Raw genomic sequence first — 57,118 nt, 5'->3', positions numbered from 1 at the left:
ACGGCTGAAGCTCGACTCGATGAAGGAGGATTACGGCCTCAGCGTTTCGACGCTGCGCGAGATCCTCAACCGGCTGGCCTCGGAAGGCTTTGTCGTTGCCGAAGGCCAGCGCGGGTTTGAGGTCGCTCCGGTCTCGATCCAGAATTTGCGCGAACTGGCCCAGCTGCGAATCCTGCTCGAACATCACGCGATGACGGAATCCTTCCGGGCCGGCGACATGGAATGGGAAGGCCGGGTGGTGTCGGCGCATCACAAGCTGGCGGCGACCGAGCGCGCCATTCTCACCGCGGGTGACGATCCCGAGCTTCGCAAGCGTTACGACGGCGAATTCCACCAGGCCTTGATATCGAGCTGCGGCTCGCGCGAGTTGATGCAGACTCACTCGGTCGTGTTCGACAAATATTTCCGTTACGCCCTGCAATACCGCGGCAGCGCCACGATCGCGCAGCATCAGGCGTTGCTGGACTGCGCGCTGAAGCGCGACATCGAGGGGGCAAAATCGATCCTGACCGAGCACATCAACAGCTGCGTGGCGCACGCGCTGGCGATCGGGACGCTGAAATGAGTTGTTCGGTCGAGTTGTTGTGACCGGCCGCCAGACAGATAACCGCCGGTGGGATGCCGAGACCGATTTGCTGGTGATCGGCGCCGGCGCGGCGGGCATGACGGCAGCATTGGTCGGCGCGCTCGAGGGTCTCAAGGTTATCATCTGCGAAAAATCCGACATGGTCGGCGGCACCACCGCGACCTCGGCCGGAACGGTGTGGATTCCCGGCAGCCGACAGAGCGAAGCGGCTGGCGTGCCCGACAGCGTCGAGGCCGCGAGAACCTACCTTGCGGCGATATTGGGCGATGACGCCAATGATGCGCGGCTCGCGGCCTTTCTCGCGACCGGGCCCGCGATGCTCGATTATCTCCAGCAACGAACCAGCGTGGCCTTCGTGCCGCCGCCGGTTCATCCGGACTATCACGCCCAGCCCGGCGCTGCGCTTGGCGGCCGGGCGCTGGGCGTCGTGCCGTTCGACGGACGAAAGCTTGGCGATGACTTTGCGCGGGTGCGGCCGCCGCGCCGTGAATTCATGGTGCTCGGCGGCATGATGGTCGGCAAGACCGACATTCCGTCATTGCTGCACCCGTTTCGCTCCTGGGCTAATTTTTCGAACGCGGCGCGCCTGCTGGCGCGGCAGGCGCTGGATCGGATCAAGCATCCCCGCGGCACCCGCCTGATCATGGGCAACGCGCTGGTCGCGCGGCTGCTCTACAGTTTAAAGCAACACGCCGTCGAGATTCGTTACCAGACGCAGCTAAGCGAATTGATCGAGGACGATGGCAGAATCATCGGCGCGGTGTTCACGACGAACGATAGCGATATCCGCATTCGCGCGCGACGCGGCGTCATGCTGGCGGCCGGCGGCATTGGCTGGAGCAGCGAATTGCGCAGCCGGCTGTTTCCGGACGGCACGCAGCGCTATTCGATGGCGCCGGACAGCAACACCGGCGACGGCGTTCTCGCCGGCGAACGCGCGCATGGCGAGATTGCGCAGGATCTCAGGAGCCCGGCGCTATGGATGCCGAGTTCGGTGATGCCGCAGGACGACGGCCACCTCTCGGTATTCCCGCACATCATGCTCGATCGCGCCAAGCCCGGGTTGATTGCGGTCAACAGGTCGGGCGTGCGCTTCGTCAACGAGGCCAATTCGTATCATGACTTCGTCGAGGGGATGCTGCGAGCGCATCAAACCGTGCCCAGCATCCCCGCGTTCCTGATCTGCGACCGCAGTTTTATCCGGGATTACGGGCTTGGCCTGATCCATCCCGGGACGCGCAACCTCACGCGCTTCATCAAGTCGGGCAATCTGTTCACTGGTGACAGCATCGCTGCACTGGCGCTGCAAATCGGCGTTGATGGCAGCGCGTTGGCCCGCACCATCGAACGGTACAATCGCTTCGCCGACACCGGCGTCGACGAGGATTTCGGCCGCGGCACCAGCGAAATCAACCGCTTCAACGGCGATCCCGCGAACAAGCCGAACCCCTGCTTACGCAAAATCGGACCGGGCCCCTATTTTGCGGTCGCGGTCTGGCCTTCCGACCTCGCGAGCAGTGCAGGATTGCGCACCGACCCCAACGGCCGGGTACTGACGTCCACAGGACAGCCTATACCCGGCCTCTATGCCGCCGGCGCCGACGCCGCCTCGATTTTCCGCGGCACCTATCCCGGCCCGGGAACCATGATCGGCCCGGCCATGGTGTTTGCATGGCGCGCGGCGATGGACATCGCGGGCAAGTCGAGCCAGCTGGGCCCTACTTGATCGGCGGCCGCGGCAGCACGGCGTCGCCGGCTTCCATCCGGTAGACATAGTCGAGCGAATACCAGGGCGAGCTGACATCAGTTTCCGACGGATGCGCCTCGTCATGCCGCACGAATTCGCCGATCAGCGCCTTGGTCACGCCGAACTGAACGTCGCTGTCGATGTGCGGATCGGCGGGATCATAGACCTGGGAAATCAAAACCTTGAATCCCGGCTTGAAGATCAGCGCATGCAGATGCGCCGGCCGATAGGGATGCCGGTCCTGCGCCTTCAATAGCCGTCCGACCACGCCATCGGTCGGAATGGGATAGCCGATCATCATCACCGACCGAAACGCGAAGCGTCCGTCGGCATCGGTCGTGAACTTGCCGCGCAAATTCATCTCGGCCTGTTCAGGATCCTGGTTCTCGTACAGGCCGACCGGCGAAGCATGCCAGATATCAACCTCGGCGCCGGCAATCGGATTACCGGCGTGGTCGACGACGCGCGCGGTGACGAACAGCGCCGCGCCCGGCGTGTCGGACCGCACGATCGAGCCGCCGTTCTCGACGCGCGGCGAGTTCAATCGCCAGAACGGCCCGAGCAGCGATTGCGCCGTCTCGGTGTTGCCCTGGTCGCCGTTGTTCAGCAGGCACACCAGCGAGGAGACGCCGAGCGAGCCCGCGATCAAGATAACTTCATTATGGGTGTCGGTCGTTTGCTTGCCCAGTTCCACAAGGATCGCGGCAGCTTCGCGAAATTCCGCTTCGGTCAGCTTCACGTCACGAACGAAACCATGCAGGTGCTTGACCAGCGACAGCATGATCTCGCGCAAGCGCGGATCGGAGGTCCGCTCCATCACGGCAGTTGCTGCAACCGTGACATCCTGCTCGCGACCGATGATCATTGGGTGATCCCCGGAGTTTCGGTTCTGATCGTATCAGAACCGAAACCCTGAATTCTTGTTTGACGCGTTTTCTTCACGCGAACCGCTACGCACTTCGCTTGAAAACGCTTTGCTCAAACGTCGAAAAACACCGTCTCGTTGTCGCCCTGCATGTGGATGTCGAGCCGGTAGACCGCGTTGCCGTTACAATTGGCTTGCTGGGCGATCAGCGTTGCGCGACGGTCGGCCGGCACCAGCGCCAGCACAGGATCCGTGGCATTGCCGGCCTCGCCGCCGAAATAAATCCGCGTATAGAGATGCAGCAGCATGCCGCGCGCGAACACCGCGAGCACGAGATGCGGCGCCTGCGGCTTGCCGTCGGGGTCAGCCACGATGCCCGGCTTGATGGTGTCGAAGGCATAGCCGCCATTGCCATCAGTGCCGCAGCGGCCGAACCCCTTGAACGACGAGTTGGGCAGCGCGCGCTTGTCCTGCGGATCGGAGAAGCGGCCCTGCGCGTCGGCCTGCCAGATCTCCAGCATGCAATCCACCATCGGCTTGCCGTCGCCGTCGAACACCTGGCCCTCGACACGGACGCGCTCGCCTGACGTATCTGATGTCACGAGGTTGTTCGAGAAAGCGTCGTTCCAGTCGTATTGGCCGTTCGACGTCAGGCCGTAGGCGAAATACGGGCCGACGGTCTGTGACGGGGTAACGCCTTCCGGCTTGTTTTGGGCCTTGGACACTTACTTGGTCTCCATCGGCGTGGCGTTGCGCCCGCGCAGCACAATGTTGAAGCGGTAGCACAGCGCCCAATCCGGCTTGGTATTTTCGAGGTCGAAGCCGGACACCATCCGGTTACGCGCCTTCTCATCGGTCACCGAATTGAAGATCGGATCGAACGGGAATAGCGGATCGCCGGGGAAATACATCTGCGTCACCAGCCGCGAGACGAAGGAATGCCCGAATACCGAAAAATGGATATGGGCCGGACGCCAGGCATTGTGGTGATTGCCCCAGGGATAGGCGCCGGGCTTGATGGTGACGAAGCGGTAATAGCCTTCGCTATCCGACTGCGTGCGGCCCGCGCCGGTAAAATTGGGATCGAGCGGCGCCGGATGCTGATCGACGACGTGGACATAACGCCCGCAGGCATTGGCCTGCCACAGTTCGACCAGCGTGTTGGGCACGCCGCGGCCGTCTTCATCGAGCACATGGCCGTGCACGATGATGCGCTCGCCGAGCGGCTCGCCCTTGCCCTGGAGCGTGAGGTCGTTGTCGTTTTCGCGCACCGTCTCGTGGCCGTAGACCGGGCCGGTCAGTTCCGACAGCGTATGCCGCATCGGGATCAGCGGCTTGGTCGGCGAACGCTTCACGGTGCTCTTGTAGCCGGGCGACAACCGCGGCGGATGCGCCGTCAAGCTTTGCAGCGGATAGGATAATGTCATGACGAATTCCTCCCTGGCCTGACCGGTCGCCGCGCCGCAGATCCATTATATGACATAACTAATTTGGGGAAGGGCGTTTTTACGCCCTCCCAAACCGTTGCATCAATTGATCTTTTCGATCGCCATCGCGACGCCCTGGCCAACGCCGACGCACATAGTTGCCAAGGCAAGCTTGCCGCCGCGCTTCTCCATGCCGTGCACCGCCGTCATCGCCAGCCGCGCGCCGCTCATGCCGAGGGGATGGCCGAGCGCGATCGCGCCGCCATGCGGGTTGACGAAATCGGCATCGTCCTTGACGCCGAGTTGCCTGAGAACGGCGATGCCCTGCGAGGCGAAGGCTTCATTGAGTTCGATCAGATCGAAATCGCTGATCTTGATGCCGAGCCGCTCCATCAGCTTCCTGGTGGCCGGCACCGGGCCGATGCCCATGATGCGTGGCGGCACCGCAGCCGAAGCTAACCCAAGGATGCGCGCCCGCGGCGTCAGGCCGTGCTTCTTCACGGCAGCTTCGGAGGCGAGGATCATCGCGGCGGCGCCATCATTGACGCCGGACGCATTGCCGGCCGTCACCGTGCCGGGATTGCGCACGATCGGCTTCAGTTTGGTCAGGCCTTCGAGCGTGGTTTCGGGACGCGGATGCTCGTCCTTGTCGACGGTGATCGGGCCGGCCTTGCCGCCGGGCACCGACACCGGGGTGATTTCTTCAGCGAAATAGCCGGCCGCGATCGCAGCGCCCGCACGCTGCTGCGAGCGAATTGCCATCGCGTCCTGGTCGGCGCGCGATACCTGGAATTCCTCGGCGACGTTCTCGCCGGTCTCCGGCATCGCATCGACGCCGTATTGCGCCTTCATCAAGGGATTGATGAAGCGCCAGCCGATCGTGGTGTCGAAAATATCCGCGGAACGCGAAAACGCTTCCGGCGCCTTGCCCATTACGAACGGCGCCCGGGTCATCGATTCGACGCCGCCGGCAATGGCGAAATCGATCTCGCCTGCGCGGATCGCACGGCCACCGGCACCGACGGCATCGAGGCCCGAGGCGCAGAGACGGTTGAGGGTCTGGCCGGGAACCGAGTCGGGCATGCCCGCCAAAAGAAGCGCCATGCGCGCGACGTTGCGGTTGTCCTCGCCGGCCTGGTTGGCGCAGCCAAAGAACACCTCATCGACCGCTTTCCAGTCGAGACCCGGATGCTTCGCCATCAGGGCCTTGATCGGGGCTGCAGCCAGATCGTCGGCGCGCACCTTGGCGAGCGAACCGCCAAAACGGCCGATCGGGGTCCGTACGGCATCGCAAATGAACACATCACGCATTGAATCTCTCCCTGAACGCCGCGTTTGGGCCGTTGACCCCACTGAATTGATGGCGAGTTTTAGGAGCGGCGTCGCGAGAGGTCAATTGACACTCGTCGTCCCGGCGAACGCCGGGACCCATACTCCGCGGCGGAAATTGCTGGAAAAAGGCGTCTGCCACCGTGGTATCGCCGAGAGGCCGCGGCGTATGGGTCACGGATCGCGCTTCGCTTGTCCGGGACGACGGGGAAAACGTGGATTTTGGCGGCAAACCAATAGGACCGAGAGACAAAATTTTGTAGTTTCCGCCCCGCAATGACGATCCAGCAAAACATCTCCGCACCCCCGCCTCCCGAGGCAACTCCGGCCGCCGACGCCACAGCGCGCGTCACGCCGATGATGGAACAATACCTTGAAATAAAGGCCGGCCATCCCGGGCTGCTGCTGTTCTACCGGATGGGCGATTTCTATGAGCTGTTCTTCGAGGACGCGGAGATCGCCTCCAGAACGCTCGGCATCGTGCTGACAAAACGCGGCAAGCATCAGGGCATGGACATCCCGATGTGCGGCGTGCCGGTGGAGCGTTCCGAAGATTACCTGCATCGGCTGATCAACGCCGGCCACAGGGTCGCGGTGTGCGAGCAGACCGAGAATCCCGCAGCCGCACGCGCGCGCGGCAACAAGAGCGTGGTGAGCCGCGGCGTGGTGCGGCTGGTCACGCCGGGCACGCTGACCGAAGACACGCTACTCGATGCAAAGACCAATAATTACCTGCTGGCAATCGCACGGGCGCGGGGATCAAGCGGTGGCGACCGCATTGGGCTGGCCTGGATCGACATTTCGACCTCCGAATTCATGGTCACGGAATGCTCGACCGCCGAGCTTGCGGCGACGTTGGCGCGGATCAATCCGAACGAAGTCATCGTCACCGACGCGCTCTATGGCGATGCTGATTTAGGTCCGCTGCTGCGCGAACTGCCGGCAGTGACGCCGCTGACCCGCGACGTGTTCGACGGCGCCACCGCGGAACGGCGGCTGTGCGATTATTTCGCGGTCGCCACCATGGACGGCCTTTCCGCGATGTCGCGGCTGGAAGCGACCGCGGCCGCCGCCGCCGTCACCTATATCGATCGAACGCAAGTTGGAAAGCGCCCGCCGCTGTCGCCGCCGTCGCGCGAAGCCGCCGGCACCACCATGGCGATCGATCCCGCGACCCGCGCCAATCTCGAATTGACCCGCACACTGGCTGGCGAGCGGCGCGGCTCGCTGCTCGATGCGATCGATTGCACCGTCACCGCCGCCGGATCGCGGCTATTGGCACAGCGCCTCGCCGCCCCGCTCACCGACAGCGCTGCGATCGCGCGGCGGCTGGACGCCATCGCCACTTTCGTCGCCGACAGTTTTGCGCGCGAGGATATCCGCACCACGCTGCGCGCCGCGCCCGACATGTCGCGCGCGCTGGCGCGATTGTCGGTCGGTCGCGGCGGCCCGCGCGATCTTGCAGGCCTCCGTGACGGCATCCTTGCGGCCGATTCTGCGCTGGCGCGGCTGGCGCAACTGGATGCGCCGCCACCGGAAATCGTTTCCGTGATGGAGGCGCTGCGCCGTCCCTCGCGCGATCTTGCGCGCGAATTCGAGCGGGCGCTGGCCGAACAACTACCGCTGATCAAGCGTGACGGCGGCTTCGTCCGCGAGGGCTATGAGCCCGCGCTCGACGAGAGCCGCAATCTGCGCGACGCCTCGCGTCTCGTGGTCGCCGCGATGCAGGCGCGCTATGCCGACGATACCGGCATCAAGGGCCTGAAAATCCGGCACAATAATGTGCTGGGCTATTTCGTCGAGGTGACGGCGCAGCATGGCGACAAGCTGATGACGGCGCCCTTGAATGCGACCTTCATCCATCGCCAGACGCTGGCCGGTCAGGTTCGCTTCACCACCTCGGAGCTCGGCGAGATCGAAGCCAAGATCGCCAATGCCGGCGACCGCGCGCTCAACCTGGAACTGGAAATCTTCGAGCGGCTGTCGATCATGGCGCTTGCCGCCAGCGACGACCTGCGCGCCGCGGCGCACGCGTTTGCGCTGCTCGATGTCGCAACCGCGCTGGCAAAGCTTGCGGTCGACGACAATTACGTGCGGCCCGAAGTCGACGGCTCGCTCGGCTTTGCCGTCGAGGGCGGCCGCCATCCGGTGGTCGAAGCCGCGCTGAAGCGCGACGGCCAGCCGTTCATCGCCAACGCCTGCGACCTCTCGCCGGGGCCTGCGCAGGTCTCGGGCCAGATCTGGCTGATCACCGGCCCGAACATGGCGGGTAAATCGACCTTCCTGCGCCAGAACGCGCTGATCGCGCTGCTGGCGCAGATCGGAAGCTACGTGCCGGCCTCGCGCGCCCGGATCGGCGTTGTCGATCGGCTGTTCAGCCGCGTCGGCGCCGCCGACGACCTCGCACGCGGGCGTTCGACCTTCATGGTGGAGATGGTCGAGACCGCCGTGATTTTGAATCAGGCCAGCGAGCGCTCGCTGGTCATATTGGATGAAATCGGCCGCGGCACCGCGACCTTCGACGGCCTGTCGATCGCATGGGCCGCGATCGAGCACCTGCACGAAAGTAACCGCTGCCGCGCGCTGTTCGCGACGCATTACCATGAGCTGACCGCGCTCTCCGCAAAACTGCCGCGGATGTTCAACGCCACGGTGCGCGTCAAGGAATGGCAGGGCGACGTCGTGTTCCTGCACGAGGTACTGCCCGGCTCGGCCGATCGCTCCTACGGCATTCAGGTCGCAAAGCTCGCCGGCCTGCCGCCGGCGGTGATCGCGCGCGCCAAATCGGTGCTGGCAAAACTCGAGGCCCAGGACCGTGGCCAGACCGCGCGGGCTCTGGCCGATGATCTGCCGCTGTTCGCGGTGCCGTCACGTGCGGCTGCCGAACCCGCACCGCCGAGCGAGGCCGAGCAATTGCTCGCCGCCGTAAAGGCGCTGCATCCGGATGAGATGTCACCGCGCGAAGCGCTGGATGCGCTCTATCGGCTCACGACGCTGGCGAAAGAACGCAAGGCTTGAGGCGCGCCGCGAAAGCGTTCGCATGGATCGCGCTGGTGTACGGCGCGCCTCCCGTGCTGCTGTTGATCTCGGCGCTGTTTGAAGGCGGTTGGCGGATATTCGTGTTTCTCGGATTGATCGCGCTGCCGCTGTTGCCGCTGATCCTGATGCAGGATTCACGGAGTTGGCGGACACCGCCGCCGGGCCTGCCGTTGGCGGCGGCCGTGGTCTCGCTGGTGGCGACAACGCTGCTGTATTTACGCTCGTTCGGCTACATTCAATGGCGACTGCCCTGGGGCGCGGCGGGCTAGCGGCCCAATTCGGCGAACGGCTGGATCAACTTCAGCGTGGCGGCGAGGCGGATGCTGCGCTTGCCGGCCAATGCGGTTGCCTCCATTTCAGCACCGTTGGCGTCGCAACGGCCTGAGAAACCGATGCCGACTTCATAACCGCCGAACAGCGGATGCTCGGCCTTCGCCGGGGTGTGTTCCTGATTGACGAACTCGCCCTTCCAGCGGCCGTTCGTCGAGCTATAGGCGCCGAGGTAATAGAAGAACGCGTCGCCGCCGAGAATGCGGCCGTCATGCAGCAGCATCACGCCGGTATGCCCGCCGGCAAGGCCGTCCAGCATCCGGATATCGATCGAGTAGAGTCCGCTGATGATACCGCCGTCGCCGACCCTACCGGGCGGCGGAACGTCGTCGTTGCCGAGCGGCGTCATGAGCGCGCGAAACACCGAGCCGGCGTCCTCCACCACTTCACCCGCGAAGCGATAGGCCTGACCCTCAGCTCTGCCGCGAATGCTGAGCGAGACCTGGTCGGAACTGACCAGCGACCTCGGGCGTGGCGATGCGCTGTGGCGCCGGGTCCTGAGCCTGGCGACGATTTCGCCGTCCACGATCTGGTAGCTGCCGAAATGGGCGAATGCCGTATTGCCGCCAAGCATCGTTCCGGCCTGGGCGTAGAGCACGCTGCGGCCGGAGCCCCCATTGATGTCGTACTCGACCTTGTACAATCCCTCCACCGCACGCCCCAGTTCTTGCTCTGCCGCCAACTTAGCGGGTCGGCAGGCAGAAGGCGAATGAGAACATAGCCCGGAGGAAGCGCAGCGAAATCCGGGAACACCAGCCCCGGATTGCGCGGAGCTCCATCCGGGCTACGGTCGCGCCACCTTCCTTCGTCCCTTCCACCACAGCGCCAGATTCCACGAGACGCAGGTCGCGAGCCCGAGGCTCAGTCCGATCACCGAGCCGAACTGCAACGCGGCAACATGTAACACCGCAATCGCGAGGCCCAATCCGATCAGGCCCCAGGCGCTGTTGGCGAGCACGGCTGCGGTCGGCGGGCCGCCGATGCGCGGATGCAGGATCAGCATCATCGAGGTGAACACGATCGGAAACAGCGCCATGATGCCGCTGATTTTCGGACCGACCCAGCCTGACGTCGTGACCACGGTCGCGACCAGGGTCGCAACCAGCGAGGCGCGCAGGGGAATGTCGTACCAGCGCCGCGCGACCGGCGGCATCTTGACGTGACGGTAGCGCGCGAGCAGCGGCACGCAGACCGCAAAGGCAATCGCATTGACGATCAGCCCGCCCGCCAGGGTCCAGGGGACCGCGCGGATGATCGAGGCGAGCGCGATCCACACCGCGACCGCGGCAAGGCAGCTGACCACCGCGCTGCGGCGCTGCGCCAGCACGACATAGGTCAGCCCCATGAAGATCGTCGCGGCGTTGATCGGCAGGCTCGCCAGCGCGCCTTCGGCGATGAAGGCCGCGTCATGATCGAGCGCGAGGAAAACGTAAGACGGCCCTGCCGAAATCGGCAGTGTCGCGATCAGCGCGCCGATCACCGGGCCCGACTTCTCGGTGATGATGGACGCCGTCACCACGAACGCCGCTGTTATCACCATGCGCAGGACGAGCGTCAGCAGGAAGATGGATTCGGGGGACATTTTCTACCGTCGTCCCGGCCAAGCGAAGCGCGAGCCGGGACCCATAACCACAACTGTTCGTGTGGCGCGAAGATCGTCGAACAGCGGTGCTTGAAACGAGGGGCCGCGGCGTATGGGTCCCGGCTCAAGGCCGGGACGACATCGTATTGCGGGCTACACCCGCTTCATCGACACCGCGACCTTCGGGCCGTTACGGATGGTCTGATAGACCACGCAATAGCGCTCGGTGAGTTTCAGGAGCAGATCGAGCTTGTCCTGCGGCGCGTCGGTCTCGACGTCGAAGCGCAGGCGGATCTCGGCGAAACCGACCGGGGCTTCCTTGTCGACGCCGAGCGTGCCGCGGAAATCGAGATCGCCTTCGGCGATGACGTGGCCGGACTTGAGCGGAATTTCGACCGCGGTCGCGACCGACTTCAGGGTCACGCCGGCGCAGGCAACGAGCGCTTCCAGCAGCATGTCGCCGGAACAGAGCTCAAGCCCGGAACCGCCGGTGGCGGGATGCAGGCCTGCAACGGCCAGCGCGCGGCCGGTTTCGACCTTGCAGGTCAGGCCTTCATTGTCGATCGAGCCCTTGGCTTTGAGCGTGATGACGGCGGCTGAGGGATCGGACTTGTAGCGTTCCTTGATCGGGGCCTGCATCGCACGGAGTTCGGCGGCGTCCATTTTTTTCTCCCGGATTTTTGTACATCCGGATTTAAAGCCTTATGGAGCCCAAGTCACCACCCAATGTCACCACCACATCGCCTCGCCGGTGGTCGATTTGGCATCGGCGTCAGGCACATTGCGGTCGAGCGAGCGATCCAGCGCGGTCAGCACGCGGCGCTTGAAATTGTCGAAGTGCGGCGAATTACGGTCGCGCGGCCGCGCCAGATTGATCTTGATCTCCTCGAACAGCCGCCCCGGCCGTGGCCGCATCACAAGCACACGATCCGCCAGCACCACGGCCTCATCGACATCATGCGTCACCAGCATGAGCGTTGGCCTTGTATCGTTCCAGAGATCGAGCAGATGATCCTGCAGGTCGCGCCGCGTGAAGGCATCGAGCGCCGAAAACGGCTCGTCCAGCAGCAGCACTTCCGGCTGCGGCACCAGCGCGCGGGCGATCGCGACCCGCTGCGCCTGCCCGCCGGACAATTCGCGCGGCCAGGCGTTGGCCTTGTCCGCAAGGCCAACGCGGTCCAATGCACGCGCGACCTTTTCGCGTCGGGCGGCGGCGGACAACTCGGAAAGGCCGAAGCCGATATTGTCGGCGACGCTGAGCCACGGCAACAGCCGCGGCTCCTGGAAGATGATGCCGATTTTTGCGTGCGGGGCAGTAATTGCAATGTCGTCCAGCGTCACCGTGCCCGTGGTGGCGCGGTCGAGGCCGGCGATGGCGCGCAGCAAGGTCGACTTGCCACAGCCGGAGCCGCCGATGATGGCGACGATCTCGCCGAGCTTGATACTGGCGGAAAACCTCTCCAGCGCGTGGACGCCGTTCGGATAGGTTTTTCCAACGCGATCGAGCGCCAGCATCACGCCGCTCCGCTTCTGCCGCCGAACGCGTCCTGCCAGCGCAGCAGCGGCGCGGTGGCGATCTCGATCAGCCAGTCGGTGGTCTTGCCCAATATGGCGAAGATCACGATCGCGGCGACGATCTGCGCCGGCTTGCCGAGCTGCTGGCCGTCGATCAGGAGATAGCCGAGCCCTTCGGACGCGCCCATGAATTCGGCGGCGACGACGAACATCCACCCCAAGCCAAGGCCGACGCGCAGCGCCACCACATAGGCCGGCAACACCGCGGGCAACAGGATGCGGCGGATCATCGCCGGGCCACTGAGCCGGAACGTGCGGCCGACCTCGACGATCTTGCGATCGACCGATGATATCGCGCCCATCACGCCGAGATAGACCGGGAAGAACACCCCGACCGCGATCAGCGCAACCTTCGAGGTTTCGAAAATGCCGAGCCAGAGGATGAACAGCGGCACCCAGGCAATCGACGGTATAGCGCGCAGCGCCTGCACCGTCGGATCGAGCAGCCGCCGCGCCAGGCCCCAATAGCCGGAGATCGCGCCGAACAACGTGCCGGCGACGACGCCGATGACAAAACCCGAGGCGACACGGCTCAGCGTCGCGATGATGTGGCGCGAGAGTTCGCCGCTTTTGGCGAGCTCCACCATGGTGGCGAAGATTTTGGTTGGCGGCGGCACCAGCCGGCCGTTCGACAGGCCGGCCCAGACCGCGATTTCCCAGGCCAGCGCGAGTCCCACCGGCAGCAGCAGCCCCAGCGCCGGCCCCGCATAACGCCGCAGCCGCGCCGACGACGCCTTCGTCTCGGGCGTCGTCGCTTCGGTGCGTTCCAGCGCTGGCAGTTCAACGGTCATGGCCATAGCAAGAACGCGTCTTTCGAGGGATTGCAAGGTGGCGGATGGGAGGGCGTGTCACCATCCTGACGTCGTCCCGGCGAAGGCCGGGACCCATAACCACCGGCCCACGAAGAGGGCAATGGCGTCGACCACCCAGGTGCAACAATGATCGCCGCGGCGTATGGGTCCCGGCCTTCGCCGGGACGACAATTATCAATTCGTCGGCAACTGGACGCGATCGTCGATCAGGGCATCCAGCGTCGCCTTGACGTCGACCGTGGCGGCGACGACACCGGCCTGCTGCAGAGCGAGGCCGGCGGCGAGGATGGATTCGCGCTGCGGTGCGCCGATGCGGCTGTGGGTCAGTTCGGTGCGCTCCTTGAGCTGCTTGTCGACCACCGCATCCGGCAGCTTGGTGATGCCGATGAAAGTCTTCTTCAGGTCGTCGTAATTGGCCAGCGAATATTTGCGCGCCTCTTCATATACCGCAAGCACCCGGCGAACCGCGTCGGGATGGTCTTTCAGGAACTGCTCGCGCACATTGAGGATGCCCCAGGTGTTGGCGTCGGGCTTGCGGAAGAACAGCTTGGCGCCCTCCTCGACTTCGGCCTGCGCCATCATCGGATCGAGCCCCGCCCAGGCATCGACGTCGCCGCGGATCAGCGCGGTCTTGCCGTCGGCGTGCTGCAGCAGCACCGGCGTGATGTCCTTTTCGGAGAGGCCGGCGCCGAGCAGCGCGCGCACCAGGAAGATGTGCGGATCGGTGCCGCGCGTCACCGCGACGCGCTTGCCCTTGAGGTCGGCAATGCTGGCGATCTTGGAATCTTTTGATGTCACCAGCGCGGTCCATTCGGGGCGCGAATAGACATAGATCGACTTGATCGGATTGCCGTTGATCTTGGCGACCAAAGCGGCGGAGCCCGCGCTCGATCCGAAGTCGATCGATCCGGCGTTCAGGAATTCGAGCGCCTTGTTGGAACCGGCCGACTGCACCCAGACGACGTTAATGCCGTCCTTGGCGAATTCCTTTTCCAGGAGGCCCTTCTGCTTGAGGATCATCGACACCGGGTTGTAGGTCGCCCAGTCGATGCGAATTTCCTTGAGCGGGTCGGCGGCGAAGGCCGCACCGGGCAGCAAGGTCGAGGCTGCGATAACAGCAGCAAACGCGCGCCGTGAAATCCTGAACATTCCCTGGTCTCCTCATATCCCCAAAAACCGTCTTTTGTTTCAATGAGTTAAGGCCAAAGGTCAACGAGAAAATAGCTGCCGCGAAAGCTGCGCCCTGAGAACAGGTTTGTCCAAAGCAGCACGAATCCAGCATAGAACTACTGTTGCCTCACAATCATCCGTGACAGCGTCTGCGCCGTCCGATATCGGGATAGATCATGGACAGCGTTGTGACCGAGGACCGCCCGGTGGCGGATGATCGTTTTGATACCGCGCGGATCACCGCCGCGATCGATGCGCTCGCCGAAAAGAATGCCGGCCGCGAGGACGTGTTTCGCTCGGCGATGGCGCAGTTACTCAAGGCCGAGTTGATCGCGGCGCGCAAAACCGCGCAAGCCGTGCTGCTGAAGGACCGTCACGGCCGCCGCTGCGCGGAGCGATTGTGTTTCGTGCAGGACGAAATCATCCGCATTCTCTATTCCGCCGCTACGCGGCACCTCTATCGCTCGCATGTCCGATCGGGCGAAGAGCGCATGTCTGTCGTCGCCACCGGCGGTTATGGCCGCGGCCTGATGGCGCCGGAATCCGACATCGATCTGCTGTTCATCCTGCCCTACAAGCAGACCGCCTGGGGCGAGCAGGTCGCCGAAGCCATTCTCTATTGCCTGTGGGACATGGGGCTGAAGGTCGGCCACGCCACGCGTTCGGTCGATGAATCGGTCCGGCAGGCGCGCGGCGACATGACGATCCGCACCGCCATCCTCGAGACCCGGTTCCTGACCGGCGACCAGCCGCTCTACGACGAACTGGTCGCGCGCTTCGACAAGAACGTCGTGCAGGGCACCGCCGCGGAGTTCGTCACCGCCAAGCTCGCCGAGCGCGAAGAACGCCATCGCCGCGGCGGGCAGTCGCGCTATCTGGTCGAACCCAACGTCAAGGACGGCAAGGGCGGCCTCCGCGACCTCCATACACTTTTCTGGATCGCGAAATACGTCTATCGCGTGCGCGAGACCGATGAACTGGTCGAGCGCGGCGTGTTCGACGCGCAGGAATACCGCACCTTCCGCCGCTGCGCCGACTTCCTGTGGTCGGTGCGCTGCAATTTGCACTTCGTCTCCGGCCGCGCCGAAGAACGGCTGTCGTTCGACATGCAGCGCGAGATCGCGGTCCGCCTCGGCTATACCTCGCATCCCGGCATGCAGGATGTCGAACGCTTCATGAAGCACTACTTCCTGGTCGCGAAAGACGTCGGCGACCTCACCGCGATCCTGTGCGCCAAGCTGGAAGACGAGCAGGCCAAGCCGGCGCCGGTACTGAGCCGCGTGGTGGCAAGGTTCCGGCCCGGCATCAAGCGGCGGCGGGTGCCCGACTCTGACGACTTCATCATCGACAACAACCGCATCAATCTTGCCGCGCCCGACGTCTTCAAGCACGATCCGGTCAATCTGATCCGGATCTTCCGCCTCGCACAGAAGAACAATCTCGCCTTCCATCCCGACGCGATGCGCACGGTGACGCGCTCGCTGAAGCTGATCAACACCGGCTTAAGGGAAAATCCGGAAGCCAACCTTCTGTTCATGGAGATCCTGACGTCCGATAACGCCGAGACCGTGCTGCGGCGCATGAACGAGACCGGCGTGCTCGGCCACTTCATCCGCGCCTTCGGCAAGATCGTGTCGATGATGCAGTTCAACATGTACCACCATTACACGGTGGACGAGCATCTAATCCGCTGCGTCGGTTTCCTGCAGGACATCGAGCGCGGCGGCAACGACGAGTTCACGGTCGCCAGCGATCTGTTCCGCAAGATCCAGCCCGAGCACCGCGCGGTGATCTACATCACCACGCTGCTGCACGACATCGCCAAGGGCCGGCCCGAGGACCATTCGATCGCCGGCGCCAAGGTGGCGCGGCGGCTGTGCCCGCGGCTCGGCTTCAACACCGCCGACACCGAACTGGTGGCGTGGCTGATTGAAGAGCATCTGACCATGTCGACGGTGGCGCAGTCGCGCGACCTGTCGGACCGCAAGACGATCGAGAATTTCGCCGCCGTGGTGCAGTCGGTCGAGCAGATGAAGCTGCTGACGATTCTCACCACCGCGGACATCCGCGGCGTCGGCCCCGGCGTGTGGAACGGCTGGAAGGCGCAATTGCTGCGCACGCTGTATTACGAAACCGAGCCGGTGCTAACCGGCGGCTTCTCCGAAGTGAACCGCGCCCAGCGCATCGCGGTGGCGCAATCCGAATTCCGCGCCGCCTTCACCGAATGGCCGGAGCAGGAGCTCAACGCCTACATCGCACGGCATTATCCGGCCTACTGGCTCAAGGTCGAACTGCCGCGCAAGATCCGCCACGCGCGTTTCCTGCGCGCCAGCGAACAGGCCGGCCACAAGCTTGCGATCAATGTCGGCTTCGACGAAGCGCGCGGCGTCACCGAACTGACGATACTCGCGACCGACCATCCCTGGCTGCTGTCGATCATCGCCGGTGCCTGCGCGTCGGCGGGCGCCAACATCGTCGACGCGCAGATCTACACCACCACCGACGGCCGCGCGCTCGACACCATCGCGATATCGAGGGAATACGACCGCGACGAAGACGAGGGGCGCCGTGCCACGCGAATCGGCGAGATGATCGAGCAGGTGCTGGAGGGCAAATTGCGCCTGCCCGAAGTGGTGGCGCGCAAGGCGGCCGCACGTGGCAAGGTGCGGCCCTTCGTGGTCGAGCCTGAGGTGACCATCAACAACCAATGGTCGGACCGCTACACCGTGATCGAGGTCTCCGGCCTCGACCGCCCGGGCCTGCTGTACCAGCTGACGACGGCGATCTCGAAGCTCAACCTCAACATCGCCTCCGCCCATGTCGCGACCTTCGGCGAGCGCGCCCGCGACGTGTTCTACGTCACCGACCTGCTCGGTGCGCAGATCACCGCGCCGACGCGCCAGGCCGCAATCAAGAGCGCGCTGCTGCACCTGCTCGCGAGCGAGGACAACGCCGCCCAGCCGGCGGCGTGAGGCTCTCGAAGATCGTAGGGTGGGCAAAGCGAAGCGTGCCCACCATCTTATGCACGCTTCAACGATAGATGGTGGGCACGGCGCAAGAGCGCCTTTGCCCACCCTACGCGGCTGTCAGAACTGGGTGATCGGCTCCAGCTTCTCGCCCTTGCGGAACGCGCGCAGCGGCGCGGTGTCGGTATAGACCCGCTCCTCGATGATCTTGCCATTCTTGATGCGGAACTTGTCGACGCCGCGCCATTCGAACCTGACGCCGTTGACGTTCCGCGTGGTCTGCCATTCGATGATCACGACGTCGCCGCGCGAGGTCCAGTCCAGCAATTGCCAGACGAAATCCGGCGCCGCCGCCGTCTGCACTTCCATCAGCCGGTCGAGTTCGTTGCCTGCCACGCGCCGGCCCACCAGCGGCGTATGCAGCGAGCCTTCGGGGTGCCAGAGATCGAGAAAGGCCTTTCCGTCCCGCGCCGCCCAGGCGGCGGCAAATCGCGTCACGAATTCCTGAATTTCTGCGTCCGTCATCGATCGTCTCCGAGGTTTGAATGTGGGGAGACGCTAGGGGTGTCGCACAAGTCTGTCTGGCGGTTTGCGGACCTGACATATGCATCGTCATTGCGAGCGCAGCGAAGCAATCCATCTCACCGCGGAAAGAAAGAATGGATTGCTTCGTCGCGGAGCCTGTCATCGGGCGCGCATTCGCGCGACCCGTTGGCTCCTCGCAATGACGGAGACAGATCGTAGGGTGGGCAAAGCGAAGCGTGCCCACCATTCAAGCCAGGAAACAAGATGGTGGGCACGGCGCAAGAGCGCCTTTGCCCACCCTACGTTTTCACACCTTCAGCCTCACGCCCTCATGCTCCAGCAACCACCGCTTCCGCTCCAGGCCGCCGCCATACTTGACCAGCGCTCCGTTGGCGCCGATCAGGCGATGACAGGGCACAACGACACTGATCGGGTTGGAGCCGTTGGCATGACCGACCGCACGCATGGCTTTTGGCGCGTTCAGTTGAGCTGCCAGCGCGCCGTAGCTCATCGTCGTGCCCGCAGGAATGTTTGGCAATGCAGTCCAGACCTTTTGCTGGAACGGCGTGCCTGCAACGCGCCACTTGATTGCATTGAGGAGATCGAGATCGCCTTTGAAATACCCTGTCAGCGCCGCCCTCAACTCTTTCGGTGACCGCGCCTCTTTCAGATCGACCGGGCCATATTGCAACCGCAGCAGCTCCTTCATGCGCGGCTCGTGCTCTTCCCAGTCCAGCGCGCGCAGCACGCCGCCGGAATCGGTCACTAGCAACGCGGTTCCGATCGGCGTTTGCAGCCGGTCGAGATTGAAGATTTCAGGCGGCTTCGCGTTCATCGATTTTTCCGGACAAGGCGGGATGCGGTACGCCCGCGGCCCACAGATGCAACGCCGCATAGGCGCGCCACGGCCGCCAGCGCTCGCTGCGAACAAGCAATTCCGCAGGCGACGGGCGACGCCCTTCACCGTCGGTCATCGCGCGGAGCAATCCAATGTCGGCGGCGGGGAACGCATCGGGTTCGCGCAGCTCGCGCATGGCGATGTACTGCGCGGTCCATTCGCCGATTCCCGGCAGCGCCCTCAATTTCACGATCGCATCCTCAAGGCTGGCACCGCGGCTGAAGATCGCGGGATCGGCGGCAATTGCCTGCGCCAGCGAGGTCACCGCTATCGCCCGCGCACCTGGCATCCCGAGCGTTGTCAGATCGGAGCTCGCAATTCGTGCCGCAAGGGGAAACAGATGGCTGAGCCCCTCGCTCTCCGTCATCGCGGGCGGCAGCGGATCGCCAAAGGCCTCCACCAGTTTGCCGAGCAGTTTGGTCGCGGCAGGAACCGTGATCTGCTGGCCGAAGATCGCGCGCACCGCGAGCTCGAAACCGTCCCAGGCCCCGGGGACGCGCAATCCCGGCCGCGCCGCGACCAGCGGTGCCAGCGCGGGATCGAGCGCGAGATGCGCGCCGATCGTATCGGGATCGGCGGCGAGATCGAACACCCGGCGAACCCGCGCGATGATCTGCGGCAAGGCCGCCATGTCGGGAAAGCGAACGCGGACGTCGATCCGGTTCTTCGGCGCGGGCACGACACTGATCACGCCGCACTTGCCGCCGATCGCAATCGTGCGTCGATAGCTATCGCCGGCAACGATCTCGACACCGGGTATGGCGCGGGCGGCGAGGAACGACAGCATCGCGTCCCAATCATAGGGCGGCCGGTACGGAAGACGCACCGACAGCGCGCCGGCTTCACGCCTGGTCTTGTCGCGAGAACGCCGCAACGCGGCCGGCGGACGCCCGAACAGGTCCAGAAAAGTTTCGTTGAAGCGGCGCACGCTGTTGAAGCCGGACGCCAGGGCGACCTCGGCCATCGGCAGCGATGTTTCGTGGATCAACTGCTTGGCAAGCAACACCCGTCGGGTCTGGGCCACCGCGATCGGCGAAGCGCCGACATGCTGACGGAACAGCCGCCGCAACTGACGCCCGCCGACGCCGAGCCGGCTCGCGAGGCCCTCGACATCATCGCCATCGAGCCCGCCGGATTCGATCAATGCCAGCGCACGCGAAACCGTGTTGGAGCTGCCGCGCCAGAACGCGAGGTCAGGCGACACTTCCGGCCGGCAGCGCAGGCACGGACGGAAGCCGGCCTCCTGGGCCGCGGCCGCCGAAGCATAGAACGACACGTTCTCGAATTTCGGGGTGCGCGCCGGACAGATCGGCCGGCAATAGATGCCGGTGGTTTTGACGCCGACAAAAAGCCGCCCATCGAACCTGATATCCCGGGTCGAAATCGCGCGGTAGCAAGCGGTACGGTCCATATCCATCAGGAAATCATCCACCATCGTGCAGGGCATGTCCCGCGCTTTGCGCGCGGATACCCGCTCAGTTCTCGAAAATCAGGCAAGTCGTGGTGCCCTGGGCGAGCAAACGTCCCTTGCTATCCGTGATGCGTCCTTCCGCGGTGCCGACCCGCCGGCCGCTGCTGAGCACAATGCCCTCGGCCCTGATCGTGCCGGTCTCGGGCGTAATCGGTCGCACCAGCGAAATCTTGAACTCCAGCGTCGTCGATCCCAGACCTTTCTCCAGGGTCGACTGAACGGCCAGCCCCATGCAGCTGTCGAGCAGCGTGGCCGAGAAGCCGCCATGCACGGTGCCGGCTGGGTTGAGGTGGTCGTCACTCGGTTCGGCGGTGATGACCACGCGCCCGCTCGCGGCTTCGGTGACATCGTAGCCCAGTGTGCGCGCGATCGTGTTGAGGGGCAGCGTGCCATCCGCGAGCCCCTGGACAAATTCCAGGCCGCTCATTTCCTTGCGCCTGATGACGCTGACGGTGCCGTATGTTCTGTCGGTACGCATTCCCGTTGATTCCTCGCGCTGTCGCTCGATCGAAGCATCTGATATCGCGCCCCGCCTGTCTCGCGGTTTTCGGACCTGATCATTTTCTGCGAAATATCGGCACGCCGCCGCACTTTTCACGCTGAGCGTGCTAGCGTCCACCCGAATTCCGCTGTCGGTTGGGGGCCGCCACATGAACATGATCGCCAATTGTCTGGTCGCGGTTGTCGCCGCGCTGCATGTCTATTTTCTGGTGCTGGAGATGTTTCTCTGGACCAAGCCGCTGGGGCTGAAGACCTTCCGCAACACGATCGAGAAGGCAACGGAATCGGCAGTGCTGGCCGCCAATCAGGGGCTCTATAACGGCTTCCTCGCCGCCGGCCTCGTCTGGGGCCTGATCCATCCAAACCCGGGCTTCGCGTTCCAGATCAAGGCATTCTTCCTGCTCTGTGTGATCGTGGCCGGCGCCTATGGCGCCGCGACCGTCAACCGCCGGATCTTGTATGTGCAAGCGGCGCCCGCAGCCCTCGCATTGATCCTGCTTTGGCTGGCCTAAAGCGTAACCTGCGCTGCCTATCTATTCGCCTCCGGTATCCATTGCGGGTTCCAATGCCCGGCAGCGTGCCATTCCGGAACGCGGGTTAGACGAGTTGGATTCTTTTTGTGCAGGCCGCTTTGGCTGCCTGCCGTTTAATCTCGTTCGGATGGAATTAAGATCATCAGCCCTTTCGCAAGCTCGCCTTGCATTGCAGCATCCGTTCCGCCACTATTGCAACCAGCGATGGCGTCCCTCGGGTCATATAAGTCCCAAGACAAGATCATCGGCTCAATCAACCCATCAGGAAACGAATAATATGAAGAATGGTATTCTCCATTTGATCACCGGCACGGCGCTCGCGATCGCGCTGTCGGCTTCATCGGCCTACGCGCAAAAGAAATACGACACCGGCGCGACCGACACCGAAATCAAGATCGGCCAGACCAATCCCTTTTCGGGACCTGCTTCCGCCTATGCCACCATCGGCAAGACGCAAGCCGCCTACATGAAGATGATCAACGACAAGGGCGGCGTGAACGGCCGCAAGATCAACCTGATCCAGTATGACGACGCCTACTCTCCGCCGAAAGCGGTCGAGCAGGTGCGCAAGCTGGTCGAGAGCGACGAAGTGCTGCTCATGTTCCAATTGCTCGGCACGCCGTCGAACGCCGCGGTCCAGAAATACCTCAATTCGAAGAAGGTGCCGCAGCTGTTTTCCGCCACCGGCGCCTCGAAGTTCACCGACCCGAAGAACTTCCCCTGGACGATGGGCTTCAACCCGAATTACTTCGTCGAGGGCCGCATCTACGGCCAGTACATCATCAAGGAACATCCGAACGCCAAGATCGGAATCCTCTATCAGAACGATGATCTCGGCAAAGACTACCTGAACGGCCTCAAGGCCGGCCTCGGCGACAAGGCATCGAAGATGATCGTGGCGGAAGCTTCCTACGAAGTCGCCGACCCGACCATCGATTCGCAGATCCTCAAGATCAAGGACGCCGGCGCGGACCTGTTCTACTCGGCGACGACGCCCAAGCAGGCGGCGCAGGCCATCAAGAAGATTCACGAGCTTGGGTGGAAGCCGGTCCACATCCTCGACATCAACGCCACCTCGGTCGGCGCCGTCATGAAGCCGGCGGGGCTCGAGGCCTCCAAGGGCGTCATCAGCGTCAATTACGGCAAGGATCCGCTCGATCCGACCTGGAAGGACGACGCCGGCATGAAGAAGTATTTCGAATTCATGGCGAAGTATTATCCGGAGGGCGACAAGGATTCGAGCTTCAACTCCTACGGCTACTCGACTTCGCAGCTGATGATCTACGTGCTCGAAAAGTGCGGTGACAACCTCACCCGCGAGAACGTCATGAAGGTTGCGACCAGCCTGAAGAACGTCGAGCTCGATCTGAACCTGCCGGGCATCGTCGCCAACACGACACCGGACGATTACCGCGTCAACAAGCAGCTGCAGATGATGAAGTTCAACGGCGAGCGTTGGGAACTGTTCGGCCCGATCCTCGAGGACGCCGGCCCGGCGGGCTAGCCTCAACTTCCATCGATACGAACGATCGGCGGCCTCTCGGGGCCGCCGATTTGTTTTTGTAGGGTGGGCAAAGGCGCGAACTTCGCGCCGTGCCCACCATCTGCTGGACCGTCACCTTGAATGGTGGGCACGCTTCGCTTTGCCCACCCTACGCATCCGCTACGCCGGAATTTCCCCAAACATCTTGCCGACCGGCAGCGCCGCGTGCCGGATCAGCCGCGAATCCTCGACCGCCGCCTGGCGGTGCTTCACCGCCTCGCGATACACAGGGTCGCGGATCATCTCGGCGAAGGCGGCGACGCTTGGGTATTCGGCGATGAAGCAATGATCCCAGCGCTCTTCCGCCGGCCCGATCAGCATCAGCTCGAACCGTCCCTGCCAGACGATGCGGCCGCCGAGCCGTTCGAACACCGGCCCGCTTTCCCGTCCATACGCCGCATAGGCTTCCGCGCCTGACGCCTTGCGGCCGTCGGGATAGGCAGCTTGTTCCCGCAGACGGACCAGATTGAGCATGTGGATCGGCCCTGGCCGGTCGTTGGCCCGAAATTGCGCGAACACTTCCTTGGTCGGATCGATGTGGCCCATGATTGTTCCTTTGTGCGTACGTGCCCGCCTTTTACCACGCGCCGCCGCACCTCCTAATCCCGCGTTAACCTCTCCGTAACCGACCCTTAAACTGCGGACGTTAGCTTGCAGCGGGCGGGATGTGAGCAGCGTTTGCGTATGGCGTGGGGACGGAAAAAGAGCGGCGGCCGCAAGGAACCGCAATTCGGGATCGCCGCCGCGCTGAGTGAGTTGCGGCTGTCGCCGCAGGACCGCGTCCCCTCCGCCGGTGACGACAAACCGAAGAAATCGTCCACCAAGCGCAAACCTGAAAAGGATAACGACGAGCCGCCGCCCGAGCGCAAGCCGCGCGCGGGACGTAGCGGCGCCAAGCGCCGGTCGACATCGCGGGGCGGATTCCGCATCGGACGGCTGTTCTATTGGGGCGCCGTGCTCGGCCTGTGGGCCGCGATCGCCGTCGTCGGCGTCGTGATCTGGGTCGGCGCGCACCTGCCGGCGATCCAGTCGCTTGCGATCCCGAAACGTCCGCCGACCATCCAGATCGTTGGTCTCGACGGCAGCGTGCTGGCCTCGCGCGGCGAAATGGCCGGCGCCAATGTCTCGCTGAAGGATCTGCCGCCCTATCTGCCGAAGGCCTTCATCGCCATCGAGGACCGCCGCTTCTATTCGCATTACGGCGTCGACCCGATCGGCATCGCGCGGGCGGCGGTCACCAACCTCATGCATCGCGGCGTCTCGCAGGGCGGCTCGACACTGACCCAGCAGCTCGCCAAGAACCTGTTCCTGACCCAGGAACGCACCATCACGCGCAAGCTGCAGGAAGTGGAACTCGCGATCTGGCTGGAACGCAAGCATTCCAAATCGGAAATCCTCGAGCTCTATCTGAACCGCGTCTATTTCGGCTCCGGCGCCTATGGCGTCGAGGCCGCGGCGCAACGCTATTTCGGCAAGTCCGCCAAGAACGTCACGATCGCGGAAGCGGCGATGCTGGCGGGCCTCGTCAAGTCGCCGTCGAGGCTGGCGCCGAACCGCAATCCGGAAGGCGCGGAAGCGCGCGCCCAGATCGTGCTCGCGGCGATGGCTGATGCCAAATTCATCACCGATGCACAGGCGCAGGCCTCGATCGGCCATCCCTCCTACAATGTGAAACCGGTCGGCGCCGGTACCGTCAATTACGTCGCCGACTGGATCGGCGAAGTGCTCGACGATCTGATCGGCCAGATCGAACAGAGCATCGTGGTCGAGACCACGATCGATCCCAAACTGCAGAGCGTTGCGGAAGCCTCCATCATCGACGAACTCGCCGCGAAAAGCGTGAAGTTCAACGTCACCCAGGGTGCGCTGGTGGCGATGACGCCTGACGGCGCGGTGCGCGCCATGGTCGGCGGTCGGAACTATGCCGAGAGCCAGTATAACCGCGCGGTTACGGCCAAGCGCCAACCCGGATCGGCCTTCAAGCCGTTCGTCTATCTCACCGCGCTCGAAGCGGGATTGACGCCTGAAACGATCCGGCAGGATTCGCCGATCGACATCAAAGGCTGGCGGCCTGAGAACTACACCCATGAATATTTCGGATCGGTGACGCTGACCCAGGCGCTGTCGATGTCGCTCAACACGGTGGCGGTGCGGCTCGGCATCGAAGTCGGGCCTAAGAGCGTGGTGCGGACCGCGCATCGGCTCGGCATTTCTTCCAAACTCGATGCCAACGCCTCGATCGCGCTCGGCACCTCGGAAGTCTCGGTCATCGAGCTGGTCGGCGCCTTTGTGCCATTTGCCAACGGCGGGCTTGGGGTTTCCCCGCACGTCGTGACCAAGATCCGCACCAATGAAGGCAAGGTGCTGTATGCGCGGCAGCCGGATCAGCTGAGCCAGGTGATCGAGCCGCGGCACGTCGCGATGATGAACACCATGATGCAGGAGACGCTGCTGTCGGGCACCGCGCGCAAGGCGGAGCTTCCGGGCTGGATGGCCGCCGGCAAGACCGGCACCAGTCAGGATTTCCGCGACGCCTGGTTCATCGGCTACACCGCAAACCTCGTCACCGGCGTCTGGCTCGGCAATGACGACAACTCGCCGACCAAGAAAGCGACCGGCGGCGGCTTGCCGGTCGAGGTCTGGACCCGCTTCATGCGATCAGCCCATCAGGGCGTGCCGGTAGCCAACCTGCCGAAATCACAAGTCGGCGGCGGTGGCCTGCTGTCAAATCTGTTCCCCGCCTCGCAGAGCAGCGCGCCGCCACAGCCGTCGTATCAGCCGTCCGCACAAGCGCCGGTGCCGCTTGCACCGATCCCCTCAGGCGGTGGCTATCGCCAGCCACCGACGCGCACGTCGGCGCCGCCGCCGAATCCATCGGCACGCCCGGAAGCTGCGTCGGGCCTGGACGGCTGGTTGATAGACCGGGTGTTCGGCGGCAGGTGACCAGCGCGGTAGAGCACCAACTCCTTCGTCGTCCCTGCGAACGCAGGGACCCATAATCCCGGTCATCTGCTGCTCGAAGAAGGTCGCTGCCAAAGCGCTCTAACGAGAGGCCGCGGCGTATGGGTCCCTGCGTTCGCAGGGACGACGGAAGGATATGTGGCAACCGCTAGACGCGGCGCAGCGGTTCAAAAACAAAAACTGCGAAAACAACCCCATGCACAGTAAGCAAGTGCTTGTTTTTGCTCAGTCCTGAATCGCGTAGCTTTGCAGCCCGGATAGAGCCAACGGGTCGCGCGAAGCGGTCCGATGACAGGCTCCACGCAATCCGGGATGAGGCCATCGGTTGCACGACCATCCCGGATTTCGCTGCGCTTCATCCGGGCTACGATTGCCCGCGACTACCTCAGTCCTCGACCCCGTAACGGTGCAGATCGTTGCCGTGGGTGTCGAGCCAGGACTTGGCGCGCTCGACATGGCCGCAGACTTTCGCGACGACACGCCAGAATCGCGCCGAGTGGTTCATCTCGACCAGATGCGCAACCTCATGCGCGGCGAGATAGTCCAGCACAAAGGGCGGCGCGAGGATCAGCCGCCAGGAGAACGACAATGATCCGGCCGAAGTGCAGGAGCCCCAGCGGCTCGATTGATCGCGGATCGACACCCGCTTGACCTTGACGCCGAGTTCTTCCGCATAGGCCAACGATGCCTTGTGCAGATCCTTGCGCGCTTCACGCTTGAGGTAATCATGGACGCGGCGGTCCATGTGATCGGCACCGCCGGCGACGCAGAGAACTTTCTCGCCGCTGTCGCGGGTTTCGGTCCACACCGTGCCGCGCTCGCCGGCGCGATGCACGATGCGGTGCGGAACACCGCGGAGCGGTACCACTGTGCCAGCTTGAAACGGTGCCGCCTTCGGTAGGCGGCCGAGACGCGCGGCGATCCAGCCGCCATGCATCTTCGCGAACTCGCGTGCTTCCGGGATCGTACCGCGCGGCGGCATCGTGAGGATCGCTGCGCGGTCTGTCGGATGGATGCGCAAGGTGTAGCGGCGCGCGCGGCGGTGCCGCCGGAGCTTAATCGAGAAAAATTGCGAGCCGTGGGTGACCACGAGAGTCGAAGGTTCGGCGGGCCGCCGATAGAGGAGGGCGCGAGTAGCCATGTCTGACAGTCCGGAGGGCAAGAGTTCGCCCGGATTCTGCCATAACCGCTGCCACTCAAGCCGCCACTGAAACCGTTCGGCGCAAAAACAAATCATTTGCCCAATATACAGGGGCTGGACTCTATTCCGCCCCTACCGGCAGGGGCTGGAACCGAAAATTTTTGGCTGAATCCAGCCTCACTCTTCGTTCAAATAATGAAACCAGATTCACTCTTTCTGCGAGATGCGAATCCAAATTCTTTTAATCGATTCAGCGACTTAGTTGAGCCGCCAAATCGACGTTGAGATCGACGCTATTCAGCAGCCCCAACCAATTTGTCTGATGCAGCGACCAATTTCGGCTTGGTGTTGGCCGAAGACAGCATGAAATCGGAAATGCGCGGCACGATCTCAGAGCGGAACCGCGAACCGTTGAACACACCGTAGTGCCCGACGCCCTTTTGCACGTAATGCACGCGGCGATGATCGGGAATCGACGTGCATAGTGAGTGCGTCGCTTCGGTTTGTCCAAGGCCCGAGATGTCGTCGTTCTCGCCTTCGACAGTCATCAACGCGACGCGGCGGATCTTCGACGGATCAACCAGCTTGCCGCGATGGATCATCTCGCCCTTGGGCAGCGCATGCTTGACGAACACGACGTCGACGGTCTGCAGGTAATATTCTGCGGTCAAATCCATCACAGCGAGATATTCGTCATAGAATTCGCGGTGCTTGTCGACCAGATCGCCGTCGCCCTTCACCAGATTGCTGAACAGCGCCTTGTGGGCGTCGGTGTGGCGATCGAGGTTCATGGTGATGAAGCCCGAGAGCTGCAGGAAGCCTGGATAGACGTCGCGCATCACGCCGGGGTGCGGGAACGGCACCTTGGTAATGACGTGGTTGCGGAACCATTCGATGCCGCGCTCGGCGGCGAGATTGTTCACGGAGGTCGGATTACGGCGGGTGTCGATCGGGCCGCCCATCAGAGTCATCGACAGCGGCACGAAGGGATCGTCGGCGCCTTCCATCACGGAAACCGCTGCCAACACCGGCACCGACGGCTGGCACACCGCGATGACATGCACGTTGCCGCCAAGTACGTGCAGCATCTCGATCACGTAGTCGACATAGTCGTCGAGATCGAAGCGGCCTTCCGCCAGCGGCACCATCCGGGCGTCGGACCAGTCGGTGATGTAGACTTCATGCGTCGGCAGGAAGGCTTCGACGGTGCCGCGCAGCAGTGTCGCGTAGTGACCGGACATCGGCGCCACGATCAGTACCCGCGGCTGCGGGCTGCGCAGCGGCCTTGTGTGCTTGCGATCGAAGTGCAGCAAACGGCAGAACGGCTTTTCCCAGATCGAGCGAACCTCGACCGGCGTGCGGACGCCGTTCACTTCGGTCGTCGGCAAATTCCAGTCGGGCTTGCCGTAGCGGCGCGTGGTGCGCTCGAACAATTCGCAGGCCGCGGCGATCGATTTGCCGAATTCGGTGTGCGACCACGGATTGAGCGGGTTCTGAAACAGGATCTTCGTGGCATCAGTCACGGCGCGTGCCGGATTGAGCGACGCGTGGCCCATCTCGTACATCCAGTACATCGGCGTCGTAAGCGCCGGACTGCCTTCGGCCACTAGCGGCGGTGCACCACCAAACTCACCAATCGGCATTGAATTCTGATCCCCTGTTTTGCGCCGCAGCATAGTGCCGACTGCGCAATAATGCGTCAATGCACACCTCCGTATATATACGTAGCGAAATGGCCAAAAACCTCAGAAATACACGGGAATTTGTGACTTATTCGCCACCACCGAGCAAAGAACCGTGGTGTTTGGCGCTGCGCAAAAGGGCAAGGAAGATCGCAAATGACGCGATAAACAGCACCGCGTTGATCGCGAGCGACCACACCATCAGGTCGGTCCGGAACACGTGGTCGATCAACAGCGCCCGCATGCCCTCGAACACGTAAGTCGGCGGCAGCGTCCAGGCGAGATATTGCAGCCAGACCGGTAGCACCGACACCGGGTAATAGATGCAGGCGAGCGGCATCAGGCCGAACATCAGGGTCCAGACGATGCTCTCGGCGCCGAGGCCATTGCGCAGCACCAGACCCGACACGAAGATCCCGACCGACCAGCTGGTGAAGATCAAATTGCAGAAGAACGCGATCAGCGGCAGGCCGATGGCGAAAAAATTGAAGTCGAACCAGAACAGCGCCAGCAGCGTCATCGGGATCACGCCGATCGCAAGCCGGATCAGGCTCATCACCATCAGCGAGATCAGGAACTCGATCGGCTTCAGCGGGCTCATCATCAGATTGCCGAGGTTGCGCGCCCACATCTCCTCGAGGAACGAGATCGAAAAGCCGAGCTGGCCGCGAAACAGGATGTCCCACAGGATGACCGCGCCGATCAGCGAGCCGCCGGCTTGCGCGAAGAAAGTCGACGTCTGCGAAATGTAGTTCTGCAGGAAGCCCCAAGTGATGATCTGCAGCGCCGGCCAGTAGATCAGCTCCAGAAGCCGCGGCCAGGACGACATCAGCAAGTACCAATAACGCAGCACCATCGCGTTGATGCGGTGCATCGAAATCCCGTGATGAACGGCAACCCCGCTCATGGCGTGCCTTCCCTCACCCGCCCGCGCGCGACATCGAGGAAGACTTCTTCCAGCGTCGCGCGGTTGTAGCGGGCCATGATCTGGTCGGGACTGTCGTCATCCTCGATCCGGCCGCGTTTCATGATGATGACGCGATCGCACAGCCGCTCCACTTCCAGCATGTTGTGCGACGCTAGCAATATCGTCGCGTCATGTGTCTTGCGGTAATCCTGCAGATGCTGCCGCACCCAATCGGCCGTATCCGGGTCGAGCGAGGCCGTCGGCTCGTCGAGCAGCAACAGTTCAGGCTGATTGATCAGAGCTTTCGCCAGCGCAACGCGGGTCTTCTGCCCAGCGGAGAGTTTTCCGCTGGCGCGGTCGAGGAATTCCTCGAGGTCAAGATCGGCGGCAAGCTGCGCAATGCGCTCGCGCAGATTCTCCACCGCATAGAGCCGGCCGAAGATGGTGAGATTCTGCCGCACCGTGAGCCGCATCGGCATGTCGACATAGGGGCTTTCGAAATTCATCCGGCCCAGCACTTCGGCGCTTTGCTCGGGCATCGGATGTCCCAGCACCTGGATACGGCCCGACGTCGGCAGCACCAGCCCCATGATCATCGCAATCGTCGTGGTCTTGCCGGCGCCGTTGCCGCCGAGCAGGCCGGTGATGCTGCCGCGCGCGATGCGAAATGAGACGTCGTCTACCGCGCGGGTGGTCTTGTAGAGCTTGATCAGATGCGCGACCTCGATCGCGGATCCTGCCGGATCGGCTGCGGGAGGCGGCATTGGCGCGGCGTCGTTATTGACCATTTGGGCCTGTTCATTGGGCTATTGCGACCACGAGCGCAAGAAGGTCGTCATGGCCGGGCTTGTCCCGGCCATCCACGTCTTGGCGATAAGAAAGAAAGTCGTGGATGCCCGGGACAAGCCCGGGCATGACGGAGAAATTGGTCCAATAGCACGCGAATTTGTGATCGCGGCGCCACGCGGCTAAAGTTGCGGAATGACTGAAATTTCCGGCTCCGACTTTCGCCATCCGCTCCGCCATGTCCGTCTCGATACAATATTGCGGCTGCGCTGGCTGGCGGCGCTCGGCCAGCTCACCGCGATCTTCATCGTGGCGCATGGGCTGGAATTCGACGTTGCCATTATTCCTTGCGTCGCCATTGTCGGCCTCTCGGCGCTGGTCAATCTCGCACTGCAGATCGCGTTCAATCCGATGCAGCGGCTGGAACCGGTCTACGCGGCCGCCTTGCTTGCGCTCAACATCGTCGAACTTGCGGCGCTGCTGTTCCTCACCGGCGGGCTGCAAAATCCGTTCTCGTTCCTGTTCCTGGCCCCCGTCCTGATCTCGGCGACGGCACTGCCGATCCGGCTGACGATTGCACTTGGTGTGCTCGCGGTCGCCTGCGCCTCCGCATTGGTGTTTTTCCATCTGCCGCTGCCCTGGGACAGCGACGACCCGCTGGTGCTGCCCCCAATCTACCTGTTCGGCGTCTGGCTCTCGATCCTGGTCGCGATCGGCGTCACCTCGCTCTATGCGTTCCAGGTCACCGAGGAGTCCCGGAAACTGTCCGACGCACTGGCGGCCACCGAACTGGTGCTGACCCGCGAGCAACACCTTACCCAGATCGACGGCCTTGCCGCCGCTGCCGCCCACGAACTCGGCACGCCGCTGTCGACGATCTTCCTGATTTCGCGCGAACTCGAAAAGACGGTTGATGGCAACGAACAGCTCGCCGGCGACCTCAAGACCCTGCGCGAGCAGGCGCAGCGCTGCCGCGAAATTCTGGCCAAGATCACCCAGCTCTCCTCCTCCGGCGCGCCGTTCGATCGCATGCCGTTGTCGACGCTGATCGAGGAAACGGTTGCACCGCACCGCGATTTCGGCGTCGCCATCAAGGTGCGGCTAGCGGTCGCAGCGACGCGTGAGCCGGTCGGCGCCCGTAACCCCGCCGTCCTCTATGGCGTTGGCAACATTCTGGAAAATGCCGTCGATTTCGCCCGGACCACGGTCGAGGTTAACGCCTGGTGGAACGCCGACACGGTCGAGATGATCATTTCCGACGACGGCCCGGGCATCGCCCCCGACATGCTGAAACGCATCGGCGAGCCCTATTTATCGCGGCGGCGCAGCACCGATGAGGACCAAGGCGTGCGGGCCGGCCTTGGGCTCGGCATCTTCATCGCCCGTACCCTGCTGGAGCGCACCGGCGCCAAGGTCTCGTTTACCAACCGGACCTTTCCCGATCACGGCGCTGTGGTACAAATCGTCTGGCCGCGCGAACGGTTCGAGGCGGACGACACGGCGCCGGAAACCGACTCCTGGAATGGTTCCAGCGACCGGGAATGACAACCTAATCGACTATTGAAGGCCTTGGCAGCGCCGTCTGGTAACGCCATATCTTGTTGAACTGCAACCGGGGGATACCCGACCTTGAACGCCATCACCGAACTGAACGACCTGACCGACCGCTCGCTTCTGATCGTCGAGGACGACAAGCCGTTTCTGGAGCGGCTGTCGCGCGCGATGGAAAGCCGCGGCTTCGCCGTGACGTCGTGCGATACCGTGTCCGACGGTCTCGCCCAGATCGGCCGTTCCGCGCCGGCTTTCGCCGTGGTGGATCTGCGGCTCGGCGACGGTAACGGGCTCGACGTGGTATCGGCGCTGAAGCGCAAGCGCCCCGAGGCGCGCGCGATCGTGCTGACCGGTTACGGCAACATCGCCACCGCCGTCACGGCGGTGAAGATGGGCGCGGTCGACTATCTCTCGAAGCCCGCCGACGCCGATGACGTGGTCGCAGCGTTGCTCGCCAGCGGCACCGAGAAATCCGAACTGCCGGCGAACCCGATGTCGGCGGATCGCGTGCGCTGGGAGCACATCCAGCGGATCTATGAAATGTGCAACCGCAACGTCTCGGAAACCGCGCGGCGCCTGAACATGCACCGCCGCACCCTGCAGCGGATTCTGGCCAAGCGCGCGCCGCGGTAAGTAACGGCGACTAACCACTCCACAGTTGTTCGTCATCCCCCGCGAAAGCGGGGGACCCAGTACGCCGCGGCCTGTCGGTTCTATCGCTGCTTTCTCTGGGATACTGGATCACCCGCTCCAGTGCGCAATTGCGCGCAAGGCGGGTGACGACAACTGAATGCGCATTCGCGACGCGCTGCGCCCGAACATTCATCCCCCAAGACGCATGCCGGACGTTGGCTCCAAACCAAAGTTTGCGACCCCGGACCAGGAAATCTGCGCATTGCAGCAATCTTTCCGGACTTGAGAAGAAGGTAGAGAAAGCAACGGGATAACAGCACGGATGCTGCGCGGCTCATTGCTCAACTGAAGGATGGTGTTTTCCAATCTTTCTCTCAACCGAAAGTTCGCCACATTGCCGCGACAATGGAGTTGGTATAATCTCCCGTTGCTCAGCTGCTTGATACACCGGCCTTCGTTCGACCCTTCTATTGCGTCGCAAGAAAACGGAGCACAGCATGCCGATTACCACGCTGAAGGTTCTATCGACCGTCCTGCAACTGCATGGGCCCGGCGCAACGATCCAGAGCGATCATCAGGGCATCGAGGCGCTACTGAGTGATCTGCGTGGGCAAAATGAGGTAGCACCGACCGAGGTTTACTTCAGACGCGGTTTTGCTCGCGGCCGCGGAGGGTACGGCGGTTTTCGTAAAGGCGGAGGATACTACGGCGGTGGCGGGTTCCGCAGGGGCGGATTTATCCGGTACTAGGCTTCTTATATCCGCTAACTAGCCTTGCTTCGTAGTTTCCTCGTGCCACCCGGTATCGGCATGTCGGCTGACGATACTCACCCTTTGCCAGATGCTTTGGGCTTCAAGGAGCAGCCGATCTCGCAGCTGCTTGTGAAGGTTGCATCACGATGCAACATCGACTGCTCCTATTGCTACTGGTTTCGCGACGCGGCGGTTTATGACAAGCCGAAGCTGATGAGCGACGAAGTGCTGCAGCAATTGTTGCTGCGCATCGAAGAGCACGTCGCCAGGTATTCCCTCGTCGATTTCCCGATCATTCTGCACGGCGGCGAACCCCTGCTGTGGGGAGTCGAAAATTTTCACCGTATTGCCGAGGCCTGCGAAGGCATCTCGTCACGAACCGGCTGCGACGTACCGATCGCGGTGACTACCAACGGCGTGCTGATCGACGATGAATGGCTGGACTGTTTCGAGGCTCGCAACATTTCGGTCGCGATCAGCCTGGATGGGCCCGAACACATTCACGACATTCACCGCAAGACGTTTCAGGGCACCGGCACCCACGCCGCGGCGGAACGGGCCGCACGGATGCTTGCATCGCGCGACATCGGCATGACCGCCCTCGCCGTCTGCAATCCCGCTTACCCGCCAAAGCAATATGTCGAGTTTTTCGCGGAATGCGGAATTACCAGCTACGACATCATGATCCCCGATGCCACGGTGGATGAGACCCCTGCATCCGTTGGTTCGTTCTACAACGGCCTGTTCGACCTGTGGCTGGAGGCCAACCGAACCAAACCCACGGCCGACATCCGGATCATCAGCGACATGATCACCGCTATGCTCGGCAACAATTCGCCGACCGAGGGCGTCGGCTACAAACCCATCGAACTCTGCACCGTCATGACCGACGGTTCCGTCGAGGCGCACGATGTGTTGCGGATTGCCGGCGACGGCGTCACGCGAACGAAATTCAACATTTTCGAGCATGCGATCGACGACGTCAGGAACGAGCCGCGCTGGAAAGCCGCGCGCGACGCTTCCATCCAACTTGCCGCGAAATGCCAGCAATGCAAATTCATGAACGCCTGCGGCGGCGGCTATCTTCCGCATCGTTTTTCCAAAACGAACGGCTACGACAATCCGTCAGTCTATTGTGACGACCTCTATTCGATGTTTGAGAACATGCAATCGGTGCTGGCTAACCACCTGTACGTCAGCAAACCGGACGGGGAACGCCTCGACGTGCGCGACGCCCTGGCTGGCGCCTAGACAGATACGCCTGGCTCAAAATCGTCCTTCACGTTCTCCCACCGTCGACGACATAGTGCTGGCTGGTGCACGCGCTCGCTTCTTCCGAGGCCAGGAACACCACGACCCGGGAGATGTCGTCCGGATAGAGTTTGCGCTTCAGGCACTGCGCCTTCATCAGGTCGGCCTCGCCTTGCGGCGTCACCCATTTTTCGATCTGACGCTCCGTCATGATCCAGCCGGGAACGACGGCGTTGACGCGGATATTCCAGGCGCCGTAATCGCGAGCGAGCCCGCGCGTCAATCCAAGTACGGCCGACTTCGAAGCGGTGTACACCGGCATCCCGCCTTGCGCGGTCATCCAGGAGATCGATCCGAAATTGACGATAGCGCCGTCTTTCTCGGCCTGCATGTCCGGCAGGACGGCTTGAGCGGCAAAGAACTGGTGCTTCAGGTTGACGGCAATTCTGTCGTCCCAATATTCGGGCGTGACGCTCTCGACCGAATGCCGGTCATCATGCGCCGCGTTGTTGATCAACACGCGAATCGGCCCATTGCCGGCCCTGATCCGGCCGATCGCGGCGCGCAAATGATCGATGTTGGTCACATCGCAATATTCATATCGGACTGCAAAGCCCTGTGAAGCGAGTTCATCGACCAACCGTGTCGAAGGGTCTCTGGCGATGTCCAGAAAGCCGACTTTGGCCTTCTGCCGCGCGAAGGCACGCACGATCGACGCGCCTATCCCCGACCCACCGCCCGTGACCAGGACAGACTTGCCCTCGAGATCTGGATAGATTGCAGCCATCAAATGATCCACCCTTCTTGATGCCAGCCCGAGCGCCACCCGGCCGCTGGCAAGGAACAATCACAGACGCCGGCGTCGATGCCGGATTTTTTTGCCTTCAAGGCTCACTGTGCCGCGACAGGTAGACCACAACTACCGGTGCTCGTCATCTCGCCGACAAGCCCGATCCACCGAGCGATGCAGAGTCCGACGGGAGGCATGCAGGCATGCGGACGAAAATCGTGCCATAGCTGAAGCCGCGGGCGCGCATCGGCAGAAAATGCGAACGCCGCCAATTCCAGCCCATTCTCAACGGGCGTCAGTAGAGGGAGAAAACAGACATGGCAGGCATTCTTGAGCGCAAGGTGGCGCTGGTGACGGGCGGCGCTTCGGGCATCGGGCGCGCGACGTCGCTGGCAATGGCGCGCGAGGGTGCGCGGGTGGCGGTGGCCGACCGCACCGAGGAAAGCGCGGCCGGCACCGTCGCCCTGATCAACGCGGCCGGCGGTCAGGCCATTGCGATCGGCGGCGACGTCACCGCGGAAGCCGACGTTGCCGCGATGATCGCGCGCACCGTGGCGGCCTATGGACGGATCGACTGCGCCTTCAACAATGCCGGCGTTGCGGGCGGATCGGTTGGCCCCGGACGCCAGCGCCTGCACGAACTCAGCCAGATCTCGTTCGACACCATGCTCGCGATCAACCTCACCGGCGTGTGGCTCTGCATGAAGCACGAGATCGTGCAGATGCTGGCGCAAGGCGGTGGCGGCGCTATCGTCAACACCGCCTCGATCGCCGGGCTGATCGGTCTGGCGACATCCGGGCACTATGTGGCGGCAAAGCACGGCGTGGTTGGGCTGACGAAGACCGCGGCGATCGAATATGCGCAGGACGGCATCCGCGTGAACTGCGTCAATCCCGGCTATATCACCACACCCATGACCAAAGAGGTGGTGGAGACGCGGCTCGATGCCACCTTGGCGAAGGTGCCGATGAACCGCATGGGCGTGCCCGAGGAGATCGCCGAAGCCGTGGTCTGGATGTGCTCCGACAAGGCGTCGTTCATGACCGGCGCGTCGCAGGTCGTCGACGGCGGGTATTTCGCGGCGTAGGGCACAGCGAGGTTCTACTGAAAGTCCGTCGGCACGATCATGGCGCGCCGAGTCCGGCAGTGCCGACGAGTTCGCCGATCGTGGTGCTGCCCGAGTCTGCGGATGAGCCTGGCTTCGATCGTCGTCCTTCGTGCGCCCGCCGGTTCATGCCGGCGGGCTTCTCCAATTGGACGGAACGGCCTTGCCTTCACGCGGCAGTCTTTACCGCTCCACTGGCACCGATCTGCGCGAGCATCGTCAGAAGGTCGAAGTAGTGCGCGGCGCTCTTGGCCTTACCACCCTCGACCTGGACGATCTGGCAGGCCGGCACCTCGATCCGCTTGTTCGAAGGCGGAATGGTACCTGCCGGTGTCTGTAGCGGGCCCGTGTGAGTGCCTTTCCACACAAGCTCGAGGACCGCGGTGTCCCCGCTTGCGAACTCGCGCACGAATGTGGCTTTCGAATCGGGGAAGGCCTTGGCCCAGCCCTGCCAGGCCTCGATGATCTCGCCGGCGCCCTTGATGCGACGGTTCGTTCCCTTCTCGTCGTACACGGCGTTGGCAGCCAGGATGTCCCTGGCCTTGCTCCAGTCCTTTTCGTTGTATGCGATGACTGCGGCCTTTGCGATATCGATTACATTCGCCATGATCACGCTCCCTTATGAGTGAGCCGGCGCCGATCGGCGCTGAGCATTGCAAACCCCCAGCACACCAAATTCTAGCACTTCGAGGCGAAGAGGCGAGCGAGAACCGGCCCAGTTGAGCTGAAATACGGCGGCGCAATGTCCGCTGAGGGGAATAGTCGCTGTTGGCGCAAAGCAGCCGCTCGCAAGCAAACGGGAAAAAGTCGCGCTGGACCGTGCACTTAGATTTGAATCGCCTCCTAACAGCCGTCCGTCTATGGTGCGCTCATGTCGCGCTTCGTGTTTGCATTGATTGCTGTCGTCCTTTCACTCCTGCCGGTCGTCGCGCCGGCTGCCCCGGCTCATAAGCGGCCGGCGCCACGCTGGCAGGGCTACGGCTTCCTGCCGGGCTATCATCAGCCGCCGAACAACAGCCGCCCGGCTTACACCCAGAGAGCCGCGGTTTTGCGCGCGGCGCGTCGCAACCAGCGGCCCTGGTATATCGATCCGGTCCCAAGTTATTACGGGTACGACGGCGCCTGGCACTATTTCGGCCGGCCCGGCTTTTACGGCGGCCGCTACAATGGCGGCAGTTTTGGTCCTTGCTGGACGCGGACGCCGGTCGGAGCGGTCTGGAACTGCGGCTGAGGAGGCGATTGCCTGCAAACCGCGCGCTGTCGGTCACATGCGGGGAATACATACCCCGTGCCTTGAGTCGTCCACATTGACGATGGATAAGCAGCCAGATATGGCGCCGGTTTATTGAACAATGGGTATTTGGGGGACGATGACACGTTGCGCCTTTGGCGTACTGGCCGCAGGCGTTTTGCTGCTGGCCGCGCCAGCGATGGCCGCCGAGTCGCCGGCTGACCTGATCTCCGGCTTTCGGCTCAAGCATGGCCAGGTCCGCGTCGTGCGCGATGCGACCCTCGACCGCATCGCGATGGATCAGGCGCGAGCGATGGCGGCGAAGAATGAGCTTAGCCACGATGTACTCGGCCCGTTCACCAAGCGGGTCGCGCCGGCGGGTGCGGGTCGCGCCGCCGAGAACATTGCCTATGGATACGAGAGTTTCGAGAAGACGCTCGGCCAGTGGATCGACTCCTCCGGGCACCGCAAGAACCTGCTGTTGCAGAATGCGTCACGCGTCGGGATCGCGAGCGCGAGAGACGCCAGCGGCAAGCGCACCTACTGGGCCATGGTGATCGCCGGCGATTACGAGCCGAAGCGCCCCAAGGGCAAGAACAAGAAAGAGGCGGAGCCGCTTGTTGCTGTGAAACGTGACGCCGCTCCCGCATCCCGGCCAAAATCAAGCGACTGCCGCATCAAGATACTCAGCCTTTGCATTTGAAGCGGAACGCGGCGGCGACAGCGTTGCCGCGAGCCTGGCACGAAGTGGAATACTTCGAGCCGGCACGAGAAATCGCTCCTAATCGCCTCAACAAACCGGCCGCTGCGCGATAGGATCGCCCGGTCAGTCGAAGGCCACGTCAATGGCAATTGGTGCTTCCTCGCGTATCAGTCTCCGCTTCATGGCCGGCGTGATTTCGGCGATCTGGACATTTCAAGCCTCGCTTGCGGCGTCGGCGGCGCCGGACCGGGTGTCGCTCAGTGAGCAGGCGATCCATTGGAGCACCGTCAAATACGCGACCACCGAACAGAACGGTTTCATCAACGGGTCGCTCGACAAGAGCACCTTCATCGATCGCGCGTTCAAGGGCCGGGTGCTCGAGAACCGCTATCTGAAAGTCGTGCTGCTGCCCGAATTCGGCGGGCGCATTCTTTCCATCATCTACAAGCCGACCGGCCATGAACAGCTATATCGCACGGAAGTCGGCGTGCCCTACGGAATGGACGAAGGCAATTTCTATTACGACTGGCTGATGGTGTATGGCGGCATTTTTCCCACCTTTCCGGATGCCGAGCACGGCAGGACGTGGTCGAAACCCTGGGATTTCAAAGTTGTGAAAGAGAGTGCCGACGAAGTGACGGTGTCGATGTCGCTGACGGATAATTTCGAATATGCGGCAGCACCGGGGAAATTCAGGAAAGGATCGAGCGGCATCGAAGCGACTTACTTTGTGACGCTGAAGGCCGATCGTGCCGCGGTCGACGCACGCCTGGTGCTGAAGAACCCAAGCGACAAGACAATCCCGTACGAGTACTGGACCTGCACGACGCTGGCGCCGGGATCGGATCCGGACAATCCGAGGACCACCGGCGGCGCCGAGATCATCGCGCCGATCGCGGCCTACCGCACACCTGCCTGGTCGAAGAATTTGTCCGAGAGCGACGCGGGTGCCGGCGTGGGCACCCGCCGATTCGAAAAGCTGCGCTACTTCAGGAACTGGCCGACGATGGGCATCGCCTATGCGGCGCCGGACATGCAGGGCGGCAATTTCTGGGGCGTGATCAACCACGACAATGAAGAGGGAATCATCCGCATCGCGGACAACACGATCACGCGCGGCCTGAAAATGTGGACGTGGGGATTTGCCTCGTTCACGAACGAAACCGACCAGCGCAAGGATCCAAACCCGGCGCGGCCTTATGTCGAATTATGGGCGGGGGTGTCGGACGAGTTTTTCCACAGCGCCGCGTTTCCGGCGCGGAGCGAGGTGTCGATTCCGGAAACTTACAGCCCGACCGTCGGCATGAGCAACGTGACGCATGCGAACGCGAATATCCTGATCAATCTTGTCGCCGAGGCGTCCGGCGCCAGCCTTCAGTTCTTCAGCATTGAACCTGTGGCACCGCTGCGCATCATCATGAAACGCGGCGACGCCGTCTTGTTCGACGATGCCGTGACGGCCGACCCGAAAAACGGCAATCGCATTTTTGCGCCGATTCCTGCAGGTGGAAGCGCCGAACAGGTCGAGCTGACGATCAGGACCTCTGACGGCAAGGAGCTGATCGCGGCCACGGCAAGGGTGAAATGATGCCGGTCGGCGCCGTGGGAAAATCCTGGCTGGTTTCGCTACCGATGAGCGCCGCGCTCTGCTAACGAGAGTCATCAACGGCGATTGAAGCAGGCCGGCATCCCTGGGGTACCGGCGTTCAGCAATGGAGGCACTAAGCTATGATTGAAACAATTGGCATCATCGGGGCGGGTACGATGGGTAACGGCATCGCGCAGGTCTGTGCCGCGGCGGGGCTGAAGGTGACGATGATCGACATTTCGGATGCCGCGGTGGCGCGGGGGATGGCGACGCTGACCGGCAGCCTGGAGCGCCTCGTCAACAAGCAGAAGATGACCGATGCCGACCGGCAAGCCGCGTTGGCGCGCATCACCGCGACGACGGACAATTCAAAGCTTGCCAATTGCGACCTCGTGATCGAGGCCGCGACCGAGCGGGAGGATTTGAAGATCAAGATCCTGAAAGACCTTTGCGCGACGCTGAACCCGCGCGCGATCGTCGCGACCAACACTTCCTCGATCTCGATCACGAAACTGGCCGCGGCGACCGACCGTCCGGACCGTTTCATCGGCATGCACTTCTTCAACCCGGTGCCGCTGATGGCGCTGCTGGAGTTGATCCGCGGTTTGCAGACGTCTGACGACACCCACGCCCTGGCTGAAGAATTTGCAAAGCGCGTCGGCAAGGTGCCGATCACGGCGAAAAACAGCCCGGGCTTTGCGGTCAACCGCATCCTGTGCCCGATGATCAATGAGGCGATCTTTGCGCTGCAGGAAGGCATCGCCACCGCCGAGGATCTCGACGCCGGCATGAAGCTCGGTTGCAACCATCCGATCGGTCCGCTGGCGCTGGCCGACATGGTCGGCCTCGACACCATGCTGTCCGTCATGGAGGTGTTCTATGAAGGCTTCAACGACCCGAAATACCGGCCCGCGCCGCTGCTGAAGGAAATGGTCGCCGCCGGCCATCTCGGCCGCAAGACCGGCAAGGGATTCTATAATTACGGCAAGTCCGCGTAGAGCGGAGCTTCCTTTTCTTACCTCGCCCCGCTTGCGGGGAGAGGTCGGATTGCGAAGCAATCCGGGTGAGGGGGTACAGGTCCATCGATAGATCGAAATGGAGGAGAGACCCCCTCACCCCGACCCTCTCCCCGCAAGAGCGGGGCGAGGGAGAAGTGCTCCACTCCTCCCCTAACCTAACCCGATCGTCCGCTAAAACTCCGAATGTCCCTGCGGATCGACCAGCCGGTTGATCCGTTGCGCCGCGGCCATCGCGAACCGCACCGTCATCAGTTTGCGGGTCGGCGCGGACAGGCGATGCTCGGGCGCCTCGCAGTGCAGATGGGCGCCATAGGCATCGGCAACAATCAGGCCGGTGCCCTCAGGGAAAATCTCGCACGGCAGATCCTGCGTGAAGGCAAAGAACAGCCGGTCGCAATGCATCCGGTAGTCCTGCCATTTCTGGTCGGCGCGCAAATCCTCCACCGACGACTTGATCTCGACGATCCATATCTCGCTTTTCTCGTTCAGCGCCACCAGATCGGCGCGCCGGCCGGACGGCAAAGGCAATTCGCTGATGCAGGAAAAACCCAGTGTTCGCAGCATCCTGGCGGTGCCGCGCGCGATCGCGAGCGCGGTCTCGGACTGGCGGCGGTCCGGCGGCGGTACGAGGCTGACCTGGCGGGCGGGCGATTCCATGGTCCCTAGCCTATCCGATTCCGCGGCGATCGCCATCCGGGGGTGCGGCGCGGAATGCGCCGCAAATTCGTACCCAAGGCGCCTTGATTTGGACCACACGCCACCGCGAAGCCGAGGGAACCTGGGTTCCGAGGGACGGAACACATGGAGGAGAAACCATGAAGCAACGCTTCAGGGCTCACGGCATCACGCTTCGCTCACTTGCATTCGCTCTCGCTACCCTACCCCTTTCCGCCGGCCTGTCGCAGGCCATCGCCAAGCCCACGGTCGAAGTCGCGTTCGTTCTGGACACCACGGGCTCGATGGGCGGCCTGATCGAAGGCGCCAAGCGCAAGATCTGGTCGATCGCGACCGCGATCGTCGATTCCAATCCCGACGCCGAGATCCGTATGGGCCTCGTCGCCTACCGCGACATCGGCGATGACTACGTGACCAGGAAGATCGAGCTCACGCGCGACATCCAGGATCTCTACGCAAATCTCCTGGAGTTGAAGGCCCGTGGCGGCGGCGACTGGCCGGAAAGCGTCAACGAGGCGCTCGATATCGCCGTCAACAAGATGCAATGGACCGACGGCGGCGACGTCAGGCGGATCGTGTTCCTGGTCGGCGATGCGCCGCCGCACATGGACTACGCGCAGGACACCAAATATCCGGTGACGCTGAAAGTGGCGAAACAGAAGGACATCATCGTCAACGCGGTGCTCGCCGGCAACGCCGCCGACACCGAACGGGTGTGGCGCGACATCGCCCAGAACGGCAACGGCCGCTTCATTCCGATTCCGCAGGACGGCGGACAGGTGGTCGTGATCGAAACGCCGTACGACGAGGACATCATCATCCTGCAGCGCGAAATCAACGGCACCGTGATCCCCTATGGACCGCGGGCGATGCAGAAGCGCACCGAGGACAAGACAAAGCAATTGTCGCAGGTCGCCGCGGCAGCGCCCTCGCAGGCGTCTGAAATGGCGAGCTACATCAACAAGCGTTCCAAGGCGACGTCGGAAGCCGTCACCGGCGACGGCGATCTGGTCGCCGACGTTTCGGCTGGCCGCAGCAGCTTTTCCTCGATCAAGGAGGAAGACCTGCCGGACAATCTACGTGCCATGAAGCCCGAGCAGCGCATGGATGAAGTCAACAAGCAGATGAGCCAACGCAAGGCGCTCAACGACAAACTCGGCGCATTGGTGGCGAAGCGCGACAGATATGTCGCCGAGGCGCGCGCCAAGGCGCCGCCGAAGGCGTCTTCGTTCGACCGCGTGGTCGAGGATACGCTGAAGGCGCAGATCAAGCGGTAAAGCCGGCACCATAACCCCTGGCGGGTCGTCGCGGCCTGGTGCCATCGCGCACCGGGCCGGGACGGCAGGCCTTGGGTGGGATGCCAGCAACCGATTTAGGCTTGCCGAATCTTTTGGCCAAATCTTTTGCTTGGCGAGAGGTCAAAAATCGGCAATCTGCCGCCATGACCCAGGAAAACCAGAACCAAAATCAAGACCAGAATGAAACTCCGCCGAAGGCCGGCGCGATCATCGTTCCGGTGACGCTGTTCGAGCAGAACTGCACCATCATCTGGCACGAACCTTCGAAGAAGGCCGTGGTGATCGACCCCGGCGGGGACGTGCCAAAAATTCAGGCTGCGATCCAGCAGACCGGCGTCACGGTCGAGAAGATCTGGCTCACCCATGGCCATATCGACCATGTCGGCGGTGCGGCCGAACTGCGCGACGCGCTGGGTGTGAAGATCGAAGGGCCGCACATCGCCGACAAATATCTGCTCGACAATGTCGTCTCGAGCGGCGAGCGCTTCGGCATGACGAACGTGCGCAATTTCGGGCCGGACCGTTGGCTCGACGAGGGCGATCAGGTCTCGATCGGCGATCTGACCTTCGACATCCTGCATTGCCCCGGCCATTCACCGGGCAGCGTGGTGTTCTACAACAAGGAATTGCGCTTCGCCCATGTCGGCGACGTCTTGTTCGCCGGTTCAGTCGGGCGCACCGACCTGCCCGGCGGCAGCCATGCCACGCTGATCAGTTCGATCAGGGAAAAGCTGTTGCCGCTCGGCGACGACGTCGGCTTCGTCTGCGGCCATGGCGCCGGCTCCAGCCTCGGCCAGGAGCGGCTGACCAATCCGTTCCTCACCGGCGAGATGTGAGTCGCAACTAATTGCGTGAGGCTGCGCTACTTCATCAACCCGGCGGCCGTCAGCGCGCGGGTGATGACGCCGCCGACATCGATGCCGCGACGGCGCGAGGCCTGTTCCGGCTTGGCTTGATGCACGGGCTTGGCGCGCGGCCATAGTACTTTCGCCAGATCCGGCTCCGGCGCGGGCACTGGAACGGTCATCGCGATGGCGCGCTCGCGCGCAACTCCCGTAGGCGCCTTTGCGGGGGTCTTTGACATGCTCTTGGACACGGTCTTCTGTTCGACCTTGGGCGCGCGAATCCGCTCCGTCAGGCCGAAGAAATTCGCGATATGATAGGACGACGAAATTCCCGCCTCGATCAGGAACGCGCCTTCCGCGCCATACGGTTCATCATTGCCGCTGATGCCAAGCGGCGTGCCGTGGGCCATGTCGGTAATGGTGTAGGATTCGACGATGGTCTCGCCATCGGCATTCCACCAGACGTCACGGGGATGGCCATCGACTTCACCTGACGACATCGGCTCATGCGGCATCCCGTGCAGATCGAGCCACTGCTTGACGATCTCATCGGCATTGGCCGGGTTCACGGTGCGATCGGCGCTGCCGTGCCACACCGACAATTTCGGCCACGGGCCCTTGTGCGTGGAAGCGTTGCGCACGAGGTCGCCCAGTTCGCTCGCGGGACGCGACGGCGACTGCATCATGCCGCTCAGCGCTTCGCGCACATTGCTGGCAATGCCGAAAGGAAGGCCCGCAATGACGGCGCCGCCCGCGAACACCTCCGGATAGGTCGCGAGCATCACCGAGGTCATGGCGCCACCGGCGGAAAGCCCTGTCACATAGATGCGGCGTGAATCGATGTTGTGATCGCCGACCATCCGCGCGATCATTTGCCGGATTGAACCGGCTTCACCACCATCGCGCGAAATGTCTTCCGGATTAAACCAGTTGAAACAGGTGTTGCCGTTGTTCGATGCCTGTTGTTCGGGCATCAACAAGGCAAAGCCGTAGCGCGTCGCCAGCGTCGACCAGCCGGTGCCGAGATCGTAGCCGGCCGCGGTCTGGCCGCAGCCATGCAGCACGACAACCAGCGCCGGTGCAGGCGAGAGGTGCTCCGGTACGAACGAGAACATCCGGAGCGCGCCCGGATTCGAGCCGAATTCGTTAATTTCCACCAGTGGGCTGGGCCCAGCGCTCCTGCCATGCCCGGCCAAGCCACTGAAGGCGTTCAGCTTCGGAAAATGGCGCAGGAATTCGACGTTCTTGACGAGGGACAAACTGCAGCTCCTGGGGAGGGTCGTTCAGCTAACGACACACCAAACAGATAGTTGCTGCGGTGCAAAATAAAAAGACCGTGCACTGTCGTTCCCCAGAATTGAATTTTCGTTATCGACGTTAATTTGTCATCCCGGAGTCGCGCGCCGCGATCCCGGAGTCGCGAGCCGCGATCCCGGAGTCGCGAGCCGCGATCCCGAGGTCGCGCGCCGCATCCATGTCAGGAATGCGGCACATGCCATGATCGACAACGCGAACAGCGCGCACGCGACAAAGAGCGCCGGTCGCGCCGCGCCCGCGGCTTCGATCGCAAAGAACACCGCGCCGATCGCGGCGACACCGGCAGCGTTGGCGATCTGCGCGATGGTGCCGTACATGCCGGAGCCCGCGCCCGCACTCGAAGGTTTTACGGTCGATAGCACCGCGCTCGACAACGGCGCCATCACCAATCCCTGGCCGTAGCCGAAGATCGTCAGCACCAACGCCAGTACAATGGCTGATGGCGCGCTGACCCATTCGATCACAGCCACCAGCGCGGCAAGGCCGGCGAGCTGCACCGCGCAGCCCTCGATCAGCACCAGCGTGCCGCGATGCTTTGCGCGCACGCCGCTGTGGCGCGAAGCGATCACAAAGGTCAGCGCCAGCGGGATGAAGACGAGTCCGGCCTGCAGCGGTGGAATCTGCAACGCCTTCTGCATGAACATGGTCATGACCAGATAGAACGACAGATTGGCAAAGAAGAAAAAGAACACCGCTGCTAGCCCACGCATGAACGCAGGGTCCGACAGCAGCGAAAGATCGATCAGCGGCATGCCGCCGTTTCGCGCGACGGCGCGTTCGAGCCGCAGGAACGCGGCAATGATGGCGACACCCGCCGCCATTACCAGCCACACCCATGGCGACCAGTGCAGATCATGACCGAACAGCAGCGGGCCGATCAGGCACAGCAAGCCTGCGAACAGCACGATGGCGCCGGGAATATCCAGCCGCGTGCCCGCGCGCCGCGGCGCCACCGGCATCAGCTTCATAGCAGCGGCAATGATAACCGCGCCAAACGGCACGTTGACGAAGAACACCGCGCGCCAGCCGAGGCCAGCGAGATCTGATGTCACCAGAATGCCGCCGAGCAGAAAGCCGGCGGCTCCCGCCAGTCCCAGCACGATGCCGTAGATGGCAAAGGCGCGGCCGCGCGCGCTATCGGCAAACAGCAGATGAATGGTCGCAAGCACCTGCGGCACCATCAGCGCCGCGGTGGCACCCTGCGCCAGCCGCGCCAGGATGAGTTCGGGGCCGGACTGCGCAAGCCCGCACCACAGCGAGGTGACGGTGAAGCCGAACACACCCGATATGAACACGTTGCGCGTGCCGTAGATGTCGCCAAGCCGGCCGCCGGTGACCACCAACGTGGCGTAGGCGATCAGATAGACCGCGATCACGGCCTCGATCTGCGCTGCGCTCGCCTGCAACTCGGCCGCAATGGTCGGGATCGCGACGTTGACGATGAAGGCGTCGACCCCGAACATGAATTGCGCGGATACCACGATCGCGAGCACCCACCAGCGGCGCCAGGAATCGACTGAGTTATCGACGGAGTTATCGACGGGGTTTGTGACGATCTGGTGCATTGGCAGCGGCCTGTCCGAAATCTGTTGCACGCATCCGTTACAGCTTTCGGTCATGCGAGCGATTACCCCGGAGGTAAGGGCCCGATGATTTGGCCCGATTGCTGCATGGCGACCCGGGCTTCCTGCAGCTTTTTCAGGCGCTTGCGCCTTCGGGACGGCCTTGATGTACGACTATGACATGCTGGTGATCGGGTCCGGCCCTTCCGGGCGCCGCGCCGCCGTGCAATTCGCCAAGCTCGGCAAATCGGTGCTGGTGGTCGAGAAAGGCCGCCGGGTCGGCGGCGTTTCCGTGCATACCGGGACCATCCCCTCCAAAACCCTGCGCGAGACCGTGCTCAATCTGTCCGGCTGGCGCGAGCGCGGCTTTTACGGCCGCTCCTACCGGGTCAAGCAAGACATCGCCGCCCAGGACCTGATCGTGCGGCTACAGAAGACGCTCGATCACGAGGTCGAGGTGCTCGAACATCAGTTCAGCCGCAATTTGGTGCGGACCGCCGCCGGCGAAGGCCGCTTTGTCGGCCCGCATCAGATCGAAGTGACGGCGGCGAACGGCGAAACCCGCAACGTGACGGCCGCGCACATCCTGATTGCCTGCGGCACGCGACCGTTCCGTCCCGATTACGTGCCGTTCGACGGCAAGACCGTGTTCGACTCTGACGAGATCATCGACCTGCCGAAACTGCCGCGCAGCCTCGCCGTGATCGGCGCCGGCGTGATCGGGGTCGAATACGCCACCATCTTCTCGGCACTCGACGTCGCCGTGACCTTGATCGAACCGCGACCGACGTTTCTCGACTTCATCGACAAGGAACTGATCGAGGAATTCATGCACGAGCTGCGCGACCGCAACGTCGCATTGCGACTCGGCTCCGCGGTGAACTCGATCGAGCACAGCGCGGGCGGCGGCATCCAGACGAAGCTCGCCGACGGCCGCGTCGTGACGACGGAGATGCTGTTATTTGCGGCCGGGCGCGTCGGCGCCACCGACCGGCTCAATCTCGGCTCGGCCGGGATCGAGGTCGATCATCGCGGACGCATCACGGTCGATCCTTTGACGCTGCAAACCTGCGTCCCGCATATCTATGCCGCCGGCGACGTGATCGGATTTCCGAGCCTGGCCTCGACCTCGATGGAGCAAGGCCGGGTCGCGGCCTGCCATGCGCTCGGCATGGAGCCGCTGGCGCCACCGGAATTCTTCCCCTACGGCATCTATTCGGTGCCGGAGATTTCGACCACCGGACTGACGGAAGAAGAGGTGCGCACGCGCGGCATTCCCTATGAGGTCGGCGTCGCGCGGTTTCGCGAGACCTCGCGCGGCCACATCATGGGGCTGAACAGCGGCATGATGAAGATGATCTTCTCGACCAAGACCCGCCGCCTGCTCGGCGTGCACATCCTCGGCGAAGGCGCCACCGAACTGATCCATATCGGCCAGGCCGTGCTCAACCTCAAAGGCACAATCGACTATTTCATCCAGAACACTTTTAATTACCCGACGCTGGCGGAAGCCTACAAAATCGCCGGGCTCGATGCGTGGAATCGGATGTCGCGGTAGATACCAAACCACGCCCTTCGTCATTGCGAGAAGCGAAGCGACGAAGCAATCCATCCATCCGTTATGCCGTGACATGGATTGCTTCGCTGCGCTCGCAATGACGGTCTTGGTTACTTACGAATTTCGCCTTGAACGCGAATCCCTTAGCGCGCGACCAAGCAGCGACGCTTGCCGTTTCGCCAGGGATAATCCATGAATTTCGCATCGAAGCTGCTCCTTCCATTGATGGCCGGGGCACTTGTCGTTTCATTCACCGACGTCGCATCGGCAACAAAGCCGTGGCCGCCGGGCATGCAGACGCCGGTACCGGTCGCGGAAGAAGGCCAAACCCCGCCCCCACGCGCCCCCCGGCAGATCTTTCCGGAAAAGCGCGTCCAGCCGCTGACGCCCGAGATCGAGGCGTCGCTCATTCCAAAGGACAGTTTCAAGGAATGCGATGTCTGTCCTGAAATGGTGGTGGTGCCGAAGGGCTCGTTCATGATGGGCACGCCCGCGGACGAGCCGGACCGCTTCAAGGGCGAGGACCCGATTCATCGCGTCAGTCTTGCAAAACCGTTCGCAGTCGGCCGCTTCACCATTTCGTTCGACGAATGGGACGCCTGTCTCGCCGACGGCGGCTGCGGCCGCGACAAGGGCGACGACAAGGGGTTTGGCCGCGGCCGCATGCCGGCGCAGGGCATCAATTTCGTGGCCGCGAAATCCTATCTGGCCTGGCTGTCGAAGAAGGTCGGCCGCACCTACCGGCTGCCGAGCGAATCCGAGCGCGAATATTTCACCCGCGCCGGCACCTCGACGCCGTTCTGGTTCGGCAACACCATCACCGCGCAGGACGCCAATTACAAAGCATCGATCCCCTACGGCGCCGGGCCGCGCGGCACGGACAGCAAGGGCCCCGTGGTGGTGGATTCCTATCCGCCCAATCCGTTCGGCCTGTATCAGGTGCACGGCAACGTGTTCGAATGGACCGAGGACTGCTTCAACAAGCGCTACAACGAAGACACGCCGGTCGACGGCTCGCCCTGGCTCGAGGGCAATTGCCAGCGGCGCATGCTGCGCGGCGGCACCTGGGACTGGATGGCCAACATGGTTCGCGCGGGCTACCGCGAAAACGGCATCGTCGACGGCGGCGGCTACAGCTTTCGCGTGGTGCGATCGCTGAACGTGCCGGTGCAGTGAGGCAAGGGTGATCAGCCCACCCATCAAGATGGATCGGTCATAGAATAACAGGCGACGCCGCTGAGTACGGCGCCGCCTGCGGGTAGCTGATTCATTGGAGACTAGAGAGAAGAGCCCGACTCGACCGCCACAGAAGGACCGGGACCTTCGCGTTCTGTTCTGGAATGCTGATGCTAGACCTAGTCAAAGTTCCTTAAGCCTTTATGCATCGCCCTCCGTAGAACTACGATGACGTCTTCCGTCAGGAATGCGCAGGCTCGAGCGAACCGGTGAGCGAGGCGCGTTGCGACAGCTCGATCCAGTTACCGTCGGGATCGCGCACCATCGATATCCGCGCCGTGGTCCCGAGCGTCACCGGCGCGCGCGCTTCGCGGCCGCCATGGGCCAGCACATGGGCGTGCTCGCGATCGACCTCGAACACCTGGAACGTGATGTAGCGCCAGCCCTTGCCTTCGAAGGCCGCATCATGCGGCGCGTCGGCCGCGGGCGCGACGATCAAGACGGTATCGCCCGCGAGGAACGTCAGCGCGCCATCGGGCGTGTTCGCCTCGCCCTGCGGTAAGCCCAGCGCCTCCATGTAGAAACGGCGATGTGCCGCGACGTCGCGCACGCCAAGGCGAATGCCGATGCGTTCGATGCCGTACATGCCGCGCGGCACCAGCACGACGCGGTTGCCTTCGGGATCGGCCATTGGCTGAGGCGCAATGAGGCCATCGCGCGCGATCAGCAGTTCGAGGTAACCCGACGGCGGATTGTCCGGCAGCGGTTCATAGACCTGATTGATCTTCAGGACCGAGCCGCAGAGATCGTGGCGATGCTGCTTGTAACCGCGGCGAATCGGCTGCGTGTGGTCGAACGGCAGCCCGATCTCGTTCTGCCAAAAAGGCGAGCGCTGATGGCGCATGGTTGGTGGCAAAGCCGATGTCGATGCGGGGTTTCGCCAGATTCATTGGATGAGACCACGATTCATGGTGATCCCTGCGACAAGCAGGAATCCTGATAATTCCGGCCGACGGTATGTCAGCCAAACTTGCGCGACAACCATGCGCCAGCGGCGGGCTTGGAGGATTGCCTTGCCCTGCCCCACCCCGTAGTTTGGACCTGAGCAATTCCAAAGAACAATAAATCCGGAGAGAAAACCCCATGGCGCGCCTCAAATTCGGAGCCTTTCTCGCCCCGCATCATCCGATCGGCGAGAATCCGTTGCTGCAGTTCCGCCGCGACCTGGACTTCGTTGAGCAGATCGACGCGCTCGGCTTCGACGAGTTCTGGTGCGGCGAGCACCATTCCTCGGGCTGGGAGATGATCGCCTCGCCGGAAATGTTCCTGGCCGCCGCCGGCGAGCGCACCAAGCGCATCAAGCTCGGCACCGGCGTGGTGTCGCTGCCCTATCACCATCCCTACAATGTCGCGCAGCGCATGGTGCAGCTCGACTGGATGACCGGCGGCCGCGCCATCTTCGGCTCCGGTCCGGGCGCGCTGGCCTCCGACGCTCATACGCTCGGCATCGATCCGATGACGCAGCGCGACCGCCAGGACGAAGCGATCGCAGTCATCCGGCGCCTGTTCAAGGGCGAGCGCGTCACCGCCAAGAGCGACTGGTTTCAGATGAACGACGCCGCTCTGCAATTGCTGCCGCTGCAGGAAGAGATGCCGTTCGTGGTGGCGTCGCAGATTTCGCCCTCGGGCATGACGCTGGCAGGCAAATACGGCATCGGCATCATCTCGCTGGGTTCGATGTCGACCCAGGGCCTGATGGCGCTGCCGACGCAATGGGGCTTTGCGGAAGACGCCGCCAAGAAGGCCGGCACCACCGTGAGCCGCGCCGACTGGCGCGTACTCTTGAGCTGGCACATCGCCGAGACCCGCGAACAGGCCTATCGCGAGGCCGGCCCCGGGCTGATGAAGTGGCACAACGAATATAATGTCGGCACGCTGCAGCGGCCGGGCCTCGAGCCGTTCACGTCACCCGAGGACGCGCTTGAGAAAACCGCGGGCGGCGAAGCCGCCGCTTCCACCATCGGCACGCCTGACGACCTGATCAAGACCATCAAGAACCTGATGGCGGTTTCCGGCGGCGTCGGCACCATCGTTGGCTTCGTGCATGACTGGGCCAATCCGGAAAACACCCGCCGCAGCTGGGACATGGTGGCGCGCTACGTGATCCCGGAGATCAACGGCTACGTGAAGGGACTGCGCGAGTCGCAGAAATTCCTGGTCGAGAACCGCGCGGTGTTCGAGCGCGCAGGACAAGCCGTGATGGCCAAGATCATGGAAAACGACAAGGCCGCCGCGGCGCTTGCGGTCACCGGCCCCGGACGGGTCGCGATCCCCACCATCAACGCGCCGGACCTGCAGAAGGAAGCCGCGAAGCGCAAGGCGTAAGGCGATACGCTATCTCGCCGTCATTGCGAGGAGCAACGCGACGAAGCAATCCATCCATCCGTTATGCCGCACGATGGATTGCTTCGCGGAGCCTGTCATCGGGCGCGCATTCGCGCGACCCGGTGGCTCGCAATGACGGGGTTGGCAGCTTGGTAATGGCTGGCCTGTTACTTCGCGTAATAGCTCTGCACGGTTTCCCACGCCACGGTTTGCAGGAATTTCGCGGTCGGCGCATCGACGCCGGCGAGATAGGGGTTGCCGACCGGCGAGCGTCCGGTCAGCGACGCAAACACCACGCAGGTTGCGAGATACGTGCCGGCGAGCGAGGGATGGCGCTTGTCCGGCGCATAGAGGTTGAGCTCGGGCTGCTTGCTGATGGCGAGTGCGAAGGCAAGGCCTGCGGGAATCACCAGCGCGTTGTTCTCGTTGCCGGCAATCGTGTAGGCCTCGGCCAATTGCGCCGTCATCTCCGGCTTGTCGGCATAGGCCCAGGACATGAAGAACGCGGGCTTGGCGCCCTTGGCGCGCACGATGGTGCTGTTCTTCTTCGCATAGTCGGTGAACACGGTTTTGAGCGTGGGATGGATCGGGCACTGGCTGCAATCCATCATGACGGCGACGTCGAACAGCCGGTCGAGCTTGTTGAAGACGACGTTGTTGTTCGGGTCGAAGGAATAGCTGCCGATCGCCTTGGGCCGGAAATAGCTTTCGATATCATGCCAGTCGAAGCCGGAACCGCCGATCGTCACCATGGTGTTGCGATAGGCCAGCACGTTCTCGGGGTCGGCGGCCTTTTCCATCAACGACAGATGACCCGGCAGGCCGTTGTTGTAATAAAAGAAGCTGTTGCCGATGAAGATTCCGGTCTTGGGGAAATCCGGACCGAAGCTGGTGATGGTGGGCCTGGTCTGTGCCTGTACGGCGATTGGTCCGGCGACGATCGCCGCCAGCGTGACGGCAATCACACCCAATAATCTCGACATATCAGTTCTCCCTGCCCGGCTTGATTTTGCCGCATCCTAGCACGGCCCGCGGCTTTGTGGCGCGGTTTGGATGAACCGGCGCGCCACCGGCGGCTAACGGCTTTGCACCGACGCAACAAAGCGTTATTTTCCTCACCTTGGTTATGCCGATGATCCCACGCATACTGGGCCAGAGCCAAACCGGAGCAATCGCGATGTCGATGCAGAATGTGGCTTCCCCCGCGCTTCCCTTCACTCCGCCGAAGCGAAATTCACTCAAGCACATACCTGGCGACGAAGGCTGGCCGGTGATCGGAAAGACGCTGGAGGTGCTCGCCGATCCCAAAGGGCAGGTCGAGCGGATGCACGCCAAATATGGCCCGGTCTATCGCAGCCACGTGTTTGGCGAGACCAGCATCAACCTGCTCGGCCCCGAGGCCAACGAACTGCTGCTGTTCGACCAGGCCAAGCAATTTTCCTCCACCCATGGCTGGGGTCCGATCCTGGGCCGGCTGTTTCCGCGCGGGCTGATGCTGCTGGACTTCGAGGAACATCGTTTGCACCGCCGTGCGCTGTCGGTTGCGTTCAAGTCGGGACCGATGAAATCCTACCTCACTGATCTCGATCGCGGCATTGCCGTGCGCGTCAAGCAATGGAAGACGCAACCGGGCGAGATGCTGGTCTATCCCGCGATGAAGCAGCTCACGCTCGATCTGGCGGCAACATCGTTTCTCGGCGCCGAGATCGGCCCCGAGGTGGACGAGATCACGCGCGCCTTTGTCGACATGGTGGCGGCGGCCGTGGCACCGATCCGGCGCCCGCTGCCGTTCACGCAGATGGGCCGCGGCGTCGCGGGACGCAAGCGGATCGTCGCTTATTTCTCCGAGCAGATTCCGATCCGCCGCGCGCGCGGCGGCGGCGACGATTTGTTCTCGCAACTTTGCCACGCCACCCATGAGGACGGCGCGCTGCTGTCGACCCAGGACGTCATCGACCATATGAGTTTCCTGATGATGGCGGCGCATGACACGCTGACGTCGTCGTTGACGTCCTTTGTCGGCGAGCTTGCCGCGCATCCGGAATGGCAGGTGCGGCTGCGCGAGGAAGTCAAAGGCCTCGGCATCGAGGCCAACGACCCCTCCAGCATCGACAATCTCGAGAAAATGCCGCTGAGCGAGATGGCGTTCAAGGAGGCGTTGCGGAAGAAGCCGCCGGTGCCCTCGATGCCGCGCCGCGCGGTCCGCGATTTCACCTTCAAGGGCTATGCAATCCCGGCCGGCACCCTGGTCGGCGTCAATCCGCTGTTCACCCATCACATGGCCGATATCTGGCCCGATCCGGACAGATTCGATCCGATGCGCTTCTCCGACGAGGCGCAGCGCAACCGTCATCGCTTCGCCTGGGTGCCGTTCGGCGGCGGAGCGCATATGTGCCTCGGGCTGCATTTTGCCTATATGCAGGCGAAATGCTTTGCGCGGCATTTCCTGCAGAATCTCAGCGTCTCGCTGGAGCCCGGCTACAAGCCGGACTGGCAGATGTGGCCGATCCCAAAACCGCGGGACGGACTGAAGGTCGTGCTGAAGGCGGTGTGACACGCGTTCGCGTGCAGTACGTAGGGTGGGCAAAGCGAAGCGTGCCCACCAACTTGAGGCAACGGTCTTGGATAGATGGTGGGCACGGCGCGAAGTGCGCCTTTGCCCACCCTACGGTCCACGCTCTGCCGCTACTCCACAAACGTCGTGAGCTGCGCGCCTTCATCGGCGACGAATACCGCGATCAATTCCGCGGGCTCTGTCATGCTGGCATTGGCCGAGACCAGATGCACAGCACCGGGCGGTTCGAAGAACGACTGGCCCACCTTGAACGTCTCGACCACGCCGCCGGCAAGCTGCGAGCGGATTTCGCCCTTGGTGACATAGGCGGTGACCGAGCCGGCATGCCGGTGCGCGCGGGTGAACCCGCCGGGCCCGTAGAACACGCGCACGATCGTCACCCGTTTGCCCGGCACGTTCGGCAGCGCGTACGAGCCGATCGGCTCGACGGTATCGAGCGTTGAGCCCGAAGGAGCGCTGCTGGCGCATAGCGGCTCGATGATCGCCGAGATCACATCCATCGTGGATGGCAGTGTCTTTCCGATCACGAAGGCGCAGGCGAGCCCGGCGATCACGGCGAGATAGAACGGCCGCCCTTGGGGGCTGGCGGGTGACAAACCGAGTGTTGCAGACATTTCTTCTTCCCCTTCCACTATCTCGTCGTCATTGCCTGCAACAAACGCAAAGCGTTTGTGCAAGAGAGCGCAGCGAAGCAATCCATTCTTTCCTATTGTGGCGCGATGGATTGCTTCGCTTCGCTCGCAATGACGGTTAACTCCCCATAACTATCCCTGATCGAATGCCTTGCGCAGCGCGACATAGCCCTGCTGTTGCTGGCTCCAGTTGCGGCCGCCCGTGATGGCGCCGTCGACCACGAGATCGTGGCCGTTGATGAAAGAGGATTCGTCGCTGGCGAGGAACACCGCGGCATGCGCGATATCCTCAGGCAATCCGGCGCGTGGGATCGGCTGCGCGGTCTTGTAGACCTCACGCATCACACCAGGGGTCTTTTCGGCGGCTTCCACCGAAAGGCCCAGCGCCTTGCCGAAGATGCCGGTCGCGATTGCACCCGGCGAGATCGAATTGACGCGGATGTTGGATTCGCCGAGCTCCATCGCCGTGCATTTGGTGAGGTGGATGACGGCGGCCTTGGCCGCGCTGTAGACCATCGATGACGAGAAGCCGGCAAGCCTTCCTGCGATACTGCCGTTGTTGATGATGCTGCCGGAGCCTTGCCTGCGCATCTGGGGTGCTGCGTGCTTCATGCCGAGCATCACGCTGCGCACCAGCGTCGCCATCGCCGCGTCGAAGCGATCGACCTCAAGGCTTTCGATGCCGCCGGTCTGGGCCGGGCCGCCGGCGTTGTTGAACAGACAATCGATCCTGCCGAACTTTTCCACGCAAAGCCCGATCAGCGCCTTCATCTGCTCCTCGACCGTTACATCGGTCTGACGAAAGATGCAGGCAGCGCCGAGCTTCTTGGCCAGCGCCTCGCCCTCGGGCGCGCGGCGTCCGGCGATGACGATCTTCGCGCCTTCGGCGACGAAAATTTCCGCCGTATGCAGCCCGATGCCGCTGGTCGCGCCCGTGATCACCGCGACCTTGCCGTCCAGCCGTCCCATTTCACTATCCCCTTTGCGAAACCTGAAAAAATCCTAGTTGATGATCGCGGACTGGACCATGGTCCGGAACTGATTGCGCAGCATGATCCGCACGCCGTCATCGACCTGCACCATGTAAATCGCGATCAACTGTTCCTTGGGATCGATCCAGAACAGCGTGCCGGCGTTGCCGGCCCAGCCATACTCCCCGAGCGAGCCCGGCAGGGCCGCATCGCCGACGCTGGTGCGAACCTCGAAGCCAAGACCAAAACCCAGCCCCGGCGGCCGGCCCGGCCGCGCCAGAGTATGATCCGCCGTCATGAAATCGACGGTCTTGTTGCCGAGCAGGCGCTTGCCGGCGAATTCGCCGCTATCGGCGAGCATGATCGCAAAGCGCAGATAGTCGTCCATGGTGCTGGTGAGGCCGCCACCGCCGGATTCGAAACGGGGCTTTTGCGCCACGTCGAAGCGCGGCGTCATCGGCGGCGATTCGGGCATTTGCCAGGGCTGGGCGGCGCGATTGAGCTTGTCTGATGGCACCGAGAAGCCGGTGTCGGTCATGCCGAGCGGCGTCAGGATGCGCTCGTTCAGGAATTCGCCCAGCGTCTTGCCCGAGACGACTTCGACCACGCGTCCCAGCACGTCGGTCGACACCCCGTATTCCCAGCGCTCGCCGGGGGAGAACCGCAGCGGCAGCTTCGATAATTTCGCGACAAACTCCTCATTGCTGGCGTCACGGCCGCCGATCCTGGCCTCGATATAGGCCGCATTGATCAGCGATTTGCCGCGCGTGCCGTAGATCAGCCCGGAGGTGTGCCGCAACAGGTCCTGCACCGTCATCTCGCGGGCGGGATCGGTCAACTGCAGCACAGCCTTGTCGTTCTCGGTGGTCTCCTTGCCCACCTTCATGCGGCCGATTTCCGGAATATATTTCGAGACGGGATCGCTGACCTGCATCTTTCCCTCCTCGACCAGCATCATGGCCGCGACCGAGACGATCGGCTTGGTCATGGAATAGATGCGGAAGATCGAGTCCGGTCGCATCGGGTCTTTCGCCGCGCGGTCGCGGAAACCCATGGTCTTGTGCCAGGCGATCTTGCCGCGCCGCGCCACCAGCATCACGGCGCCCGGCACCAGCCCGGTTTCG

The 57,118-nt window shown here is 63.0% G+C and carries 52 protein-coding genes (2 of these 52 cut by a window edge); 23 read left to right on the top strand and 29 right to left on the bottom strand.

All coding sequences use genetic code 11. The features are described 5' to 3' along the window. Positions 1 to 565, top strand: the 3' portion of a protein-coding gene (locus JQ641_RS08510) for a GntR family transcriptional regulator (RefSeq protein WP_249119574.1). The gene continues 92 nt to the left of window position 1, outside the view; 565 of the gene's 657 nt are visible here — the last part of the coding sequence; its start codon lies beyond the left edge, outside the window; it ends in the stop codon at positions 563 to 565. Between the two features lie 19 nt (positions 566 to 584). Continuing rightward, positions 585 to 2,312 (top strand): FAD-dependent oxidoreductase, encoded by a 1,728-nt coding sequence (locus tag JQ641_RS08505; RefSeq protein ID WP_349628520.1) that lies wholly within the window; start codon positions 585 to 587, stop codon positions 2,310 to 2,312. Here the strand turns inward: JQ641_RS08505 and JQ641_RS08500 are convergent. The 4 genes from JQ641_RS08500 to pcaF all read right to left on the bottom strand — a co-directional run bounded on the left by JQ641_RS08500 (position 2,305) and on the right by pcaF (position 5,936). Beyond that, positions 2,305 to 3,198 (bottom strand): dioxygenase family protein, encoded by an 894-nt coding sequence (locus JQ641_RS08500; RefSeq protein ID WP_211995523.1) that lies wholly within the window; start codon positions 3,196 to 3,198, stop codon positions 2,305 to 2,307. The genes JQ641_RS08505 and JQ641_RS08500 overlap by 8 nt on opposite strands. A gap of 113 nt (positions 3,199 to 3,311) precedes the next feature. Further along, positions 3,312 to 3,923 carry a protocatechuate 3,4-dioxygenase subunit alpha gene (gene pcaG / locus JQ641_RS08495; protein WP_211995522.1) on the bottom strand — a complete coding sequence of 204 codons (612 nt, stop codon included), beginning with the start codon at positions 3,921 to 3,923 and terminating at the stop codon, positions 3,312 to 3,314. Further along, positions 3,924 to 4,625: a protocatechuate 3,4-dioxygenase subunit beta gene (gene pcaH, locus JQ641_RS08490; protein WP_211995521.1), complete on the bottom strand. Its 702-nt coding sequence runs from the start codon at positions 4,623 to 4,625 to the stop codon at positions 3,924 to 3,926. Positions 4,626 to 4,727: 102 nt separating this feature from the next. Beyond that, positions 4,728 to 5,936 carry a 3-oxoadipyl-CoA thiolase gene (gene pcaF / locus JQ641_RS08485; protein WP_211995520.1) on the bottom strand — a complete coding sequence of 403 codons (1,209 nt, stop codon included), beginning with the start codon at positions 5,934 to 5,936 and terminating at the stop codon, positions 4,728 to 4,730. A gap of 294 nt (positions 5,937 to 6,230) precedes the next feature. Here pcaF and mutS point away from each other — a divergent pair, with 294 nt between their 5' ends. Together mutS and JQ641_RS08475 are read left to right on the top strand one after the other, a co-directional pair. Further along, positions 6,231 to 8,972, top strand: coding sequence for a DNA mismatch repair protein MutS (gene mutS, locus JQ641_RS08480; protein ID WP_211995519.1), 2,742 nt, complete (start codon positions 6,231 to 6,233; stop codon positions 8,970 to 8,972). Continuing rightward, positions 8,969 to 9,262 (top strand): hypothetical protein, encoded by a 294-nt coding sequence (locus JQ641_RS08475; protein WP_211995518.1) that lies wholly within the window; start codon positions 8,969 to 8,971, stop codon positions 9,260 to 9,262. The genes mutS and JQ641_RS08475 overlap by 4 nt, the downstream gene beginning before the upstream one ends. Here JQ641_RS08475 and JQ641_RS08470 read toward each other — a convergent pair. From JQ641_RS08470 to JQ641_RS08445, 6 genes are all read right to left on the bottom strand, one after another. Next, positions 9,259 to 9,975, bottom strand: coding sequence for a hypothetical protein (locus JQ641_RS08470; protein WP_211995564.1), 717 nt, complete (start codon positions 9,973 to 9,975; stop codon positions 9,259 to 9,261). The two genes, JQ641_RS08475 and JQ641_RS08470, sit on opposite strands and share 4 nt — an antisense overlap. 132 nt (positions 9,976 to 10,107) lie before the next feature. Beyond that, positions 10,108 to 10,905, bottom strand: coding sequence for a hypothetical protein (locus JQ641_RS08465; RefSeq protein WP_211995517.1), 798 nt, complete (start codon positions 10,903 to 10,905; stop codon positions 10,108 to 10,110). A gap of 153 nt (positions 10,906 to 11,058) precedes the next feature. Further along, the gene (locus JQ641_RS08460) at positions 11,059 to 11,568 is read right to left on the bottom strand and encodes an OsmC family protein (RefSeq protein WP_192736401.1); all 510 of its coding nucleotides are present in this window, start codon (positions 11,566 to 11,568) and stop codon (positions 11,059 to 11,061) included. Positions 11,569 to 11,634: 66 nt separating this feature from the next. Then, positions 11,635 to 12,420 carry an ABC transporter ATP-binding protein gene (locus tag JQ641_RS08455; RefSeq protein ID WP_211995516.1) on the bottom strand — a complete coding sequence of 262 codons (786 nt, stop codon included), beginning with the start codon at positions 12,418 to 12,420 and terminating at the stop codon, positions 11,635 to 11,637. After that, positions 12,420 to 13,277 (bottom strand): ABC transporter permease, encoded by an 858-nt coding sequence (locus JQ641_RS08450; RefSeq protein WP_211995515.1) that lies wholly within the window; start codon positions 13,275 to 13,277, stop codon positions 12,420 to 12,422. Before JQ641_RS08450 ends, JQ641_RS08455 begins: the two co-directional genes overlap by 1 nt. 189 nt (positions 13,278 to 13,466) lie before the next feature. Beyond that, a complete protein-coding gene (locus JQ641_RS08445) occupies positions 13,467 to 14,441 on the bottom strand; it encodes an aliphatic sulfonate ABC transporter substrate-binding protein (RefSeq protein ID WP_211995514.1) in 975 nt (324 codons plus the stop codon). Positions 14,442 to 14,638: 197 nt separating this feature from the next. On the opposite strand from JQ641_RS08445, the gene JQ641_RS08440 reads away from it, so the two are divergent. After that, on the top strand, positions 14,639 to 17,434 hold the full coding sequence (locus JQ641_RS08440) for a [protein-PII] uridylyltransferase (protein ID WP_211995513.1): 2,796 nt from the start codon (positions 14,639 to 14,641) through the stop codon (positions 17,432 to 17,434). 114 nt (positions 17,435 to 17,548) lie between these two features. Here the strand turns inward: JQ641_RS08440 and JQ641_RS08435 are convergent, their stop codons facing one another. The 4 genes from JQ641_RS08435 to JQ641_RS08415 form a co-directional block, all read right to left on the bottom strand. After that, positions 17,549 to 17,953 carry a nuclear transport factor 2 family protein gene (locus JQ641_RS08435; RefSeq protein ID WP_211995512.1) on the bottom strand — a complete coding sequence of 135 codons (405 nt, stop codon included), beginning with the start codon at positions 17,951 to 17,953 and terminating at the stop codon, positions 17,549 to 17,551. A 307-nt stretch (positions 17,954 to 18,260) separates the two neighbouring features. Further along, complete coding sequence (locus tag JQ641_RS08430) at positions 18,261 to 18,788, bottom strand: methylated-DNA--[protein]-cysteine S-methyltransferase (RefSeq protein ID WP_211995511.1); 528 nt, start codon at positions 18,786 to 18,788, stop codon at positions 18,261 to 18,263. After that, positions 18,769 to 20,268, bottom strand: a complete 1,500-nt coding sequence (locus JQ641_RS37770) for a DNA-3-methyladenine glycosylase 2 family protein (protein ID WP_249150265.1) — start codon at positions 20,266 to 20,268, stop codon at positions 18,769 to 18,771. The genes JQ641_RS08430 and JQ641_RS37770 overlap by 20 nt, the downstream gene beginning before the upstream one ends. Before the next feature lie 58 nt (positions 20,269 to 20,326). After that, positions 20,327 to 20,800: a PaaI family thioesterase gene (locus tag JQ641_RS08415; RefSeq protein WP_211995510.1), complete on the bottom strand. Its 474-nt coding sequence runs from the start codon at positions 20,798 to 20,800 to the stop codon at positions 20,327 to 20,329. Positions 20,801 to 20,972: 172 nt separating this feature from the next. Here JQ641_RS08415 and JQ641_RS08410 point away from each other — a divergent pair, with 172 nt between their 5' ends. Further along, entirely contained in the window at positions 20,973 to 21,335 is a 363-nt protein-coding gene (locus JQ641_RS08410; RefSeq protein ID WP_211995509.1) for a DUF1304 domain-containing protein, read from the top strand. Positions 21,336 to 21,633: 298 nt separating this feature from the next. Then, positions 21,634 to 22,860 carry an ABC transporter substrate-binding protein gene (locus tag JQ641_RS08405; protein WP_211995508.1) on the top strand — a complete coding sequence of 409 codons (1,227 nt, stop codon included), beginning with the start codon at positions 21,634 to 21,636 and terminating at the stop codon, positions 22,858 to 22,860. 159 nt (positions 22,861 to 23,019) lie between these two features. Here the strand turns inward: JQ641_RS08405 and JQ641_RS08400 are convergent, their stop codons facing one another. After that, complete coding sequence (locus tag JQ641_RS08400) at positions 23,020 to 23,445, bottom strand: DUF1330 domain-containing protein (protein WP_211995507.1); 426 nt, start codon at positions 23,443 to 23,445, stop codon at positions 23,020 to 23,022. Between the two features lie 138 nt (positions 23,446 to 23,583). On the opposite strand from JQ641_RS08400, the gene JQ641_RS08395 reads away from it, so the two are divergent. Further along, positions 23,584 to 25,842, top strand: a complete 2,259-nt coding sequence (locus JQ641_RS08395; RefSeq protein ID WP_211995562.1) for a penicillin-binding protein 1A — start codon at positions 23,584 to 23,586, stop codon at positions 25,840 to 25,842. 403 nt (positions 25,843 to 26,245) lie between these two features. Here the strand turns inward: JQ641_RS08395 and JQ641_RS08390 are convergent, their stop codons facing one another. From JQ641_RS08390 to JQ641_RS08375, 4 genes are all read right to left on the bottom strand, one after another. Next, entirely contained in the window at positions 26,246 to 27,097 is an 852-nt protein-coding gene (locus tag JQ641_RS08390) for a M48 family metallopeptidase (protein WP_211995506.1), read from the bottom strand. Between the two features lie 197 nt (positions 27,098 to 27,294). After that, entirely contained in the window at positions 27,295 to 28,644 is a 1,350-nt protein-coding gene (locus JQ641_RS08385; RefSeq protein WP_211995505.1) for a polyhydroxyalkanoate depolymerase, read from the bottom strand. 127 nt (positions 28,645 to 28,771) lie between these two features. Next, the gene (locus JQ641_RS08380) at positions 28,772 to 29,590 is read right to left on the bottom strand and encodes an ABC transporter permease (protein WP_211995504.1); all 819 of its coding nucleotides are present in this window, start codon (positions 29,588 to 29,590) and stop codon (positions 28,772 to 28,774) included. Continuing rightward, positions 29,587 to 30,378 (bottom strand): ABC transporter ATP-binding protein, encoded by a 792-nt coding sequence (locus tag JQ641_RS08375; RefSeq protein WP_211995503.1) that lies wholly within the window; start codon positions 30,376 to 30,378, stop codon positions 29,587 to 29,589. Before JQ641_RS08375 ends, JQ641_RS08380 begins: the two co-directional genes overlap by 4 nt. Before the next feature lie 193 nt (positions 30,379 to 30,571). Between JQ641_RS08375 and JQ641_RS08370 the strand changes: the two genes are divergently transcribed. The 4 genes from JQ641_RS08370 (at position 30,572) to JQ641_RS08355 (ending at position 34,563) form a co-directional block, all read left to right on the top strand. Continuing rightward, a complete protein-coding gene (locus tag JQ641_RS08370) occupies positions 30,572 to 31,921 on the top strand; it encodes an ActS/PrrB/RegB family redox-sensitive histidine kinase (RefSeq protein ID WP_211995502.1) in 1,350 nt (449 codons plus the stop codon). An 84-nt stretch (positions 31,922 to 32,005) separates the two neighbouring features. Beyond that, positions 32,006 to 32,560: an ActR/PrrA/RegA family redox response regulator transcription factor gene (locus JQ641_RS08365; RefSeq protein WP_192736382.1), complete on the top strand. Its 555-nt coding sequence runs from the start codon at positions 32,006 to 32,008 to the stop codon at positions 32,558 to 32,560. Between the two features lie 497 nt (positions 32,561 to 33,057). Then, positions 33,058 to 33,309 (top strand): hypothetical protein, encoded by a 252-nt coding sequence (locus JQ641_RS08360; protein WP_211995501.1) that lies wholly within the window; start codon positions 33,058 to 33,060, stop codon positions 33,307 to 33,309. Positions 33,310 to 33,393: 84 nt separating this feature from the next. Further along, positions 33,394 to 34,563 carry a radical SAM protein gene (locus tag JQ641_RS08355; protein ID WP_249150264.1) on the top strand — a complete coding sequence of 390 codons (1,170 nt, stop codon included), beginning with the start codon at positions 33,394 to 33,396 and terminating at the stop codon, positions 34,561 to 34,563. A gap of 28 nt (positions 34,564 to 34,591) precedes the next feature. Here the strand turns inward: JQ641_RS08355 and JQ641_RS08350 are convergent, their stop codons facing one another. Next, positions 34,592 to 35,350 (bottom strand): SDR family NAD(P)-dependent oxidoreductase, encoded by a 759-nt coding sequence (locus tag JQ641_RS08350; protein ID WP_211995499.1) that lies wholly within the window; start codon positions 35,348 to 35,350, stop codon positions 34,592 to 34,594. Positions 35,351 to 35,670: 320 nt separating this feature from the next. On the opposite strand from JQ641_RS08350, the gene JQ641_RS08345 reads away from it, so the two are divergent. Then, positions 35,671 to 36,441, top strand: coding sequence for a glucose 1-dehydrogenase (locus JQ641_RS08345; protein ID WP_211995498.1), 771 nt, complete (start codon positions 35,671 to 35,673; stop codon positions 36,439 to 36,441). A 187-nt stretch (positions 36,442 to 36,628) separates the two neighbouring features. Here the strand turns inward: JQ641_RS08345 and JQ641_RS08340 are convergent, their stop codons facing one another. Then, positions 36,629 to 37,066, bottom strand: a complete 438-nt coding sequence (locus JQ641_RS08340; RefSeq protein WP_211995497.1) for an ester cyclase — start codon at positions 37,064 to 37,066, stop codon at positions 36,629 to 36,631. Between the two features lie 264 nt (positions 37,067 to 37,330). Between JQ641_RS08340 and JQ641_RS08335 the strand changes: the two genes are divergently transcribed. The 4 genes from JQ641_RS08335 to JQ641_RS08320 all read left to right on the top strand — a co-directional run bounded on the left by JQ641_RS08335 (position 37,331) and on the right by JQ641_RS08320 (position 40,979). Continuing rightward, positions 37,331 to 37,690 (top strand): hypothetical protein, encoded by a 360-nt coding sequence (locus JQ641_RS08335; RefSeq protein WP_211995496.1) that lies wholly within the window; start codon positions 37,331 to 37,333, stop codon positions 37,688 to 37,690. Positions 37,691 to 37,829: 139 nt separating this feature from the next. Continuing rightward, a complete protein-coding gene (locus tag JQ641_RS08330) occupies positions 37,830 to 38,393 on the top strand; it encodes a CAP domain-containing protein (RefSeq protein ID WP_211995495.1) in 564 nt (187 codons plus the stop codon). 142 nt (positions 38,394 to 38,535) lie between these two features. After that, positions 38,536 to 39,981: a DUF5107 domain-containing protein gene (locus JQ641_RS08325; protein ID WP_211995494.1), complete on the top strand. Its 1,446-nt coding sequence runs from the start codon at positions 38,536 to 38,538 to the stop codon at positions 39,979 to 39,981. A gap of 140 nt (positions 39,982 to 40,121) precedes the next feature. Continuing rightward, positions 40,122 to 40,979 (top strand): 3-hydroxybutyryl-CoA dehydrogenase, encoded by an 858-nt coding sequence (locus JQ641_RS08320; protein ID WP_192736366.1) that lies wholly within the window; start codon positions 40,122 to 40,124, stop codon positions 40,977 to 40,979. 192 nt (positions 40,980 to 41,171) lie between these two features. On the opposite strand, the gene JQ641_RS08315 is transcribed toward JQ641_RS08320, so the two are convergent. After that, entirely contained in the window at positions 41,172 to 41,657 is a 486-nt protein-coding gene (locus JQ641_RS08315; protein WP_211995493.1) for an MmcB family DNA repair protein, read from the bottom strand. A 158-nt stretch (positions 41,658 to 41,815) separates the two neighbouring features. On the opposite strand from JQ641_RS08315, the gene JQ641_RS08310 reads away from it, so the two are divergent. Then, positions 41,816 to 42,952 carry a vWA domain-containing protein gene (locus tag JQ641_RS08310; RefSeq protein WP_211995492.1) on the top strand — a complete coding sequence of 379 codons (1,137 nt, stop codon included), beginning with the start codon at positions 41,816 to 41,818 and terminating at the stop codon, positions 42,950 to 42,952. 164 nt (positions 42,953 to 43,116) lie between these two features. Beyond that, entirely contained in the window at positions 43,117 to 43,809 is a 693-nt protein-coding gene (locus tag JQ641_RS08305; protein ID WP_211995491.1) for an MBL fold metallo-hydrolase, read from the top strand. A gap of 26 nt (positions 43,810 to 43,835) precedes the next feature. On the opposite strand, the gene JQ641_RS08300 is transcribed toward JQ641_RS08305, so the two are convergent. Both JQ641_RS08300 and JQ641_RS08295 read right to left on the bottom strand, forming a co-directional pair. Further along, positions 43,836 to 45,077, bottom strand: a complete 1,242-nt coding sequence (locus tag JQ641_RS08300; protein WP_211995490.1) for an extracellular catalytic domain type 1 short-chain-length polyhydroxyalkanoate depolymerase — start codon at positions 45,075 to 45,077, stop codon at positions 43,836 to 43,838. Positions 45,078 to 45,203: 126 nt separating this feature from the next. Next, on the bottom strand, positions 45,204 to 46,700 hold the full coding sequence (locus tag JQ641_RS08295; RefSeq protein WP_211995489.1) for an MFS transporter: 1,497 nt from the start codon (positions 46,698 to 46,700) through the stop codon (positions 45,204 to 45,206). Positions 46,701 to 46,863: 163 nt separating this feature from the next. Here JQ641_RS08295 and sthA point away from each other — a divergent pair, with 163 nt between their 5' ends. Together sthA and JQ641_RS08285 are read left to right on the top strand one after the other, a co-directional pair. After that, positions 46,864 to 48,255 carry a Si-specific NAD(P)(+) transhydrogenase gene (gene sthA, locus JQ641_RS08290; protein ID WP_211995488.1) on the top strand — a complete coding sequence of 464 codons (1,392 nt, stop codon included), beginning with the start codon at positions 46,864 to 46,866 and terminating at the stop codon, positions 48,253 to 48,255. 192 nt (positions 48,256 to 48,447) lie between these two features. Next, on the top strand, positions 48,448 to 49,431 hold the full coding sequence (locus tag JQ641_RS08285; protein WP_211995487.1) for a formylglycine-generating enzyme family protein: 984 nt from the start codon (positions 48,448 to 48,450) through the stop codon (positions 49,429 to 49,431). 241 nt (positions 49,432 to 49,672) lie between these two features. On the opposite strand, the gene JQ641_RS08280 is transcribed toward JQ641_RS08285, so the two are convergent. Then, positions 49,673 to 50,335 carry a VOC family protein gene (locus tag JQ641_RS08280; RefSeq protein WP_249150263.1) on the bottom strand — a complete coding sequence of 221 codons (663 nt, stop codon included), beginning with the start codon at positions 50,333 to 50,335 and terminating at the stop codon, positions 49,673 to 49,675. A gap of 239 nt (positions 50,336 to 50,574) precedes the next feature. On the opposite strand from JQ641_RS08280, the gene JQ641_RS08275 reads away from it, so the two are divergent. Beyond that, positions 50,575 to 51,816: an LLM class flavin-dependent oxidoreductase gene (locus JQ641_RS08275; RefSeq protein ID WP_211995486.1), complete on the top strand. Its 1,242-nt coding sequence runs from the start codon at positions 50,575 to 50,577 to the stop codon at positions 51,814 to 51,816. A 167-nt stretch (positions 51,817 to 51,983) separates the two neighbouring features. Here JQ641_RS08275 and JQ641_RS08270 read toward each other — a convergent pair whose 3' ends face one another. Continuing rightward, a complete protein-coding gene (locus JQ641_RS08270) occupies positions 51,984 to 52,799 on the bottom strand; it encodes an SGNH/GDSL hydrolase family protein (protein ID WP_211995485.1) in 816 nt (271 codons plus the stop codon). 194 nt (positions 52,800 to 52,993) lie between these two features. Here JQ641_RS08270 and JQ641_RS08265 point away from each other — a divergent pair, with 194 nt between their 5' ends. Next, complete coding sequence (locus JQ641_RS08265; RefSeq protein WP_211995484.1) at positions 52,994 to 54,370, top strand: cytochrome P450; 1,377 nt, start codon at positions 52,994 to 52,996, stop codon at positions 54,368 to 54,370. A 131-nt stretch (positions 54,371 to 54,501) separates the two neighbouring features. Here JQ641_RS08265 and JQ641_RS08260 read toward each other — a convergent pair whose 3' ends face one another. From JQ641_RS08260 to JQ641_RS08250, 3 genes are all read right to left on the bottom strand, one after another. Then, a complete protein-coding gene (locus JQ641_RS08260) occupies positions 54,502 to 55,005 on the bottom strand; it encodes a cupin domain-containing protein (protein WP_211995483.1) in 504 nt (167 codons plus the stop codon). A 150-nt stretch (positions 55,006 to 55,155) separates the two neighbouring features. Beyond that, positions 55,156 to 55,992: an SDR family NAD(P)-dependent oxidoreductase gene (locus JQ641_RS08255; RefSeq protein WP_211995482.1), complete on the bottom strand. Its 837-nt coding sequence runs from the start codon at positions 55,990 to 55,992 to the stop codon at positions 55,156 to 55,158. Between the two features lie 33 nt (positions 55,993 to 56,025). Then, a protein-coding gene (locus tag JQ641_RS08250; protein ID WP_211995481.1) for a serine hydrolase domain-containing protein crosses the window boundary here: on the bottom strand, positions 56,026 to 57,118 show its 3' portion. It continues 164 nt past the right edge of the window; the window shows 1,093 of its 1,257 coding nt (coding positions 165-1,257); its start codon lies beyond the right edge, outside the window; its stop codon occupies positions 56,026 to 56,028.

Origin of the sequence: Bradyrhizobium sp. JYMT SZCCT0180, from assembly GCF_018130165.1 — a bacterium.
Lineage (GTDB): Bacteria > Pseudomonadota > Alphaproteobacteria > Rhizobiales > Xanthobacteraceae > Bradyrhizobium.
Note: the sequence above shows the minus strand (reverse complement) of the source record. Positions and strands in the feature narration are given on the sequence as shown.

Coding starts and splice junctions, on each gene's coding strand:
- JQ641_RS08500 (WP_211995523.1), bottom strand. CDS start 3,198: ATGATCATCGGTCGCGAGCAGGATGTCACGGTTGCAGCAACTGCCGTG.
- pcaH (WP_211995521.1), bottom strand. CDS start 4,625: ATGACATTATCCTATCCGCTGCAAAGCTTGACGGCGCATCCGCCGCGG.
- pcaF (WP_211995520.1), bottom strand. CDS start 5,936: ATGCGTGATGTGTTCATTTGCGATGCCGTACGGACCCCGATCGGCCGT.
- mutS (WP_211995519.1), top strand. CDS start 6,231: ATGACGATCCAGCAAAACATCTCCGCACCCCCGCCTCCCGAGGCAACT.
- JQ641_RS08465 (WP_211995517.1), bottom strand. CDS start 10,905: ATGTCCCCCGAATCCATCTTCCTGCTGACGCTCGTCCTGCGCATGGTG.
- JQ641_RS08460 (WP_192736401.1), bottom strand. CDS start 11,568: ATGGACGCCGCCGAACTCCGTGCGATGCAGGCCCCGATCAAGGAACGC.
- JQ641_RS08455 (WP_211995516.1), bottom strand. CDS start 12,420: ATGCTGGCGCTCGATCGCGTTGGAAAAACCTATCCGAACGGCGTCCAC.
- JQ641_RS08450 (WP_211995515.1), bottom strand. CDS start 13,277: ATGGCCATGACCGTTGAACTGCCAGCGCTGGAACGCACCGAAGCGACG.
- JQ641_RS08445 (WP_211995514.1), bottom strand. CDS start 14,441: ATGTTCAGGATTTCACGGCGCGCGTTTGCTGCTGTTATCGCAGCCTCG.
- JQ641_RS08440 (WP_211995513.1), top strand. CDS start 14,639: ATGGACAGCGTTGTGACCGAGGACCGCCCGGTGGCGGATGATCGTTTT.
- JQ641_RS08435 (WP_211995512.1), bottom strand. CDS start 17,953: ATGACGGACGCAGAAATTCAGGAATTCGTGACGCGATTTGCCGCCGCC.
- JQ641_RS08430 (WP_211995511.1), bottom strand. CDS start 18,788: ATGAACGCGAAGCCGCCTGAAATCTTCAATCTCGACCGGCTGCAAACG.
- JQ641_RS37770 (WP_249150265.1), bottom strand. CDS start 20,268: ATGGATATGGACCGTACCGCTTGCTACCGCGCGATTTCGACCCGGGAT.
- JQ641_RS08415 (WP_211995510.1), bottom strand. CDS start 20,800: ATGCGTACCGACAGAACATACGGCACCGTCAGCGTCATCAGGCGCAAG.
- JQ641_RS08410 (WP_211995509.1), top strand. CDS start 20,973: ATGAACATGATCGCCAATTGTCTGGTCGCGGTTGTCGCCGCGCTGCAT.
- JQ641_RS08405 (WP_211995508.1), top strand. CDS start 21,634: ATGAAGAATGGTATTCTCCATTTGATCACCGGCACGGCGCTCGCGATC.
- JQ641_RS08400 (WP_211995507.1), bottom strand. CDS start 23,445: ATGGGCCACATCGATCCGACCAAGGAAGTGTTCGCGCAATTTCGGGCC.
- JQ641_RS08395 (WP_211995562.1), top strand. CDS start 23,584: ATGGCGTGGGGACGGAAAAAGAGCGGCGGCCGCAAGGAACCGCAATTC.
- JQ641_RS08390 (WP_211995506.1), bottom strand. CDS start 27,097: ATGATTTGTTTTTGCGCCGAACGGTTTCAGTGGCGGCTTGAGTGGCAG.
- JQ641_RS08385 (WP_211995505.1), bottom strand. CDS start 28,644: ATGCCGATTGGTGAGTTTGGTGGTGCACCGCCGCTAGTGGCCGAAGGC.
- JQ641_RS08380 (WP_211995504.1), bottom strand. CDS start 29,590: ATGAGCGGGGTTGCCGTTCATCACGGGATTTCGATGCACCGCATCAAC.
- JQ641_RS08375 (WP_211995503.1), bottom strand. CDS start 30,378: ATGGTCAATAACGACGCCGCGCCAATGCCGCCTCCCGCAGCCGATCCG.
- JQ641_RS08370 (WP_211995502.1), top strand. CDS start 30,572: ATGACTGAAATTTCCGGCTCCGACTTTCGCCATCCGCTCCGCCATGTC.
- JQ641_RS08360 (WP_211995501.1), top strand. CDS start 33,058: ATGCCGATTACCACGCTGAAGGTTCTATCGACCGTCCTGCAACTGCAT.
- JQ641_RS08350 (WP_211995499.1), bottom strand. CDS start 35,350: ATGGCTGCAATCTATCCAGATCTCGAGGGCAAGTCTGTCCTGGTCACG.
- JQ641_RS08345 (WP_211995498.1), top strand. CDS start 35,671: ATGGCAGGCATTCTTGAGCGCAAGGTGGCGCTGGTGACGGGCGGCGCT.
- JQ641_RS08340 (WP_211995497.1), bottom strand. CDS start 37,066: ATGGCGAATGTAATCGATATCGCAAAGGCCGCAGTCATCGCATACAAC.
- JQ641_RS08335 (WP_211995496.1), top strand. CDS start 37,331: ATGTCGCGCTTCGTGTTTGCATTGATTGCTGTCGTCCTTTCACTCCTG.
- JQ641_RS08330 (WP_211995495.1), top strand. CDS start 37,830: ATGACACGTTGCGCCTTTGGCGTACTGGCCGCAGGCGTTTTGCTGCTG.
- JQ641_RS08325 (WP_211995494.1), top strand. CDS start 38,536: ATGGCAATTGGTGCTTCCTCGCGTATCAGTCTCCGCTTCATGGCCGGC.
- JQ641_RS08320 (WP_192736366.1), top strand. CDS start 40,122: ATGATTGAAACAATTGGCATCATCGGGGCGGGTACGATGGGTAACGGC.
- JQ641_RS08315 (WP_211995493.1), bottom strand. CDS start 41,657: ATGGAATCGCCCGCCCGCCAGGTCAGCCTCGTACCGCCGCCGGACCGC.
- JQ641_RS08310 (WP_211995492.1), top strand. CDS start 41,816: ATGAAGCAACGCTTCAGGGCTCACGGCATCACGCTTCGCTCACTTGCA.
- JQ641_RS08305 (WP_211995491.1), top strand. CDS start 43,117: ATGACCCAGGAAAACCAGAACCAAAATCAAGACCAGAATGAAACTCCG.
- JQ641_RS08295 (WP_211995489.1), bottom strand. CDS start 46,700: ATGCACCAGATCGTCACAAACCCCGTCGATAACTCCGTCGATAACTCA.
- sthA (WP_211995488.1), top strand. CDS start 46,864: ATGTACGACTATGACATGCTGGTGATCGGGTCCGGCCCTTCCGGGCGC.
- JQ641_RS08285 (WP_211995487.1), top strand. CDS start 48,448: ATGAATTTCGCATCGAAGCTGCTCCTTCCATTGATGGCCGGGGCACTT.
- JQ641_RS08280 (WP_249150263.1), bottom strand. CDS start 50,335: ATGCGCCATCAGCGCTCGCCTTTTTGGCAGAACGAGATCGGGCTGCCG.
- JQ641_RS08275 (WP_211995486.1), top strand. CDS start 50,575: ATGGCGCGCCTCAAATTCGGAGCCTTTCTCGCCCCGCATCATCCGATC.
- JQ641_RS08270 (WP_211995485.1), bottom strand. CDS start 52,799: ATGTCGAGATTATTGGGTGTGATTGCCGTCACGCTGGCGGCGATCGTC.
- JQ641_RS08265 (WP_211995484.1), top strand. CDS start 52,994: ATGTCGATGCAGAATGTGGCTTCCCCCGCGCTTCCCTTCACTCCGCCG.
- JQ641_RS08260 (WP_211995483.1), bottom strand. CDS start 55,005: ATGTCTGCAACACTCGGTTTGTCACCCGCCAGCCCCCAAGGGCGGCCG.
- JQ641_RS08255 (WP_211995482.1), bottom strand. CDS start 55,992: ATGGGACGGCTGGACGGCAAGGTCGCGGTGATCACGGGCGCGACCAGC.